Annotated in this window: 58 protein-coding genes (1 of these 58 only partly in view); 8 read left to right on the top strand and 50 right to left on the bottom strand. The window is 44.3% G+C overall.

Annotated features, from left to right (window positions below):
* Positions 1-127: the start of a competence type IV pilus ATPase ComGA gene (gene comGA, locus B0H99_RS05670; protein WP_106532668.1), read on the bottom strand. The gene continues 917 nt to the left of window position 1, outside the view; 127 of the gene's 1,044 nt are visible here — the first part of the coding sequence; the start codon lies at positions 125-127; its stop codon lies beyond the left edge, outside the window.
* 482 nt (positions 128-609) lie between these two features.
* Here comGA and B0H99_RS05675 point away from each other — a divergent pair, with 482 nt between their 5' ends.
* Entirely contained in the window at positions 610-852 is a 243-nt protein-coding gene (locus tag B0H99_RS05675) for a DUF2626 domain-containing protein (RefSeq protein WP_106532669.1), read from the top strand.
* A gap of 59 nt (positions 853-911) precedes the next feature.
* On the opposite strand, the gene B0H99_RS05680 is transcribed toward B0H99_RS05675, so the two are convergent.
* Complete coding sequence (locus B0H99_RS05680) at positions 912-1,547, bottom strand: MBL fold metallo-hydrolase (RefSeq protein WP_106532670.1); 636 nt, start codon at positions 1,545-1,547, stop codon at positions 912-914.
* A 155-nt stretch (positions 1,548-1,702) separates the two neighbouring features.
* Here B0H99_RS05680 and B0H99_RS05685 point away from each other — a divergent pair, with 155 nt between their 5' ends.
* Entirely contained in the window at positions 1,703-1,882 is a 180-nt protein-coding gene (locus B0H99_RS05685) for a DUF2759 domain-containing protein (protein WP_106532671.1), read from the top strand.
* Positions 1,883-2,071: 189 nt separating this feature from the next.
* Here the strand turns inward: B0H99_RS05685 and B0H99_RS05690 are convergent, their stop codons facing one another.
* From B0H99_RS05690 to B0H99_RS05750, 13 genes are all read right to left on the bottom strand, one after another.
* Complete coding sequence (locus B0H99_RS05690; protein WP_106532672.1) at positions 2,072-3,979, bottom strand: LTA synthase family protein; 1,908 nt, start codon at positions 3,977-3,979, stop codon at positions 2,072-2,074.
* 171 nt (positions 3,980-4,150) lie between these two features.
* Positions 4,151-4,339, bottom strand: coding sequence for a YqgQ family protein (locus B0H99_RS05695; RefSeq protein ID WP_106532673.1), 189 nt, complete (start codon positions 4,337-4,339; stop codon positions 4,151-4,153).
* A 4-nt stretch (positions 4,340-4,343) separates the two neighbouring features.
* The gene (locus tag B0H99_RS05700; protein ID WP_106532674.1) at positions 4,344-4,910 is read right to left on the bottom strand and encodes a 5-formyltetrahydrofolate cyclo-ligase; all 567 of its coding nucleotides are present in this window, start codon (positions 4,908-4,910) and stop codon (positions 4,344-4,346) included.
* A gap of 64 nt (positions 4,911-4,974) precedes the next feature.
* Complete coding sequence (rpmG, locus tag B0H99_RS05705; RefSeq protein WP_106532675.1) at positions 4,975-5,124, bottom strand: 50S ribosomal protein L33; 150 nt, start codon at positions 5,122-5,124, stop codon at positions 4,975-4,977.
* A 164-nt stretch (positions 5,125-5,288) separates the two neighbouring features.
* On the bottom strand, positions 5,289-5,948 hold the full coding sequence (gene phoU, locus B0H99_RS05710) for a phosphate signaling complex protein PhoU (RefSeq protein ID WP_106532676.1): 660 nt from the start codon (positions 5,946-5,948) through the stop codon (positions 5,289-5,291).
* A gap of 15 nt (positions 5,949-5,963) precedes the next feature.
* Positions 5,964-6,779: a phosphate ABC transporter ATP-binding protein PstB gene (pstB, locus tag B0H99_RS05715; protein WP_106532677.1), complete on the bottom strand. Its 816-nt coding sequence runs from the start codon at positions 6,777-6,779 to the stop codon at positions 5,964-5,966.
* Positions 6,780-6,806: 27 nt separating this feature from the next.
* A complete protein-coding gene (gene pstA / locus B0H99_RS05720) occupies positions 6,807-7,685 on the bottom strand; it encodes a phosphate ABC transporter permease PstA (RefSeq protein WP_106532678.1) in 879 nt (292 codons plus the stop codon).
* 1 nt (position 7,686) lies between these two features.
* Positions 7,687-8,613, bottom strand: coding sequence for a phosphate ABC transporter permease subunit PstC (gene pstC / locus B0H99_RS05725; protein ID WP_106532679.1), 927 nt, complete (start codon positions 8,611-8,613; stop codon positions 7,687-7,689).
* Between the two features lie 82 nt (positions 8,614-8,695).
* Positions 8,696-9,664: a PstS family phosphate ABC transporter substrate-binding protein gene (locus B0H99_RS05730; protein ID WP_106532680.1), complete on the bottom strand. Its 969-nt coding sequence runs from the start codon at positions 9,662-9,664 to the stop codon at positions 8,696-8,698.
* 159 nt (positions 9,665-9,823) lie between these two features.
* Complete coding sequence (locus B0H99_RS05735; protein ID WP_106532681.1) at positions 9,824-12,007, bottom strand: penicillin-binding transpeptidase domain-containing protein; 2,184 nt, start codon at positions 12,005-12,007, stop codon at positions 9,824-9,826.
* 111 nt (positions 12,008-12,118) lie between these two features.
* Complete coding sequence (locus B0H99_RS05740) at positions 12,119-12,727, bottom strand: superoxide dismutase (RefSeq protein WP_106532682.1); 609 nt, start codon at positions 12,725-12,727, stop codon at positions 12,119-12,121.
* 110 nt (positions 12,728-12,837) lie between these two features.
* Complete coding sequence (locus B0H99_RS05745; RefSeq protein WP_106532683.1) at positions 12,838-13,317, bottom strand: DUF456 domain-containing protein; 480 nt, start codon at positions 13,315-13,317, stop codon at positions 12,838-12,840.
* Positions 13,318-13,425: 108 nt separating this feature from the next.
* Positions 13,426-15,057, bottom strand: a complete 1,632-nt coding sequence (locus B0H99_RS05750; RefSeq protein WP_106532684.1) for a Na/Pi cotransporter family protein — start codon at positions 15,055-15,057, stop codon at positions 13,426-13,428.
* A 163-nt stretch (positions 15,058-15,220) separates the two neighbouring features.
* Between B0H99_RS05750 and B0H99_RS05755 the strand changes: the two genes are divergently transcribed.
* From B0H99_RS05755 to B0H99_RS05765, 3 genes are all read left to right on the top strand, one after another.
* Positions 15,221-15,745: a DUF1189 family protein gene (locus B0H99_RS05755; RefSeq protein WP_425440378.1), complete on the top strand. Its 525-nt coding sequence runs from the start codon at positions 15,221-15,223 to the stop codon at positions 15,743-15,745.
* A 133-nt stretch (positions 15,746-15,878) separates the two neighbouring features.
* On the top strand, positions 15,879-17,006 hold the full coding sequence (gene ispG / locus B0H99_RS05760) for a flavodoxin-dependent (E)-4-hydroxy-3-methylbut-2-enyl-diphosphate synthase (protein ID WP_106532686.1): 1,128 nt from the start codon (positions 15,879-15,881) through the stop codon (positions 17,004-17,006).
* A 12-nt stretch (positions 17,007-17,018) separates the two neighbouring features.
* On the top strand, positions 17,019-17,597 hold the full coding sequence (locus B0H99_RS05765) for a hypothetical protein (RefSeq protein WP_106532687.1): 579 nt from the start codon (positions 17,019-17,021) through the stop codon (positions 17,595-17,597).
* A gap of 101 nt (positions 17,598-17,698) precedes the next feature.
* Here B0H99_RS05765 and B0H99_RS05770 read toward each other — a convergent pair whose 3' ends face one another.
* The 5 genes from B0H99_RS05770 to B0H99_RS05790 form a co-directional block, all read right to left on the bottom strand.
* Positions 17,699-18,109, bottom strand: a complete 411-nt coding sequence (locus tag B0H99_RS05770) for a Fur family transcriptional regulator (protein ID WP_106532688.1) — start codon at positions 18,107-18,109, stop codon at positions 17,699-17,701.
* Positions 18,106-18,960, bottom strand: a complete 855-nt coding sequence (locus B0H99_RS05775) for a metal ABC transporter permease (RefSeq protein WP_106532689.1) — start codon at positions 18,958-18,960, stop codon at positions 18,106-18,108. The genes B0H99_RS05770 and B0H99_RS05775 overlap by 4 nt, the downstream gene beginning before the upstream one ends.
* Positions 18,953-19,726 carry a metal ABC transporter ATP-binding protein gene (locus tag B0H99_RS05780; RefSeq protein ID WP_106532690.1) on the bottom strand — a complete coding sequence of 258 codons (774 nt, stop codon included), beginning with the start codon at positions 19,724-19,726 and terminating at the stop codon, positions 18,953-18,955. The genes B0H99_RS05775 and B0H99_RS05780 overlap by 8 nt, the downstream gene beginning before the upstream one ends.
* A 278-nt stretch (positions 19,727-20,004) precedes the next feature.
* Positions 20,005-20,898, bottom strand: coding sequence for a deoxyribonuclease IV (locus tag B0H99_RS05785; RefSeq protein ID WP_106532691.1), 894 nt, complete (start codon positions 20,896-20,898; stop codon positions 20,005-20,007).
* Positions 20,899-20,910: 12 nt separating this feature from the next.
* Positions 20,911-22,206, bottom strand: coding sequence for a DEAD/DEAH box helicase (locus tag B0H99_RS05790; RefSeq protein WP_106532692.1), 1,296 nt, complete (start codon positions 22,204-22,206; stop codon positions 20,911-20,913).
* A gap of 128 nt (positions 22,207-22,334) precedes the next feature.
* On the opposite strand from B0H99_RS05790, the gene B0H99_RS05795 reads away from it, so the two are divergent.
* Positions 22,335-23,315: a 4-hydroxy-3-methylbut-2-enyl diphosphate reductase gene (locus B0H99_RS05795; RefSeq protein ID WP_106532693.1), complete on the top strand. Its 981-nt coding sequence runs from the start codon at positions 22,335-22,337 to the stop codon at positions 23,313-23,315.
* Positions 23,316-23,475: 160 nt separating this feature from the next.
* Here the strand turns inward: B0H99_RS05795 and B0H99_RS05800 are convergent, their stop codons facing one another.
* The 8 genes from B0H99_RS05800 to ccpN form a co-directional block, all read right to left on the bottom strand.
* Entirely contained in the window at positions 23,476-24,585 is a 1,110-nt protein-coding gene (locus tag B0H99_RS05800) for a Nif3-like dinuclear metal center hexameric protein (protein WP_106532694.1), read from the bottom strand.
* On the bottom strand, positions 24,572-25,285 hold the full coding sequence (locus B0H99_RS05805) for a tRNA (adenine(22)-N(1))-methyltransferase (RefSeq protein WP_106532695.1): 714 nt from the start codon (positions 25,283-25,285) through the stop codon (positions 24,572-24,574). The genes B0H99_RS05800 and B0H99_RS05805 overlap by 14 nt, the downstream gene beginning before the upstream one ends.
* Positions 25,286-25,345: 60 nt before the next feature.
* Entirely contained in the window at positions 25,346-25,744 is a 399-nt protein-coding gene (gene cccA / locus B0H99_RS05810) for a cytochrome c550 (RefSeq protein WP_106532696.1), read from the bottom strand.
* Positions 25,745-25,870: 126 nt separating this feature from the next.
* Positions 25,871-27,010 (bottom strand): acyl-CoA dehydrogenase family protein, encoded by a 1,140-nt coding sequence (locus tag B0H99_RS05815; protein ID WP_106532697.1) that lies wholly within the window; start codon positions 27,008-27,010, stop codon positions 25,871-25,873.
* A gap of 138 nt (positions 27,011-27,148) precedes the next feature.
* Complete coding sequence (gene rpoD, locus B0H99_RS05820) at positions 27,149-28,303, bottom strand: RNA polymerase sigma factor RpoD (protein WP_106532698.1); 1,155 nt, start codon at positions 28,301-28,303, stop codon at positions 27,149-27,151.
* A 30-nt stretch (positions 28,304-28,333) separates the two neighbouring features.
* On the bottom strand, positions 28,334-30,130 hold the full coding sequence (dnaG, locus tag B0H99_RS05825; protein ID WP_106532699.1) for a DNA primase: 1,797 nt from the start codon (positions 30,128-30,130) through the stop codon (positions 28,334-28,336).
* Between the two features lie 274 nt (positions 30,131-30,404).
* Positions 30,405-31,217: a pyruvate, water dikinase regulatory protein gene (locus B0H99_RS05830; RefSeq protein WP_106532700.1), complete on the bottom strand. Its 813-nt coding sequence runs from the start codon at positions 31,215-31,217 to the stop codon at positions 30,405-30,407.
* Positions 31,218-31,227: 10 nt separating this feature from the next.
* Positions 31,228-31,866, bottom strand: a complete 639-nt coding sequence (ccpN, locus tag B0H99_RS05835) for a transcriptional regulator CcpN (protein WP_106532701.1) — start codon at positions 31,864-31,866, stop codon at positions 31,228-31,230.
* A 312-nt stretch (positions 31,867-32,178) separates the two neighbouring features.
* Here ccpN and B0H99_RS05840 point away from each other — a divergent pair, with 312 nt between their 5' ends.
* Complete coding sequence (locus B0H99_RS05840; RefSeq protein ID WP_106532702.1) at positions 32,179-33,555, top strand: glycine--tRNA ligase; 1,377 nt, start codon at positions 32,179-32,181, stop codon at positions 33,553-33,555.
* A gap of 732 nt (positions 33,556-34,287) precedes the next feature.
* Here B0H99_RS05840 and recO read toward each other — a convergent pair.
* The 21 genes from recO to lepA all read right to left on the bottom strand — a co-directional run bounded on the left by recO (position 34,288) and on the right by lepA (position 55,738).
* Complete coding sequence (gene recO, locus B0H99_RS05845; RefSeq protein ID WP_106532703.1) at positions 34,288-35,070, bottom strand: DNA repair protein RecO; 783 nt, start codon at positions 35,068-35,070, stop codon at positions 34,288-34,290.
* Positions 35,071-35,082: 12 nt separating this feature from the next.
* Positions 35,083-36,000 carry a GTPase Era gene (era, locus tag B0H99_RS05850; protein WP_106532704.1) on the bottom strand — a complete coding sequence of 306 codons (918 nt, stop codon included), beginning with the start codon at positions 35,998-36,000 and terminating at the stop codon, positions 35,083-35,085.
* Positions 35,984-36,394, bottom strand: coding sequence for a cytidine deaminase (locus B0H99_RS05855; protein ID WP_106532705.1), 411 nt, complete (start codon positions 36,392-36,394; stop codon positions 35,984-35,986). The genes era and B0H99_RS05855 overlap by 17 nt, the downstream gene beginning before the upstream one ends.
* 20 nt (positions 36,395-36,414) lie before the next feature.
* Entirely contained in the window at positions 36,415-36,768 is a 354-nt protein-coding gene (locus B0H99_RS05860) for a diacylglycerol kinase family protein (protein WP_106532706.1), read from the bottom strand.
* On the bottom strand, positions 36,755-37,237 hold the full coding sequence (gene ybeY / locus B0H99_RS05865) for an rRNA maturation RNase YbeY (RefSeq protein ID WP_106532707.1): 483 nt from the start codon (positions 37,235-37,237) through the stop codon (positions 36,755-36,757). Before ybeY ends, B0H99_RS05860 begins: the two co-directional genes overlap by 14 nt.
* Positions 37,238-37,258: 21 nt before the next feature.
* Positions 37,259-39,373: an HD family phosphohydrolase gene (locus B0H99_RS05870; RefSeq protein ID WP_106532708.1), complete on the bottom strand. Its 2,115-nt coding sequence runs from the start codon at positions 39,371-39,373 to the stop codon at positions 37,259-37,261.
* Positions 39,374-39,497: 124 nt separating this feature from the next.
* The gene (locus B0H99_RS05875) at positions 39,498-40,457 is read right to left on the bottom strand and encodes a PhoH family protein (RefSeq protein WP_106532709.1); all 960 of its coding nucleotides are present in this window, start codon (positions 40,455-40,457) and stop codon (positions 39,498-39,500) included.
* 148 nt (positions 40,458-40,605) lie between these two features.
* On the bottom strand, positions 40,606-41,043 hold the full coding sequence (locus B0H99_RS05880; RefSeq protein WP_106532710.1) for a hypothetical protein: 438 nt from the start codon (positions 41,041-41,043) through the stop codon (positions 40,606-40,608).
* Between the two features lie 34 nt (positions 41,044-41,077).
* The gene (gene floA, locus B0H99_RS05885; RefSeq protein ID WP_106532711.1) at positions 41,078-42,064 is read right to left on the bottom strand and encodes a flotillin-like protein FloA; all 987 of its coding nucleotides are present in this window, start codon (positions 42,062-42,064) and stop codon (positions 41,078-41,080) included.
* A gap of 2 nt (positions 42,065-42,066) precedes the next feature.
* Positions 42,067-43,392: an NfeD family protein gene (locus B0H99_RS05890; RefSeq protein ID WP_106532712.1), complete on the bottom strand. Its 1,326-nt coding sequence runs from the start codon at positions 43,390-43,392 to the stop codon at positions 42,067-42,069.
* A gap of 221 nt (positions 43,393-43,613) precedes the next feature.
* The gene (gene rpsU, locus B0H99_RS05895; RefSeq protein ID WP_106532713.1) at positions 43,614-43,787 is read right to left on the bottom strand and encodes a 30S ribosomal protein S21; all 174 of its coding nucleotides are present in this window, start codon (positions 43,785-43,787) and stop codon (positions 43,614-43,616) included.
* Between the two features lie 95 nt (positions 43,788-43,882).
* On the bottom strand, positions 43,883-44,551 hold the full coding sequence (deoC, locus tag B0H99_RS05900) for a deoxyribose-phosphate aldolase (RefSeq protein ID WP_106532714.1): 669 nt from the start codon (positions 44,549-44,551) through the stop codon (positions 43,883-43,885).
* Positions 44,552-44,578: 27 nt separating this feature from the next.
* Positions 44,579-45,919 carry a tRNA (N(6)-L-threonylcarbamoyladenosine(37)-C(2))-methylthiotransferase MtaB gene (mtaB, locus tag B0H99_RS05905; RefSeq protein ID WP_106532715.1) on the bottom strand — a complete coding sequence of 447 codons (1,341 nt, stop codon included), beginning with the start codon at positions 45,917-45,919 and terminating at the stop codon, positions 44,579-44,581.
* A gap of 13 nt (positions 45,920-45,932) precedes the next feature.
* Positions 45,933-46,670: a 16S rRNA (uracil(1498)-N(3))-methyltransferase gene (locus B0H99_RS05910; RefSeq protein ID WP_106532716.1), complete on the bottom strand. Its 738-nt coding sequence runs from the start codon at positions 46,668-46,670 to the stop codon at positions 45,933-45,935.
* A 12-nt stretch (positions 46,671-46,682) separates the two neighbouring features.
* Positions 46,683-47,624 carry a 50S ribosomal protein L11 methyltransferase gene (gene prmA, locus B0H99_RS05915; RefSeq protein ID WP_106532717.1) on the bottom strand — a complete coding sequence of 314 codons (942 nt, stop codon included), beginning with the start codon at positions 47,622-47,624 and terminating at the stop codon, positions 46,683-46,685.
* A 295-nt stretch (positions 47,625-47,919) separates the two neighbouring features.
* Positions 47,920-49,038 (bottom strand): molecular chaperone DnaJ, encoded by a 1,119-nt coding sequence (dnaJ, locus tag B0H99_RS05920; protein WP_106532718.1) that lies wholly within the window; start codon positions 49,036-49,038, stop codon positions 47,920-47,922.
* Between the two features lie 108 nt (positions 49,039-49,146).
* Positions 49,147-50,970 (bottom strand): molecular chaperone DnaK, encoded by a 1,824-nt coding sequence (gene dnaK / locus B0H99_RS05925; protein ID WP_106532719.1) that lies wholly within the window; start codon positions 50,968-50,970, stop codon positions 49,147-49,149.
* A 20-nt stretch (positions 50,971-50,990) separates the two neighbouring features.
* Positions 50,991-51,563, bottom strand: coding sequence for a nucleotide exchange factor GrpE (grpE, locus tag B0H99_RS05930; protein ID WP_106532720.1), 573 nt, complete (start codon positions 51,561-51,563; stop codon positions 50,991-50,993).
* 19 nt (positions 51,564-51,582) lie between these two features.
* On the bottom strand, positions 51,583-52,614 hold the full coding sequence (gene hrcA / locus B0H99_RS05935) for a heat-inducible transcriptional repressor HrcA (RefSeq protein WP_106532721.1): 1,032 nt from the start codon (positions 52,612-52,614) through the stop codon (positions 51,583-51,585).
* A 93-nt stretch (positions 52,615-52,707) separates the two neighbouring features.
* Positions 52,708-53,847 (bottom strand): radical SAM family heme chaperone HemW, encoded by a 1,140-nt coding sequence (gene hemW, locus B0H99_RS05940; protein ID WP_106532722.1) that lies wholly within the window; start codon positions 53,845-53,847, stop codon positions 52,708-52,710.
* A gap of 61 nt (positions 53,848-53,908) precedes the next feature.
* Positions 53,909-55,738 (bottom strand): translation elongation factor 4, encoded by a 1,830-nt coding sequence (gene lepA / locus B0H99_RS05945; RefSeq protein ID WP_106532723.1) that lies wholly within the window; start codon positions 55,736-55,738, stop codon positions 53,909-53,911.
* A gap of 219 nt (positions 55,739-55,957) precedes the next feature.
* Between lepA and rpsT the strand changes: the two genes are divergently transcribed.
* On the top strand, positions 55,958-56,209 hold the full coding sequence (gene rpsT / locus B0H99_RS05950; protein WP_106532724.1) for a 30S ribosomal protein S20: 252 nt from the start codon (positions 55,958-55,960) through the stop codon (positions 56,207-56,209).
* Between the two features lie 19 nt (positions 56,210-56,228).
* On the opposite strand, the gene holA is transcribed toward rpsT, so the two are convergent.
* The gene (gene holA / locus B0H99_RS05955; RefSeq protein ID WP_106532725.1) at positions 56,229-57,263 is read right to left on the bottom strand and encodes a DNA polymerase III subunit delta; all 1,035 of its coding nucleotides are present in this window, start codon (positions 57,261-57,263) and stop codon (positions 56,229-56,231) included.
* Positions 57,264-57,413: the final 150 nt, after the last annotated feature.

Genomic DNA, 57,413 nt, shown 5'->3' on the forward strand with positions numbered 1-57,413 from the left:
AGTTTTGAAAAGAACGGAAAGAAACGCTGTAGCAGGTTAAATCGGGTTTGATGTGGATATCGGTCGTGCTGTTGTCCACCGCTTTGCGCAGCAGCTCGGTACATCTTTTTTCAATTATCGCTTGCATAGCCACCTCCTATTTTAATGGGAACAACGAGAGTTTCGCTGTTCCCCCATAGTATAACCAGCGCTCTAACAAATGGGAATAGTTTCCTGCAAAATAAATATTTGACCCCCTCATTCCCAGCCAAATCTTATTTTTAAGGCTCGATTCTACTCCATCCACTCGTTGGGCTGAACAAAACATGCTGGTTGAACCCTCCTTAAAGCAGTCTCTCTCCTCTTTAACTCTTTAAGTATCCTTTACCGCTAAATTTGATATTTAAGGCAGTTTCCCTTCTAGTGCCTATGCTCTTTCAGTTTTTATTTGAACTTAAATGATTAGCATTGATTGGTCTTCTAGAATATTAACAGTTGAACCGAGATGGCGAACTCATATAGTACACTTGTTTGTCACAAAGAAAGGGCAACTCGTTGTTTACACATTCACACTATTGCCTATATAATGGTATAGAGAATAATTGTGTTGTGGCAAAGGAGGGATTACCCATGGATAAGATGTTCAAATTAATGGGATGGTGGACAGGCATCTTTGCTGTTCTTTTCTACGTAGGTGATATGAACGAAGTGGCATTACTAATGGTGGCTAATACTGGATTTTTTGTTCTTCTAGGATACTTAAACATTTCGGAACGCATGTACTTGTATATTTTCGGAGCTTACTTGACAGTTTTCTTCGTCGGCTTTACGTATTATACGACGTTCATCCATATTCCCGGCGGCGGTCATTAATCTAATACAGACAACAAAAAAAGCGGCCACTATGGCCGCTTTTTTTCATGGGACGATCCTTATCGCCGTAGAAAAGGATTGCTATTTTTTTCTTGTTCCGGCGTAGTTTCCGGCCCGTGCCCAGGATACAAAATCATATGTTCCGGCAAGGTTAGCAACGATTCACGGATCGACTGCAACAGTTTCTTTTCCGAGCCATCAATTAAATCGGTCCGTCCGATGCTTCCCTGGAATAAAGTATCTCCGACAATCGCAAAGCCTTCTACTCCAAAAGAATAGGTAAGGCTTCCTGGGGAATGTCCTGGTGTATGAAAAAGATCCATCTTAAACGAACCAATCTCCAACTGTTTTTCATCCTCAATCAAGACATCCGCATCTTTCATCCGGTAATCCGGCACCATGGCGTATTTTCCGGAACCGTTCAAGTTTGGCCGGCTTAGCCAAACTTTTTCCAGCCGGTGCAAATAAACAGGAATTGCAAAAAGTTCCCGCAGTTCGTCAATCGCCCCGATATGGTCAAAATGGGCATGTGTCAACAAGATCGCTAACGGGTTCAACCCTTCCTTTTTTAGCAAAGCAACGATTTTTCCGCTTTCTTCGCCCGGATCGAAAATCAAACATTCTTTAGAATCGTTTGATATGATATAACAATTTGTCTGCACTGTCCCAAGTTCCAGCTGATCTATTTTTAACATCAATTTTCACCTCAGTTCAATTATAGCACGACTTCCGAGTGCCTCACTGTTCAACGGAATGACACTTTTTATCCCTCGACAAATCCAAGGAAAGACTTTACAATATAAAGAGTACAAAACGGCACTGGCTGTTAAAGTTGAAGGGAGTGTCATAGATGAATTTACTTATGGTTATTTTTGGTCTCATTGCTATTTGCGCAGCAATAGGCACTGTTCACACTTTTAAGGAAAAACAAGTTTTAGGATTTCTTTTTAACTTAGGAACATTCGTGATTTTCGGCGCCTTCACTGTTGCTACGATCATCACACAAGGTTATCCGCCAGCATTGCACTAATCAACACTAAAACCCTTTGCGCCACACGGCAGCGAGGGTTTTTTTTGTTCCAAAATACCGATTGCCAAACAGTTCCTGCTTAGCAAATTGTTCAATAGCTGCTGGATAGCCCTCTCAATGCAATTTTCCGTTCGTGAATTTTTCAAGTAAATCAATCCCGTAAAAAAGAGAGCGCCTAAGCGCTCTCTTTTACTTTTCAATTTCCATTATTTCGCCATTAGGCTGTAGCTGTCCGTCTTCTTTGTTATAGAACCGCAAAAGGTCACCAGTAATGATTGATTCGGAGTAGTCCAGTTCCATCAACGCCTGATCAATATACGGTTCACACTCCGCAGCATCGGTTTCTTCGCCTGTTTCTCTGTCATAACATAGGTTGCCTGCGTATACGTTGTTTTCCGTGATAAAGCGGCCATCTCGAAACACTACGAATTCCTCATGCTCTTCCGAGAATAAGTCGCCACCGAACTGCATGTCTTTTGCCGTTTCCAGGCCAAGCATATGCAGAACAGTCGGCCGCAAATCAATCTGGCCCCCCACTTCTTCATTTACGTGCCCTTTTCCGGATCCCGGTATATGGACAAAAAGCGGTACGCGTTGAAGTTGTGCTGTTTCATAAGGTGAAATCTCTTTTTCTAAGTACTGGGCCATTGCTTCGTTATGGTTTTCGGAGATTCCGTAATGGTCTCCGTACATAACGATGATCGAGTTCTCATACAAACCTTTTGCCTTCAATTCCTCAAATAATACTTCAACCGATTCATCCATGTATCGGACGGTCTGGAAATACCGGTTTACTGTACCTGAAACCGAATCATATTCGCCAATAAATTTGTCTTCCTCATCTAAAAAGAATGGATGGTGGTTGGTCAACGTAATCAAGCGGCTGTAGAAAGGTTGAGGCATTTCAGCCATGTTTGAAACCGACTGTTCCATGAATGGGATGTCCTTCATGCCCCAATTGACCGCATCCCCTTCCCCAATTTCAAAACTGTTGATATCAAGAAATTCGTCAATTTTCAACGATTCATACATCATATCACGGTTCCAAAAGCTCTTTGTATTAGGGTGCTGGACCGCCGTATGGTAACCATTGTCTCCAAGTTTTTCAGCCAGTGAATGGAATGTATTGCCGCTATGGGTGAAAAATACTGCGCTGCCGCTTAATGGATATAATGAGTTTTCAAATAAGAATTCGGAATCCGATGTTTTCCCTAATCCGGTTTGATGATAGAAGTTCGGGAAATAAACAGTGTCTTCATCTCTAGTCAACTCATTCATGAACGGTGTTATCGTCTGGCCGTTCATTTTGTTGTTGATCGGAAATGTCTGCAGCGATTCCAGCGACACGACGATCAAGTTCTTTCCTTTTGCAACTCCGAACATTTCTTCCGAAGCATCTGCCTGGTTCGAGCGGATGTAATTGTTTACTTCAACGAGTTCAGATCCATCCGCTAGTGCACGTTGTGCTTGGGATTTGGATTGGACATAGATGTCATAAAGATGGTAATTATACATGCCGATGTTTTTGACAAGCATTTCCCGGTCAAAACTGCGGGTCAACAACTGCGGACGCTCTGTTTCGGAAAGCCCCAAGTTAAAAAATAAAATGGCGGCCGATAAAATAAAATAGGCTTTTCGCTGAGCTTTAGCTGAGTCGATGCTGCCTGTATTTACTTTGATAAATTTGATTGCAAAAAGTAAAATGATCACATCGCTAAAATAAGCAATATCGGTCAAAAAAACGCTTTCGGACGCACTTGATCCCAAATCGCCGAAATTGTTGGTCTGAAGAAGTACCGGCAACGTGATAAAATCACTGAAGAACCGGTAGAACGCCACATTGGCATATAGAACGAGCGATGAAATCACTGTCGCTATCACCAAATAACGGTTTTTCCCTTTATCGCTTTTAAAGAAAAGCGAAATCCCATACACGAACAATACAAGGCTTAACGGGTTGATAAATAAAATGAATTCCTGCAAAGCATTATCGATTGTAATTGAAAAGCTGGTTTTATAGACAATATACGTTTTAAGCCAGGTTGCAACGATCGCGATTGCCAGGATCGAATGTTTAGGCCATTCTGTTTTAAACATCCCGCACATCCTCCTTTTACCAAATTCAAGAATTTACCTGCTGTTTTTTTGCTGAAGACAATCCTATCCACTTCTGCCAGACGTTCTAAACTTCTTCTGATTTTATCATAAAAACATTCCTATTATCTAGACGGACGGCCTCCCCGAAAGTTTCAGGATCCGAAAGACTTTTTAATTTTCATTTCTCTTTTGGCGCAGGATAAGCAAAGCTGTAGAAAAATCTTTTGCGGAAATAAACTGCTGCTTGTATAGTTCTTTAATTTCGTCTTCCATCAAGTCAAGGTCCGCTTTCCGGTCTCCTGTGTAAATGACGGTACCGAAACTTTTCAATAGTTGCATAACATCGTAGAGGGTTTTCATCTGATCACCGCCCTGTTCCAATAAACACAGTTTCGGTATGTATACCCGAAACTGGCAAATCATGAACTTCAATAGGCACAGAGTTTGCAATTTGCAAATCAAATGCCAAAGAACGCGTAATTCCAAAATAATTGGCTAAATACCGATCATAATAGCCGCCGCCAAATCCAATTCGATAACCTTCTCGCGAAAAAACCACCCCTGGCACTATCAACAAATCAATATGCTCAGGGCTGACATGTATGGTTTCTGAAATTTTCGGTTCTTTCAGCTTCATATAAACGGTTTCAAGCTGATCAAAGCTCTCAAATTCATAAAAGTCCATTGTACGAGTAAGCGGATTGCATTTCGGGGCAGCTACCCGCTTGCCGTTTTGCCAGCAATATTCAATAAGTGGAAGGGTGTCGACTTCGGGAAACGCCGCTATGGTAACCCCAATTGTTTTAGCTGCCATAAAAGCCGGATCTGCCATCAAGCGGCTGCGAACCGCTTCGGATTTCTCCCGGTAAGTGCTATTGTCCATTTTCTTTAATTGGTCTAGTACATTTTTTCGCTGTTGAACTTTTTCCATATGTATAACGCTCCTTTAGAATGAAAAAAAGCCAAAACCCATCCAGGTTTTGGCAAGCAATGAATTACTTCGTTTCACGGTGTAAAGTCATTTTCTGTTCACGTGAGCAATATTTTTTCATTTCAAGACGCTCAGGGTTGTTGCGCTTATTTTTAACAGTGCTGTAATTACGTTCATTACATTCTGTACAAGCTAATGTGATGTTAACACGCATCGATATCCCTCCTAATTCTTTCAAAGATCGGTTAAAACTTAAGCAATTGATCTATACGACTTAACTATTATAGCATATTCCAGCACAAAGTCTACCGTGAAAACCCAACTTTTATTTACTGGCAAATAAAATTCTCGGCAATTTCAAATTGCCGAGAAAAATGTTTATTCATTCAGATGGTAATGCTTGCCTCGGACCAAATAAAACAATTGTTCCGCAATATTCGTTGCATGATCCGCAGAACGTTCCATGTAACGGGCAATAAATGCCAGTTGCGTGATTTGGCTCAGTTTATCGGGATGTTGAGAACCAGTGAACATTAATTTGCGGATTGCTTCGCCATAGAGTTCATCTACTTGATCGTCCAACTCCGCTATTTCCTTGCCTTTGACTACATCTTCTTCGATGAACGCTTCAATCACCTGGCGCAGCATAGCCGTTGCCAGGTTCCGCATCTGCTTGATCAGTTCTATCGGCGTAACCAATTCATCTTTTCCGATACGGATCGTTTCCTTGGCAATGTTGACAGCATAGTCACCGATCCGTTCCAAATCTGATGCAATTTTGATCAGGACGACAAGCCTTCTCAAATCGGTGGCTACCGGAGCCTGTTTGGCGATGATCAGAATAACACGGTCGTTGATCTCTTCTTCGACCATGTTAATGTCGGCGTCATCTTCGATCACTTCCAGTGCCGCATCGATGTCGTGGTTGATCAGTGCATCTATGGACTTATCCAATGCTCCAATAGCCATTGTGCTCAGCTCAATAAGCTGGTTTTGTGCTAGATTCAGTTCTAAATCGAATTTTTCACGTACTGACATAATTTTTCTCCCTCCTTAACCGAATCGCCCTGAAATGTAATCTTCCGTCCGTTTATCGGATGGATTGGAGAAGATGGCATCCGTTTCATCGAATTCAATCACTTCTCCATTCAGGAAGAATGCGGTTCTGTCGGAAATTCGTGCAGCCTGCTGCATGTTGTGCGTTACAATGATGATGCTGTAATCTGCTTTTAACTCCTGGACCAGTTCTTCGACTTTCAAAGTTGAGATTGGGTCCAAAGCAGAGGTCGGTTCATCCATTAAGATAACATCCGGTTCAATCGCCAATGCTCTGGCGATGCAGACCCGCTGCTGCTGGCCCCCTGAAACGCTGTAGGCATTCTCATTCAACCGATCTTTCACTTCATCCCAGATAGCAGCGCCGCGCAAGCTTTTTTCGACTATTTCATCAAGGATCTTCTTGTTTTTGATGCCGTGGATGCGCGGTCCGTAAGCGATATTGTCATAGATCGATTTCGGGAACGGATTCGGCTTTTGGAAAACCATGCCTACGCGCGTCCGCAGCTCTTCCACTTGATAATCCGAACTGAAGATATTGCGGTCGCGATATAAAATTTCCCCCGACGTTTTGACGGATGGCACAAGTTCCACCATTCGGTTCAAGGTTTTGATATAGGTGGATTTTCCGCAGCCTGACGGCCCGATAATCGCTGTTACTTCATTTTCATTGATGTCCAAGTCGATGTTTTTCAAGGCATGTTTTTCGCCGTACCATAAATTCAGTTCTTTCGTTTGGTAAACCGGCGTTTTTTGAACCTGTACCTGTGGTCTATCGGATTTTTTCTTTTCTGTTTTGATTGTCATTGTCATTGTTGAACCCCCTCCAACTTTTACGCATTAATACCGTTTCTGGAATTTGTTTCGAATCAAGACTGCAATAGAGTTCATTAATAGCAAGAAAATCATTAGAATGATGATTCCTGCTGCAGCAACTGTTTGGAATTGCTGTTGCGGCCGGCTTGCCCAGTCAAAAATCTGGATAGGCAAAGCGGTGAACGTATCAAATACGCCTGCTGGCAAAAACTGAATGATGACAGGCACACCAATAACGATAAGCGGTGCTGTTTCACCAATTGCGCGGGACAAGGCCAAAATGCTTCCTGTCAATATTCCAGGGATGGCAGCCGGCAAAATGATTTTCACGATAGTCTGCCACTTTGTTGCCCCCATACCAAGCGACGCTTCCCGCAGTTCGTTCGGAACAGCGCGGATCGCCTCTTGTGAAGCCACAATGATAACCGGCAATATAAGCAAACTCATCGTGAATCCAGCTGCAAGTATGCTGTTGCCCAATGAAAGCGCCCGGACAAAAATCGTCAGGCCGAGCAAACCGAAAACGATGGATGGTACGCCCGCTAAGTTTGCGATGTTGATTCGGATAAATGCCGTAATTTTATTTTTCTTTGCGTATTCTTCCAAGTAAATTGCAGAACCAACGCCCAGGATAATCGATGTTGGAGCTACAACCGCCATTAGCCATAAAGAACCGATAAGGGCTGCTTTGATGCCGGCCTTTTCAGGAAAGCGTGATGAGAAATTCGATAAGAAGTCCAGCGATAAATGGCCTGCTCCTTGTGTGATGATCCGGTAAGCGAGTATTAAGAGCGCAAGTATAGCAAGCGTTGTTGCCGCCAGAAAGATGCCTTTAAAAATAACGTTTAATACCAATCGGCTGTTCATACGTTTAACAACTTGTTCATGTTCGATATAGCGCATCTTAATATTCCTCCCTGAATCGTTTTGCAAGATATCCAGCAAGAATATTCATCAGCATGGTGAAGACGAATAAGGTGAACCCGACTGCGTATATGGAGTAGTAGATGGTTGTCCCATACCCCGCATCCCCTTTAGATACTTGAACAATATAGGCAGTCATCGTCTGGATAGAGTCTGTAAAATCTCCGTTGAATTTCGGAGTTGATCCACCCGCGAGTGAAACGATCATTGTTTCGCCGATAGCCCGTGATACTGCAAGAACGATCGAAGCGATAATACCGGACAAAGCGGCCGGTACAGTGATTTTCCAGGCAACCTCGAATTTAGTGGACCCCATTGCAAGAGCACCTTCACGAATTTGTCTGGGCACGGATGACATCGCATCTTCAGATAACGAAGCTATCATCGGAATGATCATGATACCGACAACAATACCCGGTGAAATGGCATTAAAAATCTTAATTTGCGGGAAAATACTTTGCAAAATTGGAGTGACAAATGTTAAAGCGAAAAAACCGTAAACAATTGTTGGAACGCCCGCAAGCACTTCTAACACCGGCTTGACGATGCGGCGCACTGTTTCGCTGGCATACTCACTTAAATATATGGCTGATGCAATACCGATCGGGACTGCAACAATAACCGCGATAAGCGTAACTTTCAACGTACCGATAATGAGCGGCAATATCCCGAAAAGCTGCTCCTTATTTGAAAATGGCAGCCATGTGGTACCGAATATGAAATCAACTACCGAAACTCTTGTGAAAAAAGTAAAGGTTTCGACGACCAGTGTCATCACTATTCCGATTGTTGTTAAAACCGATACGGATGCAATAAGGAACAAAATGACCGGTATCATTTTTTCCATAAATCTTTTGTTCTTTTTCCCTTTCGATTGTGCAATCATTTCCTGCACAGATGTTCGCATAAAGAATCCCCTTTCAACCGCAAAGGGTGAACAGCTGGCTGCTCACCCCTCAATTTGAACTAAACTGTTTATTGTTTATTGTTTATTGTTTAAGCGCTTCTAAATCTGCTTTGCCTTTATCGTATTCTTCTTGCGGAAGAGCTACGTAACCGACTGCTTCAGCCATTTCTCCAGCATTTTCTAATGTATATTCAAGGAAGTTGTAAACTTGCTCTTCTTCAGTAGCTGCTTTATTGTTTGCATAAGTGAACAATGGACGCGATAGTGGGCTGTATTCGCCAGACTCGATCGTTTCGTTCGTCGGTTCAACTCCGTTGATTTTAACGACTTTTAACGTATCTTGGTTTGCTTGGTAGTAAGCATATCCGAAAAATCCGATAGCGTTAGGATCTGCTTGGATCCCTTGTACCAATACGTTGTCATCTTCAGAAAGAGTAGCTGAGCTTACCAAATCTTCCTCTTCCAAAACCACTTCATTGAAGTAATCGAATGTTCCTGAATCTGTTCCTGGCGCATAGAAGACTACGTTTTCTTCTGGCCATTCCGGATTGATGTCAGACCATTTTTTTGTCGTGCCATCTTCAACCCATAACTTTTTCAAATCTTCTATTGTCAGGTCTTCAACCCAATCATTTTCTTTACTTACTACTACAGATAAACCATCATAAGCTAACAAGAACTCGGTATAATCAATGCCAGCATCTTCAAGGCTCTTGGCTTCTTCTTCTTTTATCGGGCGTGATGCATTCGAGAAATCTGTCTCGCCTTGGATGAATTTTTCAAAGCCGCCGCCTGTACCGGAAACACCGACTGTCACTTGGACGTTTGGCTGCGCTCCTGCATATTCTTCAACAATACCTTCCATAATTGGTGCAACTGTTGATGAACCGTCTCCAGAAACTTTACCTTCCAGTTGTGCAGTTTCTGATTCCGAATTTCCTTCTCCAGACGATCCCGAACTGCCTTGCTGTGCAGTGTTACCGCCGCAAGCACCAAGCAGTACAGATGAACCAAGAATTGTTGACGCCATGACAAACTTCCAGTTTTTCATTGAGTAGTTCCCCCTAAAGTTTATGTTTGCTTTACAAATACAACTATAATCCGCGAATGTTGAGCCTATATAAAGCGAATGTTAAGAAACTGTAAATATGAAAATAAAAAACCGCAATGCATTTGTGCGCATTGCGGTTTTTCTATGATTTTAGAAAGCTTATTCTGTTGCTTCTTTTTCTTCATTATAAGGAGCCTTGATAACTGTAGGCGATTCTTCACTTGGTTTAGCTTTCAATTCAAAATACTTATCAACTGCAGCACGGGCAATCTTGTGGGTTGTCCCTGGTACTGCTTTCGTGTTGGTTGTAATATACGGAATCAGTACCGCATATGCGATTTGCGGATCGTCATATGGTGCAAAGCCCACATGGGCAGTATTGATTGAAGGCTTATTGTAAAACGGGCTTTCGGAATCATCGTAATAACTTATTTCTGCCGTACCGGTTTTTCCGGCAGCCGTATAGTCTGCATCACCAAAATAAGAGCGGGCAGAACCCCTGTTTCCTGTGTATACCATACGCATGCCTTTTTTCACTTGGTCGATTTCCGCCTGCGTATTGTTGATGCGATTTAATATTTTCGGTTCTATCACTGTTTCTACAGAACCCAGTGTTTTGCCGTCAGTTGATGCTTTCCGTATCTCTTTAACAATATGCGGTTCCATCCGGTAGCCGTCATTGGCAATAGTTGAAATATATTGAGCCAGTTGCATGGGCGTATACGTATCATACTGGCCGATTACCAAGTTAAGGAATATCCCAGGTTCCCCTGCAATAAATCTACCTTTCAAGCCACTTCCCTCATTTGGCAAATCAACGCCTGTCGGAACACCAAGGCCGAATTGGGCAAATGAATTTCTTACTGTGTTATAGTCTTCTGCTTTAACAGAAAACCCCCATTTATGTTGATAAGTGTTTCCAGAAATAGCTAGCGCTATTTTAAACATATAAACGTTAGATGAAACTTCAAGAGCTTGTGTATCCGACAACGGAACACGATTGTTCAAACTTTGGTTAAAGAGGGACCTTTTTACATCCCCCCCAGCTAATTGCAGTGGTTCGTCAATCATTACTTGGTTCAATTCAATTGCATTTTGTTCATAACCGGTCAGCAAAGTTGCCCCTTTAACTACAGAACCGGTCGGATATGCCGCTGTTATGGCACCAAAAGAATAATCATTGACCACGGTTTTACCGTCTTCATCTCTTCCGATCTGTTTCCCGACCATCGAAAGCACTTCTCCCGTTTTAGGGTCCATCATAACCAGATAAGCATCACGGACAAGCTGGGAATTCGGCCCTGCTTTCAATTCTCTTAAATGCTCTTCCACAATATTCCCGAGCGAAGATTGCAATTCGGTATCGATCGACAAGACCAAATCTTTGCCGGGCTGCCCTTCGTCGACCGGAATTGTATCGATTACCCGGCCTCTTCCGTCTGTAATGTTTTTGACCACCGATTTTTGGCCTTGCAGCACTTCTTCGTACTGTTGTTCAAGAAAACTGGTGCCTACCCGGTCATTGCGCGAATAATCGCGGGCCAAGTAGTAGTTCAGCTTGTTTGCAGGTATTCCTTGTTCCGGCGTAGTTGTACTTCCAAGAATGACCAAATCACTTGTTTTGGTCCGTTTCCAATCGGTAATCGTATTTACGCCTTTTAGTTTCGGATCGGTCAGCCGTTCTGAAACACGCGCAAATTCTTCCGCCGTTACATCTTTATTTTTAATGATCTGCGGCGACATAGCATAGCCAGAAGTCATTTCACGGAAAATCGCCAGCACTTCAAGCTGCTCTTCTGTAATGCTTTCCAGCTCTTTTTCTGTGATTTTTTCCCGGATCAAAGCATCCAGCTTTTGCTGCTTTTCTTTTTTGGTGATATCTTCACTTTCAATAGCTGCACGTTCTTCGTCAGTCACTTTTTCAGTTGCGGCTTCAGTATGAAGCATAATATAGTAATCCTGTTTATCGCGCAACGTGACTTTATTGGTTTCTTTTTCAATCAACTTGGCAAGTTCTTTTGCCACTTCAAGCATTTCTGTTCTCTTTGTCGTTTGCATCGCTGTATAAGTGATGGCGTTAACCGGCTGGTTGTCTACTTGGACGCGCCCTTCACTATCAAAAATGCGGCCACGCGGCACGCTTGTGTTGACCGGAACTTCTTCTGTCCGAGCGATAGCCCGCGCAAAATCTTCACCTTTAACAATTTGCAGATAGCCTAACCGCAAAATCAAAATAGAAAATAGCAGAAATATAGAGAAAAAGAGGATATTCATCCGAAAGACCGTATTGGATTTTAATTTGGACTTTGCCAGAGTTGCCTGCCTTTTTTGAGGGGGCTTCATTTTTCATGCACTCCTTTCACAAAATGTGCATTAGTTAGTATATCATTTGCATATAAAAAGCACACACTTTTTCTGACGAAAAAGTGTGTGCAAAGTTTCAATTTTTTACAATTATTTTGTAGCGTCGAAACGGCGTGATACTTCTTCCCAGTTTACAACGTTCCAGAATGCTGCAAGATAATCAGGGCGTCTGTTTTGATATTTCAAGTAATACGCGTGTTCCCATACGTCTACTCCAAGAAGCGGCGTTTGGCCTTCCATCAAAGGAGAGTCCTGGTTTTGAGTGGAAGTTACTTCTAGCTCGCCGTTGTTGCTGACAAGCCAAGCCCAACCAGAACCAAAGCGTGTTTTTCCTGCATTTTCAAATTGAGTTTTAAACTCATCAAAGCTGCCAAATTTGCTGTCGATTGCCTCAGCCAAAGCGCCAGTCGGGTTGCCGCCGCCATTTGGAGAAAGCAATTGCCAGAAAAGCGAGTGGTTTGCGTGTCCGCCGCCGTTGTTGCGCACAGCTGTACGGATTTCTTCAGGAACTGAACTTAAATCAGAGATCAATTCTTCGACTGATTTTGAAGCAAGTTCTTCGTTGCCTTCAAGAGCCGCGTTTACATTCGTCACATACGTATTGTGGTGCTTTGTGTGGTGAATGTTCATCGTTTCCTTGTCAATGTGTGGTTCCAGTGCATCGTAAGCATAAGGTAGTTCAGGTAATTGGTAAGCCATGAATGAATTCCTCCTTGAGTCTAATGTTCTACGTTCATAGCGTAACAAACTTTTTAGAACGGCACAATCAAAATGCATGTCTTGGCGCTCGATTCAGACCTTTGACCGATTCAAGTTACCCAGAAGAAAAGCGCCACCATTACCACTTGAATGATGCCTTTTGTAAATACCGACGTGACGAATCCTACAACAGAGCCGATTCCCGACTTGACGGATTGCTTGAGTGTCGACCGGTTAAATAAAATTTCTGCAAGGATGGCTCCTACAAACGGTCCTACTAAAATTCCGATGATGGGGATGATGAATGGGCCGACAATCAACCCGATCGTGCTGCCCCACAGCCCCGCTTTGGAACCGCCAAACTTCTTCACCCCGAAAGCATTGGCAGCTGCATCCGCGCCGAACAATAACACCAAAAACAAAATCTCAATCGTCCAGAACCACCATGGAAGATCTGCAAAGTTAAAAAACAAACCGTAGACGACAAATCCGCCAAATATGAACAATGCTGCAGGAATTATCGGATAGACAAGCCCGATAAATCCGATAACAAAACACAGTGCAATTAGCACCCAAGCGATAACTTCCATTCTAGTTTCCTCCCATATAAAAAAGCTCTCTTTCATCGTGCCTGACATTTTTGCAAATGTAAAGCGATGAAAGAGAGCGATTAAAAGCCTGTTGTATGAAACTATGGGTTATGCACGGTTTCCTAGAATGGCTTCAGCGATATTGACAGAATGGTCGCCGATTCGTTCCAAGTTGCTGACGATATCGACAAAGACAATTCCTGCCTGAGCAGAACAAGCCCCTTCATTAACACGCATAATGTGTTTTTTGCGGAATTTACGTTCCATCTTATCGATCAAATCTTCTTGCTGCGCTACTTCTCTCGCAACATCGTGGTCGCTCGTATCCAATGCATCGAGCGCTTTTTGAACCGTTTCAATCGTTAGTGTAAACATTTCTTCTAAATCAGCCATGGCTTCTGGTGTTAATTTCACTTTATTTTCTTCCTGGTAGTCAACCAGCTCAAGAATATTCTCGAAATGATCTCCGATCCGTTCGATATCACGTACAGTTTCCATCAATACTGTATGGCGTGAAGAATCTGCAGATGAAATGGATTCTGCTGAAATCAACACCAAGTATTCCGTTATCTTCTGGTCCAGGTTATTGATCGCCTGTTCCAGCTGATAGCCTGTCTCAGCATTTTTCTTGCTTTTCGTCAACAAGTACTGATAAGTTTCCTGAAGCCCTTGAACCGAGTAATTCCCCATCCGGATAATTTCCTCTTTTGCTTGTCCAAGCGCGATAGATGGCGCGGTATCAACAAAATGGACGTCCAAATGTTTTGGTGCAAATTCGATCGTCCGTTCTTCCCCTGGAATGAACTTGGTAACCAAGTATGCCCATGCCCCGATCAATGGGAATTGGATGATAGTGTTCGCAACGTTGAATGACCCATGGGCAAATGCGATCTGCATTTTCGCTTCCAAATTAAGAAGGCCTGAAATCCACTCAATATACGCTGTGAATGGCACCAGGAGGATAAGGAAGACAACCGAGCCCAAAACATTAAAGAGTACATGGACAGCAGCAGCACGGCGAGCGGTAATTGAAGCGCCAAGTGATGCTAAAACTGCAGTAATGGTTGTTCCGATGTTATCACCGAATAAAACCGGAAGCGATGTTCCAAGATTCAAAACGCCTTCCGAGTAAAGGCCTTGTAAAATTGCAACAGTCGCACTCGAACTTTGTACAATCAAAGTAAAGACTGTTCCTACAAAAACGCCCAAAATAGGCAAATGGCTCAAGTTAACAGTCATATCAATGAATGCAGGCAATTCGCGCAAAGGTTTCATTCCGTCGCTCATCAACTCTAAGCCGTAGAAAAGTCCCCCAAAGCCAAAGACAACCTGCCCCACATTTTGGATGCTATGTTTGCGGAAGAAAAAGATTAGTACTGTTCCTAGCGCAATGATCGGCAATGCATATTCGCCAACATCCAAGCCGATGATAAATGCGGTAACGGTAGTCCCGATGTTCGCTCCCATAATAACACCGATCGCCTGCCGCAATGTCATGAAGCCGGCGCTCACTAAACCGACAACAATAACTGTTGTTCCTGAGCTTGATTGAATTAAAATGGTAACTATAATACCAACAAGCACACCCATGAACGGGTTGGTGGTAAAACGATCTAAAATTGCGCGAAGACGGTCGCCTGCAGCTTTCTGCAAGCCGTCCCCCATATATTTAATGGAAAAAAGAAATATCCCTAGCCCTCCAAAGAAAGTAAAGAGAATTTCTTGCCAGTTAGTTTCCATGTTGAAAAATCATCTCCCAATTCATTTTTAGCCCTACCTGCCTATTATGCATTTTCCGTTAAGGTTTTGTGAAGCTTTTTCTTAAATATTTACAAAACCTTAACAATCGAAAACAAAATTTGCATTTTGGCATGATACGATAAAGATAAGAACTGAAAGGAAGATGGCTGTGAACTTATTTCAATTGTTTAAAGCAAGTTTAATGGAACCGAAAAAGCAAGCCGCTGTCCGCATACTCACTATCGGAAAAATTTTGCAGTATGTTTTTTTGTTTGTGCTGCTTATGACGCTTGTGTCGTTTGTCGAGCTGGCATTCGGGTTGGGTGATGTTACAAACAATATGGATGGGCTGCTGCAGTATATAGAGGAGATCAAGTGGCTGTTATATCCCTTTGCTTTAGTGTTTTTATTTGTCACTACTACAATCTATCATTTTGTGAAAATCAGTTTTTTTGCATTCGTCGCTCTCGGTATACTGAATTTCAAAAAACGCAGAGGTGAATACCGGCATGTGTGGCGGACTGCAGCGCTTAGTGTAACTTTACCGACTTTAATATCATTTGCGGCGAGTTTTTTTACAACAAGTTTTTGGATAACTGCAGCAGCAAGTTTATTGACGGTTGTGTATTTGTATTTGGCAATTGGCTATTACCCAAAAATGCCTTCTGCACAAAAGAAGAACGCTTAATCGTCTTTCTTGTCTTTTCTAACGGTAGACTGCTAAAATGGCTATAGGTATTGGAAAGCACTAGAGGCAAAAGCAAGTTGAAGAAACGTGGAACTGGCGATTTTGGCCATTCCCCCAAAAGGAGAGAAATTTAATGAGTGAAGTACTTCACCGTACAAAAACACGCCCCGTTAAAGTTGGAGATCTGACAATCGGTGGCAGCAATGAATTATTCATTCAAAGTATGGCAACAACAAAAACCCATGATGTGGAAGCGACTGTAGCTGAGATCCTCCGTTTGGAAGAAGCAGGTTGCCAGATTGTCCGTGTGGCATGCCCGGATGAGCGAGCAGCTTATTCAATCGGCGAAATCAAAAAGCGCATCAATATCCCTCTTGTTGTTGATATTCATTTCGATTACAAATTAGCATTAATCGCAATTGAACAAGGCGCAGACAAAATCCGCATCAATCCCGGCAATATCGGACGCCGCGAAAAAGTGGAAGCTGTCGTCAATGCTGCGAAGGCAAAAGGCATCCCGATCCGCATCGGCGTTAATGCCGGTTCGCTGGAACGCAAGATTCTGGAAAAGTACGGTTATCCTACTGCAGACGGCATGGTCGAAAGTGCGTTGCACCATATTAAGATTTTAGAAGACTTGGATTTCCATGATATTATCGTTTCCATGAAAGCATCGGATGTCGGCTTGGCGATCGAAGCTTATGAAAAAGCTTCTAAAGCATTCGACTATCCCCTTCACTTGGGGATTACGGAATCCGGTACGCTTTACTCAGGAACGATAAAGAGTTCAGCAGGCATTGGCGCCTTGCTGGCAAAAGGCATCGGTAACACACTCCGCATTTCGTTGAGCGCAGATCCTGTTGAAGAAGTAAAAGTTGCACGCGAATTATTGAAAGTGTTCGGTCTATCCTCTAATGCAGCAACTTTGATTTCTTGCCCAACTTGCGGACGCATTGAAATCGATCTGATTTCCATTGCCAATGAAGTGGAAGAATACATTTCTCATATCAAAGCACCAATCAAGGTGGCAGTGCTTGGGTGCGCAGTGAACGGTCCTGGTGAAGCACGTGAAGCTGATATCGGCATCGCTGGCGCACGCGGAGAAGGTCTTCTGTTCATGCATGGCAAGACAGTGCGTAAAGTGCCTGAAGAAACTATGGTTGAAGAATTGAAAGTGGAAATCGATAAAATCGCCAAAGAATATTTTGAAAAACAAGCAGCTGAAAAAGCTGAAAAAGAAGCGCTTGAACAACAAGTATAAGGTTGTGAAACTATGAAATACCGTTTTGGCATCGATATCGACGGAACCGTGACATGTCCGACGTCCCTTATTCCGCATATCAATGAAGCGTTCAACAGCCAATTGACTTTGGATGATATCAAAGAATACGATTTGACGGCAGCTCTTCCCCATTTGGAGCCGAATGAGTTTTACAATTGGTTCCGCGGAGCAGAGCCAAAAATCTATGCTGCTTCACCTGTTTCCGAAAACGCCAAAAGAATTTTGAATGACTGGAAAAACCGCTATGAACTGTATTATATCTCAGCACGCGGCCCTCAAGTGCGGGACGTGACGTTTGATTGGTTCGCGGAACATGCGATCGCCTATGATCATATCGAATTGATCGGTACGCATAAAAAGATCCAAGCTGCTAAAAATCACAAAGTCGATTTATTTTTTGAAGACAAGCACGATAACGCTGTGGAAATTTCAGAAGAACTCGACATCCCTGTTTTGCTGTTCGATACTCCTTATAATCGCCAGCCGATTCCAAAAAACGTGATTCGCGTTTACAATTGGCTCGAAGCTGACGAGTTCGTGAAAAGAGAGTTTTCTAACGTAGGTGTATAAGAAAAGCCACTGCAGATCTGCAGTGGCTTTCTTTTGAATTTCATTTACGGATCTGTATCAAATTGGAAAAACGAAAGCGGAGAAATCCCGCTTTCGTTTTTTTATTGGCAATCAGGGCATTTGCCGTAGATTTCAAATTTGTGGTTGGCGATTTGGTAGGCCGGCAAAGCTGCACCAAGCAAGTCCATTGGACAAAGCGGCACTTCTTTGATCTTTCCGCAATCAAGGCAAATAAAATGATGGTGGTGATGGTCACTCTCGCATTGCATACGGAAATGGCGTTCACCAGATAACTCGGTTTCTTCTAAAATACCAAGAGAAACAAAAGTCGCAAGATTGCGGTAAACCGTATCATAACTCATGCTTGGATAATCTTTCTGCATTACATCAAGCAAATCGCGGGCAGTTAAATACCGGTCATCTTCTGAAAAAAGCTCCAGGATTTGCTGGCGTTTTGACGTTTCTTTAAACCCGTTCTCTTTCAAAATCTCCCAAGCTTTAGGCAGATTCATGCGACGGCCCCCTTTTTCATGGAAACTGTAATTTTTTTAAAGCCAATGACAAGCAACAGCAGAAAAATCGAAGTGACAACAATGGTTCCGCCCGGAGCCAGGTTAAAGTAAAAAGCAGTTATGAGTCCAGTAAGAACGGAAATTTCGCCAAAGATGACCGACCATAGAATTGTCCCTTTGAAACTTTTGCCCATTCGCATTGCAGCAGCTACCGGTATTGTCATAAGCGATGACACTAAAAGGATTCCGACGATGCGCATTGAACCTGCAATAACGAGTGCAGTGACAATCATAAATAGAAAATGGATCCATTTAGCCGGCAGCCCTGAAGCTTTTGCATATTCATCATCGAAAGATAAGACAAACAACTCCTTGAAAAACACGCTGATAAAGAGCAGAACGATGACAGCAATCCCGATAACAATGCCCAGGTCTCCTCTGCTGACAGCTGATACGGAGCCGAAGAGATAGCCGAACAGATCAGCGGAAAAGCCTTGTGCCAGTGAGATAAAAATGGCACCAAAGCCGATGCCGGCCGATAAGATGATAGGAATGGCGAGTTCTTCGTAATGCTTGTACAAACTTCTCAACCGTTCAATGAGCACCGAACCTGCAACCGAGGCCGCAATTCCAAGGAACAAGGGATTTAGCAAAGCAAACGCTGCGACGCTTTGGCTCAAATACAGGCTTCCTGCAATACCCGCCAAGGTTACATGGCTCAATGCATCTGCTATCAGCGATAGCCGCCGTACAACGATGAAGACACCGAGAAGCGGCGCTATAATACCGATAATGAGACCGGCCGCAAAGGCGTTCTGTAGAAATGCATAAGAAAAAATAGCTTCAATCATGGCTGTGGCTTCCTCCGATATGGTGAATTTTCCGGACAGAATGGCCATACCAAGCTTCCCGTTGTTCATCGCTCATTGTGTGAAGCTGGTTTTTAAATCCGTGGAAATGGATGGTCTGGTTCAAGCAGGCAACATGCGTTATCCGATCTGTTACCGTATCGACGTCATGCGTAACCAATACTAGCGTAATATCTTTGTCGCGATTTAAAGAAGCTAACATATTATAGAAAGACTGGACATTTCGGTGGTCAATGCCGACAGTCGGCTCATCTAAAATCAGCACTTTAGGCTGAGCGACAAGCGCCCGCGCAATAAAAACCCGCTGCTGCTGCCCTCCGGAAAGTTCGTTCATGCGGTTGTCCAAGAACGCTTCCATCCCAACCGCCTCAAGCGCTTCTTTCACATTCGCTTTTGCGGTTTTCGGCAAACGGCGGAACAGGCCGGTTTTTTTCACCAGCCCTCCTGCCACTACTTCTTCTACAGTAGCCGGAAAACCGGAATTGAACGAATTGGATTTCTGGGAAACATAGCCGATCCATTCCCGTTTCTTGAAGTTTTTTGCATCTACTCCGAACAACCGGATTTCTCCTTTTGTCGGTTTGATCAGACCCAGCATAATTTTAAGCAGCGTCGATTTCCCTGAACCATTGGGTCCAAGAATCGCTAGAAAGTCGCCTTCTTCCACTGCCAACGAAATATTTTCCAAAGCTTTTGTTTGTTCATATTCAAAACTGATGTTATCAATATCAATCAATGGCGCATTCATCGTGCCGCCTCTTTTCTAATTAAGAATCATTACGATTTACATTAGAAAAGTATAAGCGAGTTAGCGTCTAAAGTAAATAGATAGCACTTAAAAAACTCTCTATTAATATAGAAGAGTTTTTTTGCCTGAAAGAAATCCCCAGCAACTTTTATTTCGCTTTTGACCGGTTTTCTCATCCGATTTGTCCGTCATTCCCTAGAAGAAGTTAGCAGGTTTCAACGTTCTAGCAAAGCAATTGCCTTGGCTTTTGAAGAAACAAAATATAAAAAACCCCTCTATTAAAGAGGAGTTTTTAATTCTTCGATTATGCCAGGCGTGAACACCCCGGATTTGAACATTTCAATTTCGAAGGCGTATGGCGGCTTTTTGTTTTTCGGGTCTAATCCGACATACGGAGTTTCCAAGATTTTCGGAACATGCATCAAGTCCGGATGATGGACAATGCCATGCAACGCATTAAAGCCGATTTCACCAAAACCAATGTTTTCATGGCGGTCTTTTCCAGCGCCGCGGACATTTTTGCTGTCGTTGATGTGAAGAACCTGCAAGCGGTCAACACCCACAATTCGGTCAAATTCTTCCAGAACACCGTTAAAGTCTTCTTTTATGTTATAACCGGCATCATGCGTATGGCATGTATCGAAACAAACGGATAAACGTTCATTATGGGTTACCCCATTTATGATTGCCGCGATTTCTTCAAAATTCCGGCCGATTTCCGTTCCTTTTCCGGCCATTGTCTCAAGCGCAATATTGACAGGATAATTCTGCGTCAGCACTTCGTTCAATCCCTCAATGATCTTGTTGGTGCCCGCCTCTACGCCCGCCCCGACATGTGCCCCTGGATGCAATACTATTTGCGTAGCTCCAAGCGCTGCCGTTCGTTCAATTTCCTTTTGCAGAAATTCAACAGCCAGCTCAAACGTTTCCGGTTTGACGGTATTGGCCAAATTAATGATATATGGTGCATGGACGACAATGTTTGACAGGTTGTTCGCTGCCATATGTGCCTTTCCTGCTTCCATATTCAGTTCTTCGATCGGTTTGCGGCGAGTATTTTGTGGTGCACCTGTATAGATCATGAACGTCGAAGAGCCGTACGAGGCGGCTTCTTCACTTGCTGCAAGCAGCATTTTCTTTCCGCTCATGGAAACATGCGATCCTAGTAACATGAGAAAATCCCCTTACTTTTTGCGATTTTTGCGGCGTTCAATTTTTTTGATCTCGTCCATTTTCCACTTCATCTTCTTTTTGTATCCCGGTTTTACCGCTTTCGGTTTATGGACCATTGATTTTGCTTTTTCATCTGCTGCATTTGCCGTTCTTACGCGATTTTTCCGGCTGTGCCGTTCTTTCAAATCGACAAATTCACCTTTTACAATGTCTTTTTGCTGGAACGGAATCCCCATTTTCTCAACGCGGACGATTGCATCTTCTTCTTCCGGCTTGAATAACGTAATAGCAAGTCCTTTCATGCCGGCACGCGCTGTACGTCCAACCCGGTGAATGAAAAACTCAAGATCTTCCGGCAACTCGTAGTTGATAACATGGCTGACGCCTTGAATATCGATTCCACGTGCCGCAAGGTCAGTCGCAACAATGTATTGGTATTCCAAGTCACGAATTTGCTTCATCATTTTCACACGTTCACGCGGCGCCAAATCACCATGGATGCGGCCTACCCGGATGCCTTTTTTCGACAATTCCGTTGCAACATAGTCAGCATTGGTCCGTGTGTTAACAAAAATAATCGCCAAATAAGGATTGATGATGTCCATCACATCTATTAGGCGTTCTACTTTCTTTTTGCTGCGGACCGGCACTAGATAAAAATCCAATCCTTCAGCTGTCGGACGCTTGTCCCCGATATGGACATGAATCGGTGACTCCATGTATTTTTTCAAAAATGGTTTCAGTTTTTCAGGGATGGTTGCAGAAAACACGTACATCTCCAACTTCTCCTGCATTTTTGCGGCCACTTGGTCGATCTCTTCTATAAAGCCCATGTCGAAAGCCAGATCAGCTTCATCGACTACAAGAATTTTCGCCGTGTGCACAAGCAAGGCGTTTTCGTTAACCAGATCTTTCAAGCGGCCTGGTGTTCCGATAACGATCTGTGGCTGTGTTTTTAATTTGTTGATCGACCGCTGTTTATCTGTTCCACCGATAAACGATTTAACTTCAATTTCAGATCCCTCGACCAATTTCAGGATTTCGTTGTAAATTTGCATGCCAAGTTCACGCGTAGGAGCAGCGATTACCGCTTGTACTTCCTTTTTTTCCACGTCAATCCGCTCGACGATCGGAATGATGAAACTGTGGGTTTTCCCTGTTCCTGTATGGGATTGTCCGATTGCTGAGTTGCCTTTCAATATATGGGGCATCATTTCTTTTTGAATCGGTGTCGGCTCCATAAAACCGAGTTTTGCTACCGCTTCTTGCAGAAACGGTTTGAATGGATAGTCATTAAATTTTGTCATGGGATGAATCTCCCTCCTTAAGCTTTGACCATTATAGCATGAATTACATCCACTTTGCATTTCATCTTTTGTAATAGATGCCAGTCTCCGTTATAATGAAGGTATGATTGTTGAAAGGAGTGCGGTACATGAAAGTCAAAAAAATATCGCCAAGAGGTTATTGCTATGGAGTGGTCGATGCAATGGTCATTGCGAAGAATGCGGCGATGGACGAGACCTTGCCACGTCCCATATATATATTGGGCATGATTGTCCACAATAAGCATGTAACGGACGCGTTTGAAGAAGATGGCATTATCACATTGGACGGCAAAAACCGTTTGGAGATTCTTGAAAAAGTTGAATCCGGGACGGTCATTTTCACCGCTCATGGTGTCTCTCCTCAAGTTCGCGAGCTTGCAAAACGAAAAGGGCTTGTGTCAATTGACGCAACTTGCCCGGATGTCACCGTCACGCACGATTTGATTCGCGAAAAAACAGCGGAAGGCTATCAGATCGTCTATATCGGCAAAAGCGGGCACCCTGAACCTGAAGGCGCAATAGGTGTCGCACCGGACATGGTTCATTTGGTTGAAACGGTCGAAGATGTTAATAACTTGGAACTCGATTCCGAGAAAATCATTGTTACCAACCAGACGACGATGAGCCAATGGGATGTGGTTCATATGATGGAACGGCTGAAAGAGAAATTCCCGCATTCGGACGTCCACAAGGAAATCTGCCTGGCTACACAAGTCCGTCAGGAAGCTGTTGCTGAACAAGCCGTTGATGCTGACTTGTTGATTGTCATCGGCGATCCGATGAGCAATAACTCTAACCGTTTGGCACAAGTGTCCCAGGATATTGCCGGAACTCCTGCTTACCGCATTTCCGATTTGTCCGAACTCCGGTTGGAATGGCTTGAAGGCATTGAAAATGTTGCGATCACTGCCGGCGCATCTACGCCGACACCGATAGTCAAAGAAGTGATGACCTTCCTTGACAATTACGATCCAGCCGATCCCGCAACGCATGATTTGACGCGCAGTGTGCCGCTGAATAAAATCTTGCCGAAAATCAAACACCCGAAACCTTCTGACCGGATCGAACCGTACCCAGTAGGAGAATGACGAAACTAACGCGAACCTTTTAGGTTCGCGTTTTTCTATTCTAATCAGTGAAGAAGTTCGGTGACAATTCTTGTCTTTCCGGACATCCAAAATGCCGGAAAATCCGCTTTGATTTCTTGCGCCAATAAAAAACACAGATGAACTTGTCATCTGTGTTTTCTCATCTAAACTGAAACGGTTCAGTGTCCACTTCAGAGGCGATGAATTCGCATTGCCAATCGCTTCGCTTCGACATATGGTTGACTACACCCTTGACCATCACTTTTTCAACATGATGTCCGGGATCGACAACAGCGAGCTCCATCGCTTCCGCATCTTGGGCAACATGGAAATACAAATCTCCGGTGACATAGACATCGGCCCCAGAACGCTTGGCGGCCTGGACGTATTTATTGCCATCACCACCAAGTACCGCCACTTTCTTGACCTTTTTTTCCAGAGGGCCGACGACGCGAACGGCCGGAACATCCAAGCGTGCTTTTACCAGCTCAGCAAATTCCGTTAAAGTTGCTTCAGTTTCCAATAGACCTACCCGGCCAAGTCCCATCGCAACTTCTTTATTTTCCAGTGTAAACACATCGTATGCTACTTCCTCATATGGATGGGCCGCAATCATCGCTTTAATGGCGCGGTCTTTTTCTGTTTTCCGTATGACTACTTCTATCTTCGATTCTTCTGTTGTTTCCATTTTGCCCGGTTCTCCGATATATGGATTTGCTTCCGCGGTCGGCCGGAAACGCCCGGTTCCAGGCATTGTATAACTGCAATACTCATAATCTCCGATGGCGCCGGCGCCAGCCTTACCCAACGCATTGCGCACTTCTTCTTCGTGGCTTTTCGGTACGAATACCGCGATTTTCACAAGCTCTGCTTCATAAGTCGGCACCAAGACTTTCGAATCCTTCAATCCCAATGCATCGGCCAATAAATCATTGACGCCACCTGATGCTACGTCTAGGTTGGTATGGGCAGCATAAACCGCGATGTCGTGCTTGATCAATTTTTCCATCAAGCGCCCTTGCGGAAAATCAGTCTGCAGTGATTTTATCGGACGATAAATCGGTGGATGATGAGCGATGATCAAATTTGCTCCTTTGGCAATCGCTTCGTCCGCCACTCTTTCGTTAACATCAAGTGTCACCAAAACCCGCTCGACTTTTTTGTTCAGTGTCCCGACATGCAACCCGACCGGATCGCCTTCCATTGCCAAATATTTAGGAGACCATTTTTCGAACTCTTCAATGATTTGTTGGCCATTAGGTATTTTCACCTTGCAACACCTCTTCTACAAGTTTGATCTTCTCGAGCAGCTCTTTCTTCTTCTCTGTGGTTTCAGCCGTTTCGGCAGCATTGTCTATCGCTTCTACAATTTTTTTCCACTGGCTGCATTCTCGCTGCCATTTTTCCTGAAAGACAGAAGAAAATTCTTCGATTAAGTTTGGTCCCATTAAGAGTTCTCTTGGCGAAAAGGAAATCGGGTGTGTGGCGGGTTCCAGAACAAGGATTTCATAAATTTTATCATTTTCTTTTAAAATTTCCTCTTCCGCAATTGCCCAACCATTTTCTTGTGCCCATTCACGGATCGCTTTGGCGTGGACATTGGGTTGTAAGATCAGCCGTTCTACGCCAACTAAGCGCTCGGCACCTGCATCAAGAATCGAGCGAATCAATGGACCGCCCATGCCAGCGATCGTCACTGCCGTAATCCCATCCGCTTGTTCCACCGCGTCCAAGCCGCTAGCCAGCCTAACTTTGATTTGGCTTTCCAACTGTTCCTGCCGAACTTGTTTCCGGGCAGATTCGTATGGTCCTTTTACTACTTCTCCTGCAACCGCACGGCGCGCCTTGCCTGTCAACACCAAGTAGCAAGGCAAATAGGCGTGGTCGCTGCCGATATCTGCCACGATAGAATCTGCCGGCACATGGGCTGCTACCCGCATAAGCCGCTCGGATAATTGTTGTGCATTCATGTAAATCCTCCTAATCAACAGAAAACCCCTAGCTCCGGAAGAACTAAGGGTTTTTTGATACTATTCGAGTGACAAGACCCACTCAGCCATTGCTGGAATGTTTTCGCCTTCAACAAGTCCGCCTGGCATTGCGCCTTTACCATTTGCAAGTATGTCTTCAATCGCCGCTTGGTCAAGTTCTGTTCCTACTAATGAAGGACCTACTCCGCCTTCATAGCTTGAACCGTGACAAGAAACGCAGCTTTGTTGAGCTTGTGCTTCAGGATCGAATTCAGTTGACTCCGGGCTTCCGCCGTCGCCTTCTGGAGCAGCGCTGCCGCCTTCTTCTCCTGCATGTTGTTCTTCGCCTTGGCTGGCAATCTCTTCTTTGTTGTTAACTCCTTCTAATGATAAGAAGAAAATCAGGCCAATACCAAATGCCATGATTAAGATATAAGGTACAATTGCATTTTTTTGCATCCGTTACCCTCCTCTGCTAAGTTCTGCATATGATAGTATTCGTATCAATCATTATTGTACTGTATTATTGGCAAAACGCAAAGTGTAAAAGGGCAACTTTCACCGCTTTGTGACAAATTCAGTAATTTAACAGCCGATTTGCCGTGCAATGACCATTCGCTGCACTTCGGAAGTTCCTTCCCCGATTTCCAGCAACTTGGCATCGCGCATATAGCGCTCTACTTCATACTCTTTCATATAACCATAGCCTCCGTGAATTTGAATCGCTTCATCGGCGACTTCCATGGAAATTTCCGAAGCATATAGCTTAGCCATCGACGCTTCTTTAGTGAAGGGCCGCCCCTGTTCTTTCAGCCATGCTGCCTTGTACACCATATTACGTGCCAATTCGATTTTCATTGCCATGTCCGCTAGTTTGAACTGGGTAATCTGGAATTCGGATAATGTCTTGCCGAACTGTTTGCGTTCTTTCGAGTATCCTAATGCACGGTTGAATGCCGCTTGAGCAATTCCGACAGCCATCGCAGCGATTCCGATGCGTCCACCGTCCAGAGTTGTCATAAATTGCTTAAAGCCTTCTCCGCGCTTGCCAAGCAGATTTCCTTTTGGAACGCGGACATTTTCAAATACCAGCTCTGTTGTATTTGAAGAATTCAGTCCCATTTTCTCGTAATTGTCGATGATCGTAAAGCCTTCGGCATCGGTTGGAACGATGATGGCACTAATTTCTTTTTTGCCATCGTTCATGCCTGTAATGGCCGTTATCGCCAAATGCTTTGCATAGCTGGCGTTCGTGATATACACTTTTGAGCCATTGATCACCCAGTCGTCGCCATCTTCCACTGCACGCGTTTCTGTGCCGCCTGCATCGGACCCTGCATTAGGTTCGGTCAACCCGAATGCACCAAAGGATTCGCCTGTGCAGATTGGTGTTAAATATTTTTCCTTTTGCTCTTCAGTGCCAAATAAACTTAATGGCGCACCCCCGAGAGAAATATGAGCAGAATAAGTGATGCCGGTTGAAGCGCATGCGCGGCTCAATTCTTCCGTAACGATTGCAAAACTGGTTGTATCCGCTCCAGCTCCGCCGTATTTTTCATCAAACGGCAATCCCATCATCCCCATGTCGGAAAGCTGCTTGAATATCTCTGTCGGAAAAGCTTTGGTACGGTCGCGCTCGATTGCTCCAGGAGCCACTACCTTATCAGCAAATTCCTTGATCGTCTTTTTGATCATTTGTTGTTCTTGCGTCAAATCAAAATTCATAAAGTTACATCCCCTTTGTTGTGAATACGCTTACACTTTTCATTATATCGCTAAAATTCAGACAAACTCAACAATTAACAGAAATTCAACAAAAAAACCGCTCCTGCAAAAAATGCAGGAGCGGAAAATCCAATCGGTTTATTCCAAAAAGTCTTTCAAGCGTTTGCTGCGGGATGGATGGCGCAATTTGCGAAGCGCTTTTGCTTCAATCTGGCGGATACGCTCACGTGTAACCCCAAATACTTTACCCACTTCTTCAAGAGTGCGTGTGCGGCCATCATCAAGTCCGAAGCGAAGGCGGAGCACGTTCTCTTCGCGGTCTGTCAACGTGTCAAGCACATCTTCCAATTGTTCTTTCAACAATTCGTAAGCTGCATGGTCTGATGGAGACTGGGCATCCGAATCTTCGATAAAATCGCCTAAATGCGAATCGTCCTCTTCCCCGATCGGCGTTTCCAATGAAACAGGTTCTTGAGCAATTTTTAGAATCTCGCGTACTTTCTCCGGCTGCAAATCCATTTCTTCCCCAATTTCTTCAGGAGAAGGTTCGCGGCCCAGGTCTTGCAGCAATTGGCGCTGAACACGGATCAATTTGTTGATTGTTTCGACCATATGCACCGGAATACGGATAGTCCGCGCCTGGTCTGCGATTGCCCGAGTGATGGCTTGGCGAATCCACCAAGTTGCATAGGTGCTGAACTTAAATCCTTTTGAATAATCGAATTTCTCAACAGCTTTGATCAATCCCATGTTTCCTTCTTGGATAAGGTCCAAAAACAACATGCCGCGGCCGACATAGCGTTTCGCGATGCTGACTACAAGGCGCAGGTTTGCTTCGGCAAGGCGCTTTTTCGCTTCTTCATCGCCTTGTTCGATCAATTTGGCCAAGCGGACTTCTTCTTCTGCTTTCAAAAGGTCAACGCGTCCGATTTCTTTCAAATACATCCGTACCGGATCATTGATTTTAACACCTGGAGGAACGCTCAAATCATTCAAATCGAATTTTTCTTCGGTCGGCTTCATGAGACGGTCCAAATGTTCCTCGTCATCCGTTTTGCGTTCCAATTCAATTCCGTGCCCTTCCAATTGGTCGATGAATTCTTCTACTTGGTCGGACTCCATTTCAAAAACGGCTAATTTATCGGCGATCTGTTCATAATTGAGTTCACCAGTTTTCTTTCCTAATTCAATCAACTGTTTTTTCGCTTCTTCGATACCTGCTTCTGGACCTTCAATAGTCAATGGAATATTGCTTGCTTCAACTTCATTTGGGCGTTCAGACTTTTCAGCCATACGACTTCCTCCTTATAAAACGGAATCTATTTACAACGTCTTTCGTAAAGCGATCGCTTCTTGTGCAAGAAGCAAAGCGCGCTTTATATCGTGTTGTTTTTCCGCTTCTTTTGATTGCTGCATTTTTAATGTGATTTGCTGTTCAACTCGATGTTTTTCCAGGTGTTTTAAACAGTCCGCGATTTCTTCTTCTGCATGTTCCGGATCACGTTCTGCCAATGCGGTTTCCATAACCAACTTGCGAAGTTCCGCATCTTGGAGCGTTTCAAGGAATTTATGGAAGTCTGCTTTGTCCCATTCTTCATAAAACCCTAGCAATTGGACGTAAAGTGCTTGGAATTCTTCACTGGCAAACGGAATTTGGGTCGGATCAGAAGCCACTTTCTTCATTACACTGGAATCCGCCATCAAATGCGAGAAAAGCAGCCGTTCAGCCCGATGCAATGCAGTTACTTGTTTAACAACTTTCTTGGCTGGTTTCAACGGCTGTTCGGGGCGGTTTCGTTCAATCGATTTATTTTCCAGTTTGCGGTAATGCTGCAATATGGCTTCTTCAGAAAGGCCGGTTTCCCCAGCCAGCTGCTTAATATACAAATCCCGTTCAATCGGAGTTGAGCGGCCTGCAAGCAACTGCAGCACTTCCTGAATGTATTGCAGCAAATCATTCTCGTACTGGAAATTTTTATATCTACGGGCATGCATCATCGCAAACGCTATAAACGCATGCGGCTTGCCGATAATTTGCTCTTTGAAAGCTTCACTGCCATGTTCGCGGACAAAATCATCAGGATCCATCTTGCCCGGCAGAACGGCAACTTCCACTTTGAACTTTTCCTCATTAAGTGCAATGGCAGCTCTTTTAGCAGCTTCCCATCCTGCATCATCCCCATCAAAGCAAATAACGATTTCTTGGGCAAACCGTTTTAATTGCTTGATATGCTGATTCGTCAAAGAAGTTCCCATTGTTGCAAGCGCATTGTCCACTCCTGCTTTACCGGCTGCTATCACGTCCATAAAGCCTTCAAATAAAATGATTTTCCGGTTTTTCCTTATGGCGCTTCTGGCTTGGTGGACATTGTACAGCACTTGGCTTTTTTGGAAGATGGGCGATTCCGGGCTGTTCAGATACTTGGCTTCTTCTTTAGAGTTTTCCAGAATACGGCCAGAGAATGCAATAACCTTTCCGCTTTCGTTCATGATTGGAAACATAATTCTTCCACGGAACCGGTCAAAAAACCCATTTGATTGTTCTCGCTTGATGGCAAGGCCGCTGGTCGTCAATTCTTCGTCGCTGAACCCTTTTCGCTGCAAAGCTTTTGCCATGTAGTTCCATTCAGGAAGCGACCATCCAATGCGGTTCTTTTCAATGATTTCCTTCGTGAATCCGCGGCTTTCCAGATAATCAAGAGCCGCTTGCCCTTCTTCAGTGTTCATTAAAATATGATGGTACATGTCAGCAGCAAACTCATGCATGGAAACAAGCTGTTGATCGCTTTTGGAAGGGGCATTGGGCGAATCTCCCGGTGCATTTACTTCAACTTCGATGCCGGTGCGCCCTCCCAAGTTTGATAAAGCTTCTTGGAAGCTGATATTCTCAATATCCATCAAAAACGTAATAACATTTCCACCGGCTCCACAACCAAAACAATGAAATATTTGTTTGTCGGATGTAACAGAAAAAGATGGCGTGCTTTCCCCGTGGAACGGACAAAGGCCAAACCAATTTCGGCCTCTCTTGGTCAATTGGACATATTCACCGACTATATCAACAATATCCGTACTGGAGCGAATTTTCTCAACCACTTCTTCAGGAACTCGATTAGACACTTTATCACCATCTTTGTTTGTTTCACGTATTTATTATTCGTGATATAGCAGCAAATCCCTTTATTTTTCCGATAAAAAGATGTCCCTTCAAAATGCTCTTATATAGCTTTAGCCACAAAACTATATTATAAAACGTTTTTTCACAAAAATCTACTAAGAAAAGCTGAAGTGCCTGTTAAGCTCCAGCAATCATTCCGGCATTCGAAAAGACAGGCAATTTTGACCAACCGCCTGCTTTTCTTCAAACAGAAAAACCGCCTTCTCAGGTGGCTCTTCACACTTTGTCTTTGTATTTAGTTAAGATGAGGTTAGCGGTTTCTTCTACTGCCCGGTTTGTCACATCCACCACTTCACATCCAATTTTCTCTACCACTCTGTTAAAATGTTCAATTTCTTCGTGAATCCGCTCGATCCTTGCATAATTGGCGTCGTCGTTCAAGCCAAGTGCAATAAGCCGCTCTTTTCGGATATTGTTTAGTTTATCAGGAGAGATTACAAGTCCAAAGCATTTAGCTGGATCTACTCGGAACAATTCTTCCGGCGGATCTACTTCCGGTACAAGCGGAACATTTGCCACCTTTAAACGCTTATGCGCAAGATATTGGGAAAGCGGCGTTTTCGAAGTCCGGGAAATGCCGACCAGGACAATGTCGGCCATCAATATGCCTCGAGGGTCTCGTCCATCGTCGTATTTAACGGCGAATTCTATAGCCTCGACTTTTTTAAAATAGTCATCATCCAACTTTCTGACAAGCCCTGCTTCTTCAAGCGGCACTGCTCCAAGCTCTTCTCCTAAAGCATCTAGAAGCGGACCCATTAGATCGACTGCAGAAACGTGGAATTTTGCTGTTTCTGCCACCAGGTATTCCCGCAATTCTTTGGATACGAGTGTATAGACGATGAAGGCCCGTTGAGCAGCTGCCAATTTAATGATTTCCTGCAAGTGCACTACCGAATCGATATAAGGAAACCTTTTCAGTACAGCATGCTGATCTGTATTCAAGTATTGGCTGATGGCTGCTTTCGCAACCAGTTCGCCTGTTTCCCCTACTGAATCGGAAACGATGAACAAGCGGAGTGGATTCATATTTTGCACCTCACAATTCGTGGCTTTCCGACAAAGATAAAAAAGCACGGGTAATATTTGTTTTCGTCAATCTGCCGATGACTTTCAACCCTTCCGGCTGTTCGATAACGACCGGCAAGGCATCGATTTGCTGATTGATCAGACGGTGTGCCGCTTGTATAAGCGGTTCGTTCTTAAAGCAAAACGTAACATTGGGCATTCGGGTCATGATGATATGTACTGGAATGGTGGACAAATCCTGATTGCCCAGACTTGTTCGAAGAAGGTCTTTCCTGGATAAGACGCCCGTCAAAAATGATTTTTTATCAACAACAAATAAAGTGCCGACATCATCCAAAAACATTTGGCTGATCGCATCATAGACGCTGACGTCTTCCCTTACAACCACCGGAATCGATTGGAAGTCACCGACTTTCATGTTGTTCATCGTTTCTGAAATGTCTTGTCCCGGTTTTTTGCCCGAATAAAAATAGCCAACACGCGGGCGGGCATCTAAAAAGCCTGCCATGGTCAAGATGGCTAAATCGGGCCGTAAAGTAGCTCTTGTTAAATGCAAACGTTCAGCAATTTGCTCTCCTGTAATCGGGCCATTGCCTTTGACAATCTGCAAAATCTCTTCTTGCCTCTTATTGAGTTCGATCAGACTCACCGCCTCAAAATATGTTATACTCAATGTTCATTATTATATACGAATAACCGGGATATTGCGAAGAAAAGATTAGCGTGATACAATTACTAGCGAAATGAATACCAGACAATGATGGATTTAAAAAACTGTCGCTTCCAAGCGAGCGGGGATGGTGAAAGCCCGCACAGACAGGAACAGGCAATCCGGAGTCCTATTTTTCAAAGCGGGCTGCATTCAGCAGCCAATCGAGGTGGAACCGCGGGTCATAACGTACTCGTCCTCGGACATAATGTCCGGGACGTGTGCGATTTTTTATTTTATGGAGGTAATGGTATGTCAATGGAAGATGTAGTAAATTTAGCAAAGCACAGAGGGTTTGTATTTCCGGGCTCTGAAATCTACGGGGGCTTGGCAAACACGTGGGATTACGGCCCACTCGGCATCGAATTGAAAAACAACGTTAAAAAAGCTTGGTGGAAAAAGTTTGTCCAGGAATCCGTACATAATGTCGGTTTGGATGCTGCCATCTTGATGAACCCAAAAACTTGGATAGCTTCAGGCCACGTTGGCAACTTTAACGACCCGATGATCGATTGCAAGAGCTGCAAAACACGGCACCGCGCCGATAAATTGATCGAAGATGCGCTGGATGCAAAAGGCATCGAAATGATCGTCGACGGTTTATCTTTTGAACGCATGGCTGAATTGATCCAAGAACACGACATCAAATGCCCGGTATGCGGTGCAAAAGATTATACCGATATTCGCCAATTCAACTTGATGTTCAAAACTTTCCAAGGTGTCACCGAATCTTCTACGAACGAAATTTTCCTGCGCCCGGAAACGGCACAAGGAATTTTCGTAAACTATAAAAACGTCCAGCGCTCTATGCGCAAAAAAATGCCTTTCGGAATTGCCCAGATCGGCAAAAGCTTCCGCAACGAAATCACGCCGGGGAACTTCACATTCCGCACACGTGAATTCGAACAAATGGAACTTGAATTTTTCTGCAAACCGGGCGAGGATTTGGAATGGTTCGCTTACTGGCGCGACTTCTGCAAAAATTGGCTGCTTGAATTGAACATGACTGAAGCCAACATGCGCCTGCGCGATCACGACGAGGATGAATTGTCTCATTATTCAAATGCTACAACTGATATCGAATATAAATTCCCGTTCGGCTGGGGCGAACTTTGGGGCATTGCGGATCGCACCGACTTTGACTTGAAACGCCACATGGAACATTCAGGTGAAGACTTCAACTATATCGATCCGATCACAAACGAACGTTATGTGCCTTATTGCATTGAGCCATCTCTTGGCGCTGACCGTGTTACGCTGGCCTTCTTGGTTGATGCTTATACGGAAGAAGAACTTGAAAACGACGACAAGCGGACTGTATTAAAGCTGCATCCTGCGCTTGCGCCATACAAAGCTGCTGTTCTGCCACTTTCTAAAAAATTGGCTGAAGGCGCAACAGATGTATTCGCTCAGCTGGCGAAACACTTCATGGTCGATTATGATGAATCTCAATCAATCGGAAAACGCTACCGACGACAAGATGAAATCGGAACTCCGTTCTGCATCACTTATGATTTCGATTCAGTTGAAGATGGCCAAGTAACCGTGCGCCACCGCGATTCGATGGAACAAGTCCGTATGCCGATCGCTGAAGTGCAGGCATACATCGCTGAACATACACAATTTTAATAATGAAAAAGCAGTTTGCCCTGAGCAAACTGCTTTTTTTCTGTTGAGAACTTCTATGATTAAAAAAGATAGGTATATAATCCAACCGGCCCGGCCACTTCGCTTTCCGTGGGCTTAGCTTCAGCCTCCTCGACACTGTAAAAACCGTTGCTCCTGCATCGCGGCGCTAGCTTCGTCGCAAGATACGGCCTAAACTTCCTTTATGCCATATCTGCCTCCTGGGTCTTCCGCTCAAGTCGCTCCGTCGTTTCACTCCGTCACTGCTCCCACAGGAGTCTCCGTGTCCAGGCCGGTTTAGCTTCTTTTACGGAAAGTGTCAGGCTCTCACCCTAGTTCTCAGTTGCAGCATCAGCAGGCAAAAGACGCCTGTAGCGCCCACTGGCTTAGGAACCGGAGCGGAAGGCGGCGACTCCTGTGGGACCAGCACGAGCCGAAGACCCTGGAGCGAGCACAGCGAGTGAAGCGGCTGAGGCCGTGCCCGCGGAAAGCGAGCGCCGGAACGGAAAGCCCCGCTGTCTAAGCCGAATTTCTTTCCATTCCCCAAGAAAAGAAAGAAGAAAACCACTTGACTATTGATAAGAAAGCGTCCGCCTGGAGCGCAATGATCAGCTATCTATCAATTTTTTCGATAGCTTGGAAAAGCAGTTTGCCTAATTGTAACCTGCTTTTTTTGTCTATTATATCCGCCAATTCCAGTGAAACAATCCAGCTAAAAGAAAAGCCGCCAAAGACTTATTCGTCTTTTGGCGGCTCTTCTTTATTCGGAAAAAATTCCGGTGTTCGCTCAATCTGTTCAAGAAAACTCCTGGATTTCAAGCGAATCCCTGCCTGCTCTTCGTAAATGGTTCGAACAATTTGTTTCAACAACAGTTTAGATTCTTTTTTCAGTTTCAATGAACCGACGCGTTCGATCGGAACGAAAAAGAGTGTCCGAATTACTTTTACCATTGCCGGACTCAAACGAATGATATAGCGGTCAATTTCGAAACAGCGATGGCATAAAAAGCCAAGCTCCTGGAACGAAAAAGCAAATTCGCCTTCTGTCGCCCCGCAATTGGCGCATTGGTGCAACGTTGGAGTCAGCCCGGCATACGGCAGCATTTTCCACTCGACGAACAAGGTGATCGCTTCTGGATCATATCCCTCGTCAATGGCATGAAGCGCTTGATAAAGCATTTCATATACCACCGGCTGCGGTTCATCCTGCTCGGTCAAACGGTCGATCAGTTCGGTGATGTAACTCGCGTGAGCAGTCGCCATGATGTCTTCCCGGATATGCCGGAGTGATTCCAGCGGGTCGCCGTGCTGAATGGTCCCCATGCCTTTTCCTTTATAGATTGAAAAAGTGCCGTGTGTAAACGGCTGAGTAATTGCAGCTAGTCTGCTCGCTGGTTTTTTTGCCCCTTTAGCCATGCACGTGATTTTGCCGGCTTCCCTTGTAAAAAGGGTGACGATCTTATTCGTCTCGCCATAAGGGCGTGCACGGATCACAATACCTTCTAATTGATTTTGCATGCGGGCCGCTCCTTAGTATTCGTCGTCTCGGAAACCGAAATCGCGCAAATGCACTGCTTTATTGCGCCAGTCTTTCTGTACTTTCACCCAAAGCTCTAAATAGACTTTGGAGCCAAGAAGGTTTTCAATGTCTTTTCGCGCACGGCTGCCGATTTCTTTCAATAATACGCCTTTTTTGCCGATAACAATGCCCTTTTGGGAGTCCCGTTCTACCATGATGGTCGCTTGGACACGAATCATGTTTTCGCTTTCTTGGTCAGGCGCAATTTTCTCGATTACAACGGCAATCGAATGCGGAATTTCCTCACGCGTTAAATGCAGCGCCTTTTCGCGGATCAATTCAGAAATGATAAAACGTTCCGGGTGATCCGTCACTTGGTCGGCTGGATAGTATTGCGGTCCTTCCGGCAAATATTCCGTTATTTTGCCAAGCAAGTTCTCAATATTATTGCCTTGAAGCGCCGAGATGGGAATGGCTTCTTTAAAATCAAACTCATTGCGGTACGATTCGATGATTTTAGGCAGATCGTTCGGATGGACTTGATCGAGTTTGTTAAGCACCAAAAAGACAGGAACTTCGATGCCTTTAAGCATCTCAAGCACAAAACGGTCTTGTTTGCCGATGCGGTCGGCTGCACTTGCAACAAATAGAAGAACATCCACTTCCCGGAATGTGTTTTTTGCAACTTTTAACATGAAATCACCCAATTTATGGCGTGGTTCATTAATTCCTGGTGTATCGATAAAGACCATTTGGCTGTCGTTCGTTGTTACCACACCTTGTACCTTGTTGCGCGTCGTTTGCGGCTTATCGCTCATGATAGCGATCTTCTGGCCGACCACCCGGTTCAGGAAAGTCGATTTCCCTACATTCGGGCGTCCGATGATGGAAATAAACCCTGATTTAAAGCCGTTATTTTCTTGCTGCATATTTTAAATCCTCCGTGGAAAATGCACCTGGAAGCAGTTCACTAACCGTCGTTTCCTGGACATCCCCTTTTAAATTTGTCAGATAAACCGGCATTTCCGGCGAGCAGAATTCAGCCAGTACTTGGCGGCAAGCACCACATGGCGATACCGGACCTTCCGTATCCGCTGCAACTGCAAGGGCAGCGAATTTCAGGTCCCCTTCCGAAACGGCTTTGAACATTGCTGTCCGTTCTGCACAGTTTGTCATGGAATAGCCTGCGTTTTCGATATTGACCCCTTGGTAGACTTTGCCGTCAGCTGTTAAAAGCGCCGCACCTACTGGAAAATTCGAGTAAGGCACGTATGCTTTGCTGCGGGCAGTGATTGCTTGTTCCATCAATTGTTGTTTCTCCATTATCTATCACCTCTGTAAGATTAAAACCATTTTGGCATAAAGATTAGTAAACCAATTATAGCACTAGCCAGAGCAAAAACCAAAACTGCACCGGCCGCTATGTCTTTTGCCTGCTTTGCAAGCGGATGAAAATCACCCGTCACCAGATCCACCACCCGTTCAAGTGCAGAATTGACCATTTCCAAAGCAATCATTCCGCCTATCAGCCCGATGATTATCAGCCATTCTATATAAGAAAGCCCTGTGAAAAAAGCTGCCAGCACTACTATGATGGCAGACAAAAAATGAAAACGGACATTTTGTTCTTTGGCTAGTGCAGCTCTGATTCCTTCCGCCGCAAATTTAAACGACCGAAAAAATCTACTCGCGTTCATGCTGGCTACGCATAATCCCCAAAGAAGATAAAATCTCCTCTTGGCGCGAAAACATTATTTTCTCGTCTTCTTTGTTCATATGATCATAGCCAAGCAAGTGCAAAAATCCGTGGACAGCCAAAAAGCCCAATTCACGCTCAAAAGAATGTCCATAGTCTGCTGCCTGCTCTTTTGTGCGGTCAATCGATATGATGATATCGCCAAGCATGCGCGGGGCCATCATGCCGACAACCTCTACTTCCCCTTCTCCCATTTCCTCCATAGGAAAAGAAATAACATCTGTCGGTTCGTTTTTTCCGCGGTATTCCTTATTGATGCCGCGAATCATGTCGTTTGTCACAAAAGATACAGAAACTTCGGCGTCTCCGATATCCTCTGCCGTCGCCGCATGCAGCAGCACCTTTTCAACAAACTGCAGGTCATTTTCTTTTAGCGTAGCAGTTTCATCCAGTAAATCTATCGACAACATAGCAGTTCCTCCTGGCTTTGTTTATTTTGGATACTCGATTCTCGTATGGAATGTGCCATTCATGGTTTCACACATCACCTTTTTCACGGTCTTCAATTCTTTCATCGTTATATCGCATTCATCAAATTGCCCATCTTTCAGTTTATCCTCTACAATAGCGTCCACCAAATTTTTTATCTTTTCTGACGTTGGTGCTTTCATGGAACGGACTGCAGCTTCAATGCTGTCAGCAATGCAGATGACCGCTATTTCCTTTGTTTGCGGCTTTGGCCCGATATAGCGGTAATGCTCTTCGCTGACTTCCGGATTTTTCTCTTTTTCCTTGTGGTAAAAAAACTTCAGCAAACTGGTGCCGTGATGCTGCATGGCAATATCGACGATTTCTTTCGGCATCTTATGCCTTTTTAAAATATCCGCCCCCTGTTTGCTATGAGCCAATATGATATCCCGGCTCGTTTCCGGCGGAATAGCATCATGTGGATTCGGAATATTCAACTGATTTTCTATAAAGAACTGCGGCATTTTCGTTTTGCCAATATCATGATAATAACATCCGACACGTGCAAGTAAACCATTTGCTCCTATAGCTTCACAAGATGCATCTGCTAAATTGGCGACCATGACACTATGATGATACGTTCCAGGCGTTTCCATTAAGATTTTTTTAAGCAGCGGGTGATTGGGATTAGACAATTCAATCAGCCGCATAGTAGACAACTTTCGGAAAGCCGATTCAAAAAATGGCAGCAGTCCCATTGTTAACGCTCCGGAAGCCAGACCCGAAGCCACTGCCGCTCCTATATAAAATCCGACTTCTGTCCAACTATACTGGCGTTGGCTCATGAGCAGGTAAAATCCTACATATAGAACATTCACCGCAGCAACAACTAGGCTTGCTTGCAGCAAATAGGCGCGGCGATCATTCCGTTCGATCAAATAAATGCCGGTGATTCCGCCAATTAAGATATAAAGCACTATGTTCATTTCAACTATTTCTGCATAATCTCTTTGCAGCATGATTCCGGCACTTACTGCGATAAAGAAAGATGCGAAAATTGCGTAACGCTCATCTATCAGCAAGCGGACAATCATGCCGGCCAATGCAGTCGGAAAAAGAAAAGCTACGTTCACATCAAAATTAGGGCCGACTAAACTGATCAATTTCAACAATGCCAGGGAAACGGCCAGTACGAAACCCAGTATCAAAAGCGACGTTATTTTATCCGGCTTTTTAGCCATCGACCGCGCTGTAATCAGCGACAGCAAACTCATGGCAATCACGATAAAAAGCAAGAGCCCTATCAAAGGTTTAAAGTTCTGCTTTTCTTCAGTCAAGCCTGCTAGTTCCAATTGGCGATATACTTCCCGATCCACGACCTGGCCCTCTTGAACAAGCACTTGCCCCTGCAATATACGGGTTGGTTCGACGCTAGCTTTGGCTTGCTCCATCTGGGCTTTTGTCAGTTCTTCATCAATCATCTCGTTCGGCTTGATGGCGAACCGAGCGATAGCAGTAGCCGCCGGCAAAATGGAAGTCGGTATGCTCTTATTTCCCCGAATTTCTTGTTCTATGCTGTTTTTCACGGCCATAACCGCTTCTTCCCTCAGCGGTTCGCTTAGCTTATTTTCAATAGTATCTTGTAAAATTTTCTGTACGCCACGAAGTCTTTCTTCCGGCAATAATAAAAGATTTTGCAGAGTTTCATCGGTTAATTTCAAATCGTTTCCGCTCGATTCTATTAAACGAAGATTTTCCCGGAGGGCAGAAACCATGGAAGCCATATCCGGCGCTTTTTTCCCTTTAACATTTACCATGTTTTTCACTTCTAACACATAGTCAAAAAGAGAGCCGATAACAGCTGCCTGATTTCCAGCCAGTTCATCGCTATACTGATAGCTCGGAGAGATTTCAGCCGCTACACGGTTTCTTTCCAATTCCGTTTTAATCGGATCTTCAACCGTCTTGGCTGAACGGATTGTTTCATCCGACAGCTGAAAAAGTTGGATATCGTACGTTTCATTGTTGATCGAAGAATACAAGAATGCATACACCATGACCCCGATTAAAAAAATTAATCCGATTGATATTACTTTATAACCAGCCTTCTCATAAAGGCTTTTTGCCTGCTGGCGCATCAAACCACCCCACTCTTTATAGTACAATCATATCAATAGTAGGATGGGATTTCACGGGCTATTTCAAAAAATTTGAAATTCTTTCCTATTTCTAAAATTCTAATGCAAACGAAAAACCAGCCGATTAAGAAGGCTGGTTATCGTATGCTTGAATGATTTTAGCAACAAGTGGGTGTCGCACAACATCTCCACTTTCTAAATACTGGAAATGAACGCCTTTGACGCCTTTTAGAATGGTTTCAGCGGCTATCAAACCTGACTCAGCTCCACGCGGTAAATCAATTTGTGTTTTATCGCCAGTTATAATCATTTTCGAATCAAAGCCAAGACGGGTCAAAAACATTTTCATCTGAGCTTTTGTTGTATTTTGCGCTTCGTCCAGGATGACAAATGCCTGATCCAATGTGCGTCCGCGCATATAAGCGAGCGGAGCAATTTCAATAATCCCTCTTTCAATAAATCGATTGGTTTGTTCCAATCCCAATACATCATGAAGTGAATCATACAAGGGGCGGAGATAAGGATCTACTTTCTCTTTCAAATCGCCAGGCAGAAACCCAAGGCTTTCTCCTGCTTCAACTGCTGGACGCGTCAAAATGATCCTCTTAACATTGCCGTTTTTAAGGGCTTGTACTGCCATTACTACAGCCAAATATGTTTTGCCGGTTCCAGCTGGCCCAATTCCGAAAACCAGATCCCGACCTCGTACTGCATGGATATAATGGCGCTGCCCAATGGTTTTCGCACGGATTGATTTGCCGTTCGCATTTTTTGCAATTTCCTCTTCATATAGTTCAGCAAAATATTCAATTGTTCCAGCTTTCGCCATTTCGATTGCCGAGACAATGTCCCGCTGATCAATATTGATGCCTTTGCGGATAACTTTAAGCAATTGTTCAATCAGAAGTTTGCCCGTCTGTTTGCCTTCATCTGTGCCGGATAATCTGATGACATCTCCTCGGGTGATAATTTGAATATTCAGTGCTTCTTCGATGAGAGTCATATGATTATCAGAAATACCAAGAAGCAGCAAAGCTTCATTTGGATCTTTAACATGCAGTTCGAGTAGTTGATTTTCTGTCATGTAGACGCTCCCTTGAATTTGAGTAGTAGTTACTATTCTCACTCTATCATTAATTATCTGTGTCTGTAAAACATTTAGTTGCCGGATAGGATGGGGGAACGAACAAAAAAGCCGCCTGGCATATTCCATATGCCAGGCGGCTGCTCCCTTAACGTTTCGATTTTGGCGGCATCAAAATCTCCGCTAAAATGATACTTTTCTTCAAATCCTCTTTCTTGAGAGGAAATAATTCATCAGCTGCAGAAGGAGTTTTCGCACTCACAGCTGTACGCGTTTGATTGGCAGTCAACCTGCCTACCGTTTCATTCACCGGAATTTCTTTTTTGGCTTCCCGGCCCCAAGATCGGGAGTCGGCAACAGTTTCCTGTACTTTTCTCGTAACTTGCCTTGTTTTTTCCGGCTGTTGTTTCGTTTGAGTTTGTATTTCGCCAAAAATTTCCTTGGCGTAATCTTCCGCTCGTTTTATGGTCCGCTGTCTGGTCGCCTGTGGCGTGTTTTTCTGGCCGGGCGCCTCTTCATCCGTCTTTTTCTGAGAGAAAAGAGCACCAAGAGCCATGACGATCAATCCTATAAGTAAGCCTTCCACATTGAACCACCATCCTTCCTGGAGTTAACCTGGATTATTTAGTGTCCGACGTGTCTGCTCCAGAGCGGGCGATCGAATCACGCATGCTTGTATCCGCTTGGACATTTCTATAATTGATATAATCCATAACGCCAAAGTTTCCGTTGCGAAGTGCTTCCGACATTGCCATCGGCACTTCCGCTTCCGCTTCTACTACCTTCGATCTCATTTCCACTACTTTTGCTTTCATTTCTTGTTCGCTTGCAACAGCCATCGCGCGACGTTCTTCCGCTTTTGCCTGTGCGATTTTCTTATCAGCTTCGGCTTGTTCAGTTTGAAGTTCGGCACCAATGTTTTTACCGATGTCAACATCCGCAATATCAATCGACAGAATTTCAAACGCAGTACCCGAATCAAGCCCTTTGCCTAGAACAGTTTGGGAAATCAAATCCGGATTTTCAAGCACTTTCTTGTGGTTCGTGCTCGAACCGAGTGTAGAGACAATCCCTTCGCCGACACGCGCAACAATTGTTTCTTCACCGGCACCACCGACAAGGCGGTCGATATTCGCACGAACTGTAATACGGGCTTTCGCTTTCACTTCAATTCCATCCATTGCCACACCAGCAATAAATGGCGTTTCAATTACTTTCGGATTAACAGACATCTGTACTGCTTCCAAAACATCTCGGCCTGCTAAATCAATGGCAGCTGCACGTTCAAACGGCAAATCGATGTTTGCCCGATGAGCTGCAATTAATGCATTAACTACACGGTCTACATTACCACCAGCAAGGTAATGGCTTTCAAGCTGATTGATCGTTACTGTCAAGCCCGCCTTTGAAGCTTTGATCAGCGGATTAACAATCCGCGACGGAATAACTCGGCGAAGCCGCATCCCGATCAATGTAAAAATACTGATTCTTACTCCAGCCGCCATTGCAGAAATCCATAGCGTAATTGGAACAAATGTAAAGAATATGGAAAGTACTACGATTACAGCAATTATTGCTGCGGCTAATCCTATTGTTTCAAGTCCCATTCTTATTCCACTCCTTCTTGGTCTAATTCCCGTACAACAATGCGCGAACCTTCTACTTTGATAATCTTAACGCTTTTTCCTGCATCCACGAAACGACCTTCTGATACAGCATCAATCCGTTCATCGTTCAATTTAATGGTTCCGGATGGCCGAAGGGCTGTCATTGTAACAGCTGTTTGGCCGATCAATTCGGTTCGGTTAACATTCGACACATAACCGCTTTCGGTATCCGTCGCATCCATCAAGATGATCCGGTTGAACAAATGAAGCCGTTTGCCAAAGAATTTCAACAAAATCACCATCCCTGCTGTAGCTATGATCAATGCAATTAGTATGGCAATGGAAGTTGTTTGAAAATCTCCTCCCGCCAAAAGGATACTGCTGAATATTGCCATTAATCCTAAAAACCCTAGTACTCCTCCCGGCACAAAAACCTCTGCCGCCAAAAGGCCAAACCCGATAATTAGCAAAACAATGGCTTCGTATCCTGCTAAGCCCGCTACCATATGTCCATAGAAAAACAGCAATAGCGACGATAGTCCAATAATTCCAGGTATGCCTATACCAGGTGTAAACAACTCTAAGAGCAATCCCAGAAAAGCAATCGACAGCAGGATCGGCACAACTATCGGACTCGTCAAAAAGCGGGCAAGCTTTTCGGAAAAAGTTTCATTAATCGTTATGAGGTTTGCATCATCATAATTTTTTAAAGCCAACAGTTCCTCGATGGTTGATACTGTGCCTTCGGAATAATCGACCTGTTCAGCTTCCGATGCATTCAACGTAAGCAATTTCCCTTCACCTAATTGAAGCTCTGGCACCGATATTGACGCATCTGCCATTGCCAATGCATAGAGGGGGTCTCGCCCAGTAGATTCGGCTGCGTTTTTCATAGACGTCAGCCAAGCACTGTTTGCTTTATCAGTCGCTGCATTACCGGCTTGGTCAATCACTTGTGCAGCGCCCATGCGGCCCTTAGGGTGCATGTAAATTTCATCGCTGTTCAAAGCCAAGAAAGCACCGGCAGACAGCGCATCTCGATTGATGAAAGCAATTTTTTCGAGCTCGGTTTCCTCCATCAAGCGGGCAATGCCATCAGCGGCAGTAACGAAGCCTCCGGGAGTATCAATATCAAAAATGATAGTATCAGCCCCGGCAGCTTCAGCTTCTTCAATTCCTCTCTCAATAAATGACTGCAAGCCTCTTTCGACTTCAGCCTCGATAGGAATAACGTAAACGGTTGGCGTATCGGCGTGGACAAGCGGTAAAAATAAAAGAAGCGACATCAGCAAAAATAAAAAAGCTGTAAAAACCTTGGCGCCGCGCAAAGGAATTCCTCCTCTTGTTTTACTGTACCCCTTATTTACGAATGAGAACGCAAATGGTTTCAAGTTTCTTTAGGTTTCTACTATATTATAGAAGATTTTTTAGAATGAAAAAAGAACGGACTCTTTAACTGTATTAAAAAACCGGCTGCACGAATAATTCGTACAACCGGTTTTAGCTGATCGTTCATATTTTTTAATAATCAATTATAAAGTAAAATCAATTAAAATTTACGTTTACGCGCAGCTTCTGATTTCAATTTGCGTTTTACGCTTGGCTTATCATAAAACTCACGCTTTCTTACCTCTTGCATTGTTCCGGATTTAGAAACAGTGCGTTTGAAGCGGCGAAGAGCATCTTCAATTGATTCGTTTTTACGAACAGTTGTTTTTGTCATCTCTTTTTCCCTCCCTCCGAACACACGTTGAAACTAATAACAACTAGTGTTATATACTCATAAATTATAACCTACGATTAACTAGAGGTCAATACTTAATAATCGGAATTCGAAGTTAGGCCCTGCATGATTTGAACACCTGAACTGGCACCGATGCGGCTGGCCCCTGCTTCGATCATCGCTTGGACATCTTCTAGACTTCTGACGCCACCCGAAGCTTTAACCCCAAGGTCAGCCCCTACGGTTTCGCGCATTAACTTTACATCTTCAATCGTTGCTCCTCCAGTAGAAAAACCAGTTGAAGTTTTAACAAAGTCAGCACCTGCTTCTTTTGCCAAACGGGAAGCTTCCACTTTTTCCTCATCTGTCAAAAGAGCTGTTTCGATGATAACTTTTACGATTGCTTTGCCTTTTGCCGCTTCAACGACTGCTTCAATATCTTTTTTAACCAGTTCGCCATTGCCACTTTTTAATGCTCCGATATTGATAACCATATCAATTTCGCTTGCGCCTTTCGAAATGGCATCCGCCGTTTCAAATGCTTTTGTTTGGGACGTTGAGGCTCCTAGCGGAAAACCGATGACTGTGCACACTTTCACCGTGCTTTCTTGAAGTTCAGCTGCTGCAGCTTCGACCCAAGCCGGATTTACGCAAACTGAAGCGAACTCGTACTGATCCGCTTCCTGGCAAAGCTTGGCAATTTGTTCGTGTGTTGTTTCTGCTTTTAGTAATGTATGATCGATATAAGAGGCGATGTTTGTCATGTAAAAAAGCTCCATTCTATTATCTTATTAAGATTGAACAACCATTTCTTCCATCACCCGAACAAATTGTCCGGTGTTATATGGATACCCTGCTTTTAATATTTTCACTTTGACGATTTTGCCAATCAAGGAATCGTCACCAGGTATGGCGACTTTTAAATAATTATCTGCATAGCCTTCCACCATTTCGATTGCCGGGTTGCCGTCATGGCGTTCTTCCGGAATGATTTCCAGCATCTCTCCTTCAAACTTGGAAGCGTATTCTTTTGCAAGTTGATCATTCAATGTGATCAGCCGATGAACCCGCTCATTTTTGATGTCTTCATCAATCTGTCCATCCATTCGCGCTGCAGGGGTGCCAGTCCGTTGAGAATAAGGAAAAACATGCAGCTCAGAAAACTTATGATCGTTAATAAAATTAAACGTTTCCATGAATTCTTCTTCCGTTTCGCCCGGGAAGCCAATGATAACGTCCGAAGTAATGGCTAGATTGGGCAGTGCTTTCCGCAACTGCACGAGCCTGTCTGCAAAAAATTCCATCGTGTATTTTCGCCGCATCCGTTTCAGCACAGTGTTCGATCCTGATTGGATCGGGATATGCAAATGGCGTACGACGATACTCGATTCTTGCAGAACATTGATTACCTCGTCTGTCAACTGGCTTGCCTCTATGGAAGAAATCCGCAAGCGTTTTAAGCCAGTTACCTGGGTTTCCAGATCCCGCAAAAGCTGTGCAAGATTATAGTCTTTTAAATCCTCGCCGTATCCTCCGGTATGGATGCCGGTCAAGACGATCTCAAGATAACCCGCATCCACCAATTGTTGCGCTTGGCGAACCACTTCTTTCGGATCGCGCGAACGCATCAAGCCGCGTGCCCAAGGAATAATGCAGAAAGTGCAGAAGTTGTTGCAGCCTTCCTGGATTTTCAACGAAGCCCGGGTCCGGTCCGTAAAAGCAGGAACATCCAGTTCTTCGTAGATACGGTTTTTCATAATATTGCCGACTGCGTTGATAGGAGTCCGCTCTTTTTTATATTGTTCGATATAGCCAAGCAGTTTCGTGCGGTCCTGTGTCCCGACCACAATATCCACTCCAGGAATCGCCATGATTTCAGCCGGCGAGGTTTGGGCATAGCAACCGGTTACACAAATAACCGCATCCGGATTGCTGCGCACAGCACGTCGAATAACTTGCCGGCTTTTCTTATCTCCGGTGTTGGTGACAGTACAGGTATTGATTACATAAACCTCGGAATGATGATCAAACTCACGGCGCTCATACCCCTGTTCCTTGAACAGTTGCCAGATTGCTTCTGTTTCGTAATGATTCACTTTACAGCCTAAAGTATGGAAAGCTACTGTCGACATAAGTGGCCACCTCTCATTCATATTCATAGGAAAATGCTGATAGCGCATAAAGCGGAGCGGTTTCAGCCCGCAAAATACGGGGACCTAATGAAGTGAACAATGCTCCAGCTTCTTTTAAACGTGAAACTTCGTTTTCGGAAATGCCGCCTTCAGGTCCAAATACCAGAAGGATTGAGCTTTTATCATACAATGATTTTAAAATATCGGCAAATCTTGTCGGCACGTCTCTGCGCGCTTCTTCTTCATAAGCGACGACTACAGCATCAAAGGATTGGACCGCTTCCATCAATTGAGTGAACATGTGGATTTTATGTATGACTGGTATATGTGTACGATGCGATTGTTCTGCTGCTTCTTTGGCGATTTTTTGAAGCCGTGCAATTTTTTTATCGTTTTTTGATGAATCCCATTTAACGATCGAACGTTCCGCCGCAAACGGCATCAACGCATACATTCCCAATTCAGTTCCTTTTTGAGTGACTAGTTCCAGCTTGTCGCCTTTTGGCAGACCGCATGCAATTGTCACCTTTTTAGGCATTTCAGTTTTAGCTTCAATTTCTCCCTTGAGTTCTACTTCAACATCAAACTCTGCTGAACGAATTTCAGCGAGAAAAGCCTTCTTTTCCATGACCACAAGCAATTGATCTCCGGCAGATTGGCGCATAACTTTGGCGATGTGCTTCGCATCATCGCCTGTTATGGAAACTATTTTATTGCCGGGAATTTTGCCTTCTACGAAATACCGCTGCATCATAGCACCCCGTTATTCTGGTTTTTTTGAAATGATTGTTACCCAGTCTTCCATCATCATGACATCTTCCACAACGAATCCTGATGCTTCGAGCGCTTCTTTAACATCGTTTTTCTTAGGCATAATAATGCCCGAAGTGATGTAAATTCCGCCCGGCTTGACCACTTGGAAAGCGTCATCGGTGAAAGAAATGATGATCTCAGCCAAAATATTCGCGACCACAACGTCGCCCGGTTCTTTTATGGTGTCGAGAAGATTGCCTTGGACAACAGCGATCTTGGATTGCATTTTGTTCAGCTTCACATTGATTTGGGCCGCATGAACTGCCACCTCATCCAAATCAAGCGCATGCACATGTTCTGCACCCAGCATGGCAGCTCCGATAGCTAAAACACCAGATCCTGTTCCAACATCTATCACTTGATGACTGGGTTGGACAGTTTTCTCCAATGCCTGCAAACTCATAACTGTAGTCGGGTGTGTTCCCGTTCCGAAAGCCATGCCTGGATCCAATTCGATAATCAACTCATCGCTTGAAACCGGGTTGTAGGTTTCCCATGTCGGCACTATTGTAAAGCGCTTTGAAATTTTCACCGGGTGGTAATATTTCTTCCAGGAAGTGGCCCACTCTTCTTCGTTCACTTCGCTGATTGTTACAACATTCGCACCAAGGTTGATATCAAATTTCACTAGATTGTTGATGGCTAGTTTGATCGCTTCAACTGTTTCCCCTAAAAAACTATTTACAGGCAAATAGGCTTTTAAAATGACTCCTTCTTTAGGAAAATCACTTGGATCAAGCGAATAAATTTCACCGAAGCGGTCTTCCCGCTCTTTTGCAAAATCTTCCGAGTCCTCGATCACTACACCACTAGCTCCCGCTTCATGCAAGATATTTGAAACAGACTCGATTGCTTCGTTTGTCGTGTGGATCGACAGTTCTGACCATTTCATAAGTCTTTGGCTCCTTTGTACTTGGTTCAATGCATCATTACGAAAAATGGGCTAATCATTTTAGCCATAGATCATCCGCAAATTACTGCATTCGCTCCGTGGTTTGGGCTCGCCGCTGTTTTTCTCCATCCTTCTTGAAAATCTATAAAAGAAAGAGCAGAAGGCCGCGAAAAACTTTCATCTTCCAATAAATCGCTTTATTAGCTTCGAGACGTGGAAAAGTATTGGCGCGGTTTCTTCTGCCCTTCTTTTATTCTGGAGTTATTTTGTTCAACAGAGAAATGAAAATTATTTCTTAATCGCCTTTGATGGTTCGTTTGATTTTGTCGAACAATGAACTGCTTTGTTCTTCCGGAATATCGCCGCTGATTTCTGCAAACTCACGCAGCAACTGCTTTTGCTTTTCGTTCAACTTTGTTGGTGTCTTCACGCGGATAATAATGTGTTGATCACCAGTGCCATAACCGTGAACATTTTTGATTCCCTTCCCTTTCAAGCGGAATTTCGCTCCACTTTGAGTGCCTGCAGGAATCTTCAATTTCACTTTGCCTGATACAGTCGGAACTTCAATTTCATCGCCTAGCGCAGCTTGAGCAAACGTAATCGGCAATTCCAGGTAGATGTCATCTCCGTCACGTTCGAATTCTTTATGTGGCCTTACACGGAAGACAACATATAAATCACCTGCAGGACCACCGTTTACACCTGGTGCTCCTTGGCCGCTAACGCGCAATTGTTGGCCATCATCCACACCGGCCGGAACGCTGACTTTGATTTTTTTGACTTTGCGAACTTTTCCATCCCCTGAGCAAGTCGGGCATTTTTCTTCGATAATCTGGCCTGTTCCTGAACAGTGATGGCACGCTCTGCGATTGACCATACGGCCAAACGGCGTGTCTTGTGTAACATTCAATTGACCAGAACCTTCACAATGTGGACACGATTTCTTTTTCGTCCCAGGCTTCGCGCCTGAACCGTCACAAGTTCCACAAGTTTCATCTTTAGGGATTTCAATTGTAGTTTCCTTGCCGAAAACAGCGTCCATGAACTCGATATTCATAGAGTATTGAAGATCGTCGCCTTTTCGTGGCGCATTCGGGTCACGGCGTCTTGTGCCGCCGCCAAAGAACGTGCTGAAAATGTCTTCAAAACCGAAGCCGTCAGCTCCGCCGCCAAAACCGCCGAAGCCTTGGTTTGGATCTTGATGGCCAAATTGGTCATATTGCGCCCGCTTTTGGTCATCGCTCAATACTTCATAGGCTTCTTTTACTTCTTGGAATTTTTCTGACGCGTTGTCATCTTTATTGATATCCGGATGGAATTTTTTTGATAGCGTCCGGTATGCTTTTTTGATTTCTTCTTGCGTAGCAGTCTTTGAGACTCCCAGCACTTCGTAATAATCTCTTTTGTTCATGACGTCACTCTCCTCTTGCAATCAACTGTAATTGTACACGGTTTGGAATGGGCTTGCAAAGACATTGAAAAAGCCAAAGCATTTGCTTTGCTTTGACTTTTCCAGGCCTTACTTATCTTTATCGTCGTTTACTTCTTCGAATTCAGCGTCGACAATGTCGTCTCCGGGATTAGCGCCTGCTTGCTCGCCTTGCTGGGCAGCTGCCGCTTGCTCATAAGCTTTCATTGCCAACCCTTGAAGAATTTCGTTCAACTTGTCTTTTTTCTCGCGGATGTCATCGATGCTGCTGCCTTCAAGAGCAGTTTTCAATTCATCGCGAGCTGCTTCAGCTTGTTGCTTTTCGTCCTCGGTAACTACTTCACCAAGATCTTTGATCGTTTTATCAGTTTGGAAGACCGCTTGGTCCGCTTCATTGCGAAGGTCTACTTCTTCTTTTACTTTTGCATCCGCTTCTGCGTTTTCTTCCGCTTCTTTAATCATGCGCTCGATTTCTTCATCAGACAACGAAGTGTTGGACTGAATTGTAATCGTTTGTTCTTTTTGAGTTCCCAAATCTTTCGCTTTTACGCTAACGATACCGTTTTTATCGATATCAAAGGTTACTTCGATTTGTGGAATGCCGCGTGGTGCTGGCGGGATATCCGTCAATTGGAAACGGCCAAGTGTTTTGTTGGCTGCAGCCATTGGGCGCTCCCCTTGAAGAACATGGATATCAACAGCCGGCTGGTTGTCAGCAGCAGTCGAGAATGTTTGTGATTTTGAAGTCGGGATTGTCGTGTTGCGTTCAATCAACTTAGTGAACACTCCGCCCATTGTTTCAATACCAAGTGACAATGGCGTTACGTCAAGAAGAACAACGTCTTTGACATCACCAGTCAACACGCCGCCTTGAACAGCAGCACCCATTGCTACAACTTCATCCGGGTTAACGCCGCGATGCGGGTCTTTGCCAGTTTCGCGTTTAACCGCTTCTTGTACTGCCGGGATACGAGTCGATCCGCCGACAAGAATTACGCGGTCTAGTTCTGAAGCCGAAATGCCTGCGTCTTTCAATGCTTGGCGAGTCGGTCCCATTGTCCGTTCAACTAATGAATTTGTCAATTCGTCAAACTTCGCACGAGACATTGTTACTTCCAAGTGAAGCGGGCCAGCTTCGCCAGCAGTGATGAATGGAAGCGAGATTTGAGTTGATGACACACCAGACAAATCTTTTTTCGCTTTTTCAGCAGCATCTTTCAAGCGCTGAGTCGCCATTTTGTCTTTTGACAAATCGATGCCATTTTCTTTTTTAAACTCTTGTACCAAGTAGTCAATAATCACTTTATCAAAGTCATCCCCGCCTAGACGGTTGTCGCCGGCAGTTGATTTCACTTCGAATACGCCATCGCCAAGTTCAAGGATCGAAACGTCGAAAGTACCGCCGCCAAGGTCATAAACAAGGATAGTTTCGTCTTTTTCCATTTTGTCCAAGCCATATGCAAGTGCTGCTGCAGTCGGCTCGTTGATGATGCGTTCCACTTCAAGTCCGGCAATACGGCCAGCGTCTTTTGTCGCTTGGCGCTCTGCATCATTAAAATAAGCTGGAACCGTGATAACCGCTCTAGTTACTTTTTCGCCAAGATATTCTTCTGCATAGCCTTTAAGGTATTGAAGAATCATTGCAGAAACTTCCTGCGGCGTATATTCTTTACCTTCAGCTGTAACTTTTTGTTGTGTTCCCATTAAACGTTTAACAGATTGGATGGTATTCGGGTTCGTGATCGACTGGCGCTTTGCCACTTCCCCGACTTGGCGTTCGCCATTTTTAAATGCCACAACAGAAGGAGTGGTGCGGTTGCCTTCTGGATTTGGAATGATTTTTGGTTCGCCGCCTTCTAATACTGCGACTGCTGAGTTTGTAGTTCCTAAGTCAATACCAATAATTTTACTCATTTAAATTCCTCCATTGCCTATTATTCGTTAACTTTTACCATTGCCGGGCGCAAAACTCTGCCTTTAAGGCTATAGCCTTTTTGCAGTTCTTGGAGCACGGTGCCCGATTCCGCACTTTCATCTTTTTCTTGCATCACTGCCTGGTGAACATGCGGATCGAACGCTTCGCCGACAGCTTTGATTTCTTCTAGCCCTTCGCGTTTAACCGCTTCAAGAAGCGTACTGCGGACCATTTCAAGCCCTTTTTGCAGAGAAATCGCTTCGTCGCTTTTCACTTCTACTGAAAGCGCGCGCTCGAAATTATCCAACACTGGCAATAAATCCGAAAGGATCGACTGAGCGCGGAATTTTTCAGCATCTTGCCTGTCTTTAACTACCCGACGTTTAAAATTATCATAGTCGGCCAACAAGCGAAGATACTTGTTTTGTTCCGCTTCAAGCTCTTTTCGAAGCGCTGCAGCTTCATCTTTCGTCTCTTCTGCTGGTTGTTCTTCTGTAATTTCCGTATCAACGTCCGTAACAGCTGCTTCTGTTTCCACTTCAGCGTTGGTTACTGCTTCTTCCGTTTTCAACGGTTCATTTTCTTTAGACAAATCCTGTTCCTCCTTTTGTTCACTTAGCCCGGAACATACGGGTCAGCTCTTTCGACAGATCGCCGCTCAATATATCAAGCATAGAAACGATCCGCTTATAGTCCATGCGCTTTGGACCTACAATGGCGATTGAACCTGTCTGCTCTTCTCCGATATCGTAAGAAACCGTAATAACGCTACAGTCTTCCATTGCGGACAAGGCATTTTCCGATCCAATGCGAATGTGGAGCCCTTGCGTTCCGACAGGCAGGATCAGCGGAATATGCTGTACCCCTTCCATAACATCCATCAAATTCCGGATTTTTTGGATATCGTGGAAATCCGGCTGTTTTAAAATATTCAGCTTGCCGCCGAAATAGACATTTTCCTCATGAGGCAAAACTGCCGCTTTCCGCAGTGTTGTGAACAATTCGCCATACCGTTTCACATGTTGCCGCAATATGGTCATTGTCTCTTGTTCCAAGCGGAGATGCAAATCATTCAATGGCACCCCGACGAGGCGCTCATTTAAGATATTGATCATTTTCTCGATGTCGGAAGAGTTGATGCCCTCAGGTATCGTAAATACACGATTTTCGACATGGCCATTGTCAGTTACGATGATCGCAACTGCCGTATCGGCCGTCAGAGGAACAATAGACAACTTTTTGACGATGTGCTTACCCACATCCGGTCCAAGCAAAATAGCTGTGTAGTTGGTCAACTCGGACAAAATCATGGCAGACCGTTTGATTACTTCCTCGGTTTCCGTGATTTTGTCTTCAAAAATTGATCGAAGCTGCACAATATCTTGCTGCGGAAGCGGTTTTGGCGTCAGCAAATGGTCCACATAATAACGATATCCTTTTTGGGAAGGAACCCGTCCGGAAGACGTATGCGTCTTTTCAAGAAAACCTAATCCTTCCAGATCAGCCATCTCATTCCGTATGGTCGCGGGACTAAATGGAATTTCGGATTTTTTGGATAGTTGGTTTGATCCGACCGGCTGAGCTGATTGAATATAATCATCTACTGTCACCTTTAAAATGAGTAACTGCCGTTCTGTTAACATGATCATCACCTCTGTTAGCACTCTAGTTACCCGAGTGCTAATACTAAACTAAAATTACCAAATTCCAATGTTGTTGTCAACGATTGCGCTTTTCTACCCAAGCAAAAATTGCTCGAATACTTCATTGCCGACAAAACGCCCTTTTCTCGTTAATTTGATAAAGTCTTGTTCAATGACCAAATTTTTTTTGTCGATTTCTTTTTTGACAATGGCGTCGTAAATCTCCTCAATCGGCCGTTGGAATTTTTTCTGGAATCCGCTCAATGAAACTCCTGCAGTTTTGCGGAGACCCAAGAACATCTCTTCTTCCATTTGCTCATTTACCGGCACTTCGTGGGTATTGAGCAACGGCCGTTTGCCTTCTTCGAGCGGAGCCATGTATTTTTTTAACGGTCCAGCATTAGAGTACCGAATGCCATTAACATAGCCATGGGCACCTGCTCCAACGCCAATATATTCAGCATTGTCCCAATACAGAAGATTGTGTCGGGATTCAAAATTGGGGCGCGCAAAATTTGAAATCTCATATTGCTTCAACCCGCGTATGTCCATTTCGTCCATGAGCTTGTCGTACATATCTGCTTCAAGGTCTTCAGTGACAGTATTCAGCTTTCCTTTTGTCATCAAGTTATAAAATACAGTTTTCGGTTCAATGATCAACGAGTAGGCGGAAAAATGCGGAAGATCGAAAGCAAACGCCTTCTCCAGCGTATCGTTCCACTGTTCCATCGACTGGCCGGGCAATCCGTACATCAAGTCAAAACTCAAATTGGTGAAGCCGACCTGCCTGGCTGATTCAACGGCTCTTGCAACGTCGCCGTTGCTGTGCGTGCGGCCTAAACGTTTCAGAAGATCTTCATCGAACGATTGGACACCCATGCTAAGCCGGTTGACGCCGCCGTCGAACAGCACTTGCATTTTTTCTTTCGTCAATTCATCGGGATTGGCTTCAGAGGTCCATTCCAAGTTGTCTGCCATCGGAACATAGCGATGAATGTAACCGAGCAACGTTTCAAGTTGTTGCGGCGTCAAAGAAGTTGGTGTGCCTCCGCCAAGAAAAACAGTCTCAAGCGGCTGGTCAAGCGCGCCTTCTTGTTTCCAAAGCGCCAGTTCTTTGCCGAGAGAATCGATATAGGCATCAACAGGCTGGTCTTTGAAAAAGACTTTATTGAAATCACAGTAATGGCAAATCTGGTGGCAGAATGGAATATGGATGTACAATCCTTTTACCATGCTTGTTTTTCCTTCTTTCTAATAGGAAAAGGAGGCGCAGAATCGGGCCTCCTTTTTTTGTTTATTTTGATTGGTCGTCCATTTTCAGGATGGCCATGAATGCTTCTTGCGGCACTTCAACAGAACCGACTTGCTTCATGCGTTTTTTACCTTCTTTTTGCTTGTCCAAAAGCTTCCGTTTACGGGAAATGTCGCCGCCATAACATTTTGCCAAAACGTTTTTGCGCATCGCGCTGATCGTTTGGCGTGCGACGATCTTTTGGCCGATAGCGGCTTGGATCGGCACTTCAAATTGCTGGCGTGGAATCAATGTCTTCAATTTGTCGACAATGACTTTTCCGCGTTCATATGAGAAATCGCGGTGAACAATAAAGCTCAACGCATCCACTTGTTCGCCGTTCAAAAGAATGTCCATCTTCACAAGTTTGGATTCCTTATAGCCAATCAGTTCATAGTCAAATGAAGCATAGCCTTTTGTCCCTGATTTCAACTGGTCAAAAAAGTCGTAGACGATTTCAGCAAGGGGCAGTTCATAGACGATACTGACGCGCGTCGCATCAATATAATCCATTGTCATGAAGTTGCCACGTTTTTTCTGGCAAATTTCCATGACTGCTCCAACATAATCGTTCGGCACCATGACTGTCGCTTTTACATATGGTTCTTCCACTTTATCTATTTTTTGAGCGTCCGGCATCATTGCGGGGTTGTCGACTTTGATTGTTTCCCCGTCAGTCATATGGACATCATAAATTACGCTAGGTGCAGTCGTGATCAAATCGATGTTGAATTCACGTTCAATGCGTTCCTGAATAATTTCCATATGAAGCAATCCGAGGAATCCACAGCGATAGCCGAAGCCAAGTGCCTGGGACGATTCAGGTTCAAATTGAAGCGCAGCATCATTAAGCTCCAATTTTTCGAGTGCATCCCGAAGGTCATTGTATTTTGATGTATCGATCGGATACAGTCCGCAATACACCATCGGGTTTAAACGGCGATAACCAGGCAATGCTTCTTGTGCCGGGTTGTTCGCTAAAGTAATCGTATCACCGACAGTCGAATCTCCAACGTTTTTGATGGCAGCTGTCAAGAACCCAACATCTCCCACCGTCAATTCTTTCCGCAATGACGTATGCGGCGTAAAGACGCCCGCTTCAATCACTTCGAATTCTTTGCCTGAGGCCATCATGCGAATGCGGTCTCCAGGCTTTACAGTTCCTTCTACAATCCGAATATATGCAACAACGCCGCGGTAAGGATCGTATAAAGAGTCAAAGATCAACGCTTTTAAAGGCGCGCTCGGGTCACCGGTCGGAGCCGGAACTTTTTCGACAATCTGTTCCAAAATTTCTTCAATACCAATGCCCGCTTTAGCAGAAGCAAGGACCGCTTCCGAAGCATCCAGCCCAATCACTTCTTCGATTTCTCCGCGGACCCGTTCCGGATCAGCGGCCGGTAAATCAATTTTATTGATGACTGGCAAGATTTCCAACTCATTGTCAAGCGCCAAGTAGACGTTTGCCAATGTTTGGGCTTCGATCCCTTGTGCAGCATCGACTACTAGAACAGCGCCTTCACACGCTGCCAGGCTTCTTGAAACTTCGTAAGTGAAGTCGACATGTCCTGGAGTATCGATCAAGTGCATAATATAGGTTTCTCCGTCTTTTGCTTTATAATTCAATTGAACGGCATTCAATTTGATCGTAATGCCACGTTCGCGCTCCAAATCCATGGAATCCAGGGACTGGGCTTTCATTTCACGGGAAGTCAAAGCTTCCGTTTTCTCTAATATCCGGTCAGCAAGCGTCGATTTTCCGTGGTCAATGTGTGCAATAATGGAAAAGTTGCGGATCTTGCTTTGCCGTGCTAATCGTTCCTCATGATTCATTCTCTTCACTCCTATACAAACTACTATGAATTATAGCAGTGTAACGGATATTGAGCAACGAAAGGCTGTCAGAATCATTTTACTGTCAAGGAAAACTTCTTTGCACGTAACTATTGCATTCTGTCCTGTGATTTGATAAAATAACTCTTGTTGTATAGAGACATAAAAGAGTACGAGGCGTCTTCGTCTCTGTTCCTATTTGTCTAGGAGGTGAAATACATGCCAAACATTAAATCTGCTATCAAACGTGTACGCACGAATGAAACAAAAAACGCTCAAAATGCTCATGTGAGATCAACAATGCGTTCTTCTGTAAGAAAGGCTGACGCAGCTGTTCTTAACAACGAAGAAAATGCAAACGATACGCTAAAAGCGGCAATCAAGCAAGTGGAAAAAGCGGCTTCTAAAGGGCTTATCCACAAAAACACTGCAGCTCGTAAAAAATCTCGCTTGATGAAAAAACAAGCGTAAAACTCGAAATGCCGGTCCCTTAAATGGGACCGGCATTTTTTCGTGCATTGCGTTTCATCAAAAAGAACTCCAGAATGCGTTCCCGGTTTCCGCTCACCGTTTTCAACTGCAAATCGATATCTGCTAAATCGTTAAGCACTTCTAAGAGCCGCTTTTCCGGGATTTGCTGGCGTTTCTCCACTAATAGCTTGACCCGGTACGGATGGGCTTTCAGCTGCTTGGAAATCTGTTGAGCGTGATAGCCTTTTTTCTGCAAATAAAACACATGGACCATGAATCGGATCTGGGATGCCAACAGCGCCGTAAGCGCCACGGGCTCTTCTTTTTGCCGCAGCAGATCATAGTAAACGGCCAATGCTCCGCTAATATCGCCATCGAGATAAGACTGCAGCATTTTAAATGCGTCTTGTTCAAGGGTTCTTGCAGTCATCTGTTCAACCAAGGCGACAGAAATTTCCTCTTCCCCTGCTCCGAGATACAACGACATTTTTTCTACTTCCGATGACAAGAGCGTTAAATTCGTGCCAGCCATTTCAACCAGCTTTTGCGCAGCGTCTTTTTTGATGCGCTTGCCAAAATTTCTGGCTTCGTTGTCGATCCACACTTCCAGGTCTTGGGCCTGCAGCGCTTTCGCTTCCACCAACACCGATCTTTGTTTCATCAGCTTTGTTACTTTTTTTCGTTCGTCCAGTTTTTCATAGGGAGCGATAAAAATCGTTACACAGCTAAATGGCGGATTTTCCAGCCAGGCTTCCAGCATTTTTAAATCATGGTCAATTTTTTCTTTTCCGCGCTCTGCCGCTTTCAGGAAAGACGCGTTTTTGGCAATTATGAGTTTCCGTTCACTGAAAAACGGAATCGTATCCGCTTCTTCAATAATACGGTCGACCGGCACTTCATCCAAATCGAAGATGGATAATTCCAGCTCACCGTCCGTTAATTTATTTTTTAATAAATCCACTGTTTTTTCGATAAAATAACTTTCTGTTCCGACTGCCAAATATACAGGGTCTATTTGTCCGCTGCGGATAGCTTTCCAGATTGATGTGATCATAACTTGCGCACCCCCCTTTACTACTATAGCTGATTTTTGCGGGAATTGGTATTTGACATATTTGTGACAGAGCGGAAATTCCTGTGATATACTCGTCTTGAATCTAGATTTTTCATTCTTCTTCGCTTATAATAAGAAGGAATTAGGAGG

This window comes from Planomicrobium soli (genome assembly GCF_003014655.1).
Lineage (GTDB): Bacteria > Bacillota > Bacilli > Bacillales_A > Planococcaceae > Planococcus > Planococcus soli_B.

Excerpts from the sequence above, each read along its gene's own strand:
- B0H99_RS05675 (WP_106532669.1), top strand. The coding sequence starts at position 610 with ATGGATAAGATGTTCAAATTAATGGGATGGTGGACAGGCATCTTTGCT.
- B0H99_RS05680 (WP_106532670.1), bottom strand. The coding sequence starts at position 1,547 with ATGTTAAAAATAGATCAGCTGGAACTTGGGACAGTGCAGACAAATTGT.
- B0H99_RS05685 (WP_106532671.1), top strand. The coding sequence starts at position 1,703 with ATGAATTTACTTATGGTTATTTTTGGTCTCATTGCTATTTGCGCAGCA.
- B0H99_RS05690 (WP_106532672.1), bottom strand. The coding sequence starts at position 3,979 with ATGTTTAAAACAGAATGGCCTAAACATTCGATCCTGGCAATCGCGATC.
- B0H99_RS05695 (WP_106532673.1), bottom strand. The coding sequence starts at position 4,339 with ATGAAAACCCTCTACGATGTTATGCAACTATTGAAAAGTTTCGGTACC.
- B0H99_RS05700 (WP_106532674.1), bottom strand. The coding sequence starts at position 4,910 with ATGGAAAAAGTTCAACAGCGAAAAAATGTACTAGACCAATTAAAGAAA.
- rpmG (WP_106532675.1), bottom strand. The coding sequence starts at position 5,124 with ATGCGTGTTAACATCACATTAGCTTGTACAGAATGTAATGAACGTAAT.
- phoU (WP_106532676.1), bottom strand. The coding sequence starts at position 5,948 with ATGTCAGTACGTGAAAAATTCGATTTAGAACTGAATCTAGCACAAAAC.
- pstB (WP_106532677.1), bottom strand. The coding sequence starts at position 6,779 with ATGACAATGACAATCAAAACAGAAAAGAAAAAATCCGATAGACCACAG.
- pstA (WP_106532678.1), bottom strand. The coding sequence starts at position 7,685 with ATGCGCTATATCGAACATGAACAAGTTGTTAAACGTATGAACAGCCGA.
- pstC (WP_106532679.1), bottom strand. The coding sequence starts at position 8,613 with ATGCGAACATCTGTGCAGGAAATGATTGCACAATCGAAAGGGAAAAAG.
- B0H99_RS05730 (WP_106532680.1), bottom strand. The coding sequence starts at position 9,664 with ATGAAAAACTGGAAGTTTGTCATGGCGTCAACAATTCTTGGTTCATCT.
- B0H99_RS05735 (WP_106532681.1), bottom strand. The coding sequence starts at position 12,007 with ATGAAGCCCCCTCAAAAAAGGCAGGCAACTCTGGCAAAGTCCAAATTA.
- B0H99_RS05740 (WP_106532682.1), bottom strand. The coding sequence starts at position 12,727 with ATGGCTTACCAATTACCTGAACTACCTTATGCTTACGATGCACTGGAA.
- B0H99_RS05745 (WP_106532683.1), bottom strand. The coding sequence starts at position 13,317 with ATGGAAGTTATCGCTTGGGTGCTAATTGCACTGTGTTTTGTTATCGGA.
- B0H99_RS05750 (WP_106532684.1), bottom strand. The coding sequence starts at position 15,057 with ATGGAAACTAACTGGCAAGAAATTCTCTTTACTTTCTTTGGAGGGCTA.
- B0H99_RS05755 (WP_425440378.1), top strand. The coding sequence starts at position 15,221 with ATGGCTGTGAACTTATTTCAATTGTTTAAAGCAAGTTTAATGGAACCG.
- ispG (WP_106532686.1), top strand. The coding sequence starts at position 15,879 with ATGAGTGAAGTACTTCACCGTACAAAAACACGCCCCGTTAAAGTTGGA.
- B0H99_RS05765 (WP_106532687.1), top strand. The coding sequence starts at position 17,019 with ATGAAATACCGTTTTGGCATCGATATCGACGGAACCGTGACATGTCCG.
- B0H99_RS05770 (WP_106532688.1), bottom strand. The coding sequence starts at position 18,109 with ATGAATCTGCCTAAAGCTTGGGAGATTTTGAAAGAGAACGGGTTTAAA.
- B0H99_RS05775 (WP_106532689.1), bottom strand. The coding sequence starts at position 18,960 with ATGATTGAAGCTATTTTTTCTTATGCATTTCTACAGAACGCCTTTGCG.
- B0H99_RS05780 (WP_106532690.1), bottom strand. The coding sequence starts at position 19,726 with ATGAATGCGCCATTGATTGATATTGATAACATCAGTTTTGAATATGAA.
- B0H99_RS05785 (WP_106532691.1), bottom strand. The coding sequence starts at position 20,898 with ATGTTACTAGGATCGCATGTTTCCATGAGCGGAAAGAAAATGCTGCTT.
- B0H99_RS05790 (WP_106532692.1), bottom strand. The coding sequence starts at position 22,206 with ATGACAAAATTTAATGACTATCCATTCAAACCGTTTCTGCAAGAAGCG.
- B0H99_RS05795 (WP_106532693.1), top strand. The coding sequence starts at position 22,335 with ATGAAAGTCAAAAAAATATCGCCAAGAGGTTATTGCTATGGAGTGGTC.
- B0H99_RS05805 (WP_106532695.1), bottom strand. The coding sequence starts at position 25,285 with ATGAATGCACAACAATTATCCGAGCGGCTTATGCGGGTAGCAGCCCAT.
- cccA (WP_106532696.1), bottom strand. The coding sequence starts at position 25,744 with ATGCAAAAAAATGCAATTGTACCTTATATCTTAATCATGGCATTTGGT.
- B0H99_RS05815 (WP_106532697.1), bottom strand. The coding sequence starts at position 27,010 with ATGAATTTTGATTTGACGCAAGAACAACAAATGATCAAAAAGACGATC.
- rpoD (WP_106532698.1), bottom strand. The coding sequence starts at position 28,303 with ATGGCTGAAAAGTCTGAACGCCCAAATGAAGTTGAAGCAAGCAATATT.
- B0H99_RS05830 (WP_106532700.1), bottom strand. The coding sequence starts at position 31,217 with ATGAATCCACTCCGCTTGTTCATCGTTTCCGATTCAGTAGGGGAAACA.
- B0H99_RS05840 (WP_106532702.1), top strand. The coding sequence starts at position 32,179 with ATGTCAATGGAAGATGTAGTAAATTTAGCAAAGCACAGAGGGTTTGTA.
- recO (WP_106532703.1), bottom strand. The coding sequence starts at position 35,070 with ATGCAAAATCAATTAGAAGGTATTGTGATCCGTGCACGCCCTTATGGC.
- era (WP_106532704.1), bottom strand. The coding sequence starts at position 36,000 with ATGCAGCAAGAAAATAACGGCTTTAAATCAGGGTTTATTTCCATCATC.
- B0H99_RS05855 (WP_106532705.1), bottom strand. The coding sequence starts at position 36,394 with ATGGAGAAACAACAATTGATGGAACAAGCAATCACTGCCCGCAGCAAA.
- B0H99_RS05860 (WP_106532706.1), bottom strand. The coding sequence starts at position 36,768 with ATGAACGCGAGTAGATTTTTTCGGTCGTTTAAATTTGCGGCGGAAGGA.
- ybeY (WP_106532707.1), bottom strand. The coding sequence starts at position 37,237 with ATGTTGTCGATAGATTTACTGGATGAAACTGCTACGCTAAAAGAAAAT.
- B0H99_RS05870 (WP_106532708.1), bottom strand. The coding sequence starts at position 39,373 with ATGCGCCAGCAGGCAAAAAGCCTTTATGAGAAGGCTGGTTATAAAGTA.
- B0H99_RS05875 (WP_106532709.1), bottom strand. The coding sequence starts at position 40,457 with ATGACAGAAAATCAACTACTCGAACTGCATGTTAAAGATCCAAATGAA.
- floA (WP_106532711.1), bottom strand. The coding sequence starts at position 42,064 with ATGGGACTTGAAACAATAGGATTAGCCGCAGCAATAATTGCTGTAATC.
- rpsU (WP_106532713.1), bottom strand. The coding sequence starts at position 43,787 with ATGACAAAAACAACTGTTCGTAAAAACGAATCAATTGAAGATGCTCTT.
- deoC (WP_106532714.1), bottom strand. The coding sequence starts at position 44,551 with ATGACAAACATCGCCTCTTATATCGATCATACATTACTAAAAGCAGAA.
- mtaB (WP_106532715.1), bottom strand. The coding sequence starts at position 45,919 with ATGTCGACAGTAGCTTTCCATACTTTAGGCTGTAAAGTGAATCATTAC.
- B0H99_RS05910 (WP_106532716.1), bottom strand. The coding sequence starts at position 46,670 with ATGCAGCGGTATTTCGTAGAAGGCAAAATTCCCGGCAATAAAATAGTT.
- prmA (WP_106532717.1), bottom strand. The coding sequence starts at position 47,624 with ATGAAATGGTCAGAACTGTCGATCCACACGACAAACGAAGCAATCGAG.
- dnaJ (WP_106532718.1), bottom strand. The coding sequence starts at position 49,038 with ATGAACAAAAGAGATTATTACGAAGTGCTGGGAGTCTCAAAGACTGCT.
- dnaK (WP_106532719.1), bottom strand. The coding sequence starts at position 50,970 with ATGAGTAAAATTATTGGTATTGACTTAGGAACTACAAACTCAGCAGTC.
- hrcA (WP_106532721.1), bottom strand. The coding sequence starts at position 52,614 with ATGTTAACAGAACGGCAGTTACTCATTTTAAAGGTGACAGTAGATGAT.
- hemW (WP_106532722.1), bottom strand. The coding sequence starts at position 53,847 with ATGGTAAAAGGATTGTACATCCATATTCCATTCTGCCACCAGATTTGC.
- lepA (WP_106532723.1), bottom strand. The coding sequence starts at position 55,738 with ATGAATCATGAGGAACGATTAGCACGGCAAAGCAAGATCCGCAACTTT.
- rpsT (WP_106532724.1), top strand. The coding sequence starts at position 55,958 with ATGCCAAACATTAAATCTGCTATCAAACGTGTACGCACGAATGAAACA.
- holA (WP_106532725.1), bottom strand. The coding sequence starts at position 57,263 with ATGATCACATCAATCTGGAAAGCTATCCGCAGCGGACAAATAGACCCT.